The organism is Microlunatus sp. YIM B11417 (genome assembly GCF_059617205.1).
Window position 1 is genome coordinate 282607 of the sequence record NZ_JCAMPJ010000006.1, and the last position, 47558, is coordinate 330164.

The 47558-nt window shown below is 70.5% G+C and carries 40 protein-coding genes (1 of these 40 running past the window's edge); 23 read left to right on the plus strand and 17 right to left on the minus strand.

Annotation, left to right across the window (positions count from 1 at the left end):
- Nucleotides 1–591 carry the 3' portion of an aconitate hydratase AcnA gene (gene acnA, locus AC6CCG_RS26120; RefSeq protein ID WP_496657677.1) on the plus strand. 2220 nt of this gene lie to the left of the window's left edge, so the window shows 591 of its 2811 coding nt (coding positions 2221–2811); its start codon lies off the left edge, out of view; the stop codon is at nucleotides 589–591.
- A 661-nt stretch (nucleotides 592–1252) separates the two neighbouring features.
- Here acnA and AC6CCG_RS26125 read toward each other — a convergent pair.
- The 4 genes from AC6CCG_RS26125 to AC6CCG_RS26140 all read right to left on the minus strand — a co-directional run bounded on the left by AC6CCG_RS26125 (nucleotide 1253) and on the right by AC6CCG_RS26140 (nucleotide 5966).
- Complete coding sequence (locus AC6CCG_RS26125; protein WP_496657678.1) at nucleotides 1253–2746, minus strand: HAD-IC family P-type ATPase; 1494 nt, start codon at nucleotides 2744–2746, stop codon at nucleotides 1253–1255.
- 36 nt (nucleotides 2747–2782) lie between these two features.
- On the minus strand, nucleotides 2783–3649 hold the full coding sequence (locus AC6CCG_RS26130) for an HAD-IC family P-type ATPase (RefSeq protein ID WP_496657679.1): 867 nt from the start codon (nucleotides 3647–3649) through the stop codon (nucleotides 2783–2785).
- A 55-nt stretch (nucleotides 3650–3704) separates the two neighbouring features.
- Nucleotides 3705–5159 (minus strand): PQQ-binding-like beta-propeller repeat protein, encoded by a 1455-nt coding sequence (locus AC6CCG_RS26135; RefSeq protein ID WP_496657680.1) that lies wholly within the window; start codon nucleotides 5157–5159, stop codon nucleotides 3705–3707.
- A gap of 273 nt (nucleotides 5160–5432) precedes the next feature.
- On the minus strand, nucleotides 5433–5966 hold the full coding sequence (locus tag AC6CCG_RS26140) for a Dps family protein (protein ID WP_496657681.1): 534 nt from the start codon (nucleotides 5964–5966) through the stop codon (nucleotides 5433–5435).
- A 138-nt stretch (nucleotides 5967–6104) separates the two neighbouring features.
- On the opposite strand from AC6CCG_RS26140, the gene AC6CCG_RS26145 reads away from it, so the two are divergent.
- From AC6CCG_RS26145 to AC6CCG_RS26180, 8 genes are all read left to right on the plus strand, one after another.
- Nucleotides 6105–6194 (plus strand): potassium-transporting ATPase subunit F, encoded by a 90-nt coding sequence (locus AC6CCG_RS26145; RefSeq protein WP_496657682.1) that lies wholly within the window; start codon nucleotides 6105–6107, stop codon nucleotides 6192–6194.
- Nucleotides 6194–7855: a potassium-transporting ATPase subunit KdpA gene (gene kdpA, locus AC6CCG_RS26150; RefSeq protein WP_496657683.1), complete on the plus strand. Its 1662-nt coding sequence runs from the start codon at nucleotides 6194–6196 to the stop codon at nucleotides 7853–7855. The genes AC6CCG_RS26145 and kdpA overlap by 1 nt, the downstream gene beginning before the upstream one ends.
- Nucleotides 7852–9939 carry a potassium-transporting ATPase subunit KdpB gene (gene kdpB, locus AC6CCG_RS26155; protein ID WP_496657684.1) on the plus strand — a complete coding sequence of 696 codons (2088 nt, stop codon included), beginning with the start codon at nucleotides 7852–7854 and terminating at the stop codon, nucleotides 9937–9939. Before kdpA ends, kdpB begins: the two co-directional genes overlap by 4 nt.
- Nucleotides 9940–9944: 5 nt before the next feature.
- A complete protein-coding gene (gene kdpC, locus AC6CCG_RS26160) occupies nucleotides 9945–10523 on the plus strand; it encodes a potassium-transporting ATPase subunit KdpC (RefSeq protein WP_496657685.1) in 579 nt (192 codons plus the stop codon).
- A gap of 4 nt (nucleotides 10524–10527) precedes the next feature.
- Entirely contained in the window at nucleotides 10528–13050 is a 2523-nt protein-coding gene (locus AC6CCG_RS26165; protein WP_496657686.1) for a DUF4118 domain-containing protein, read from the plus strand.
- On the plus strand, nucleotides 13047–13727 hold the full coding sequence (locus AC6CCG_RS26170; RefSeq protein WP_496657687.1) for a response regulator: 681 nt from the start codon (nucleotides 13047–13049) through the stop codon (nucleotides 13725–13727). Before AC6CCG_RS26165 ends, AC6CCG_RS26170 begins: the two co-directional genes overlap by 4 nt.
- 104 nt (nucleotides 13728–13831) lie before the next feature.
- A complete protein-coding gene (locus tag AC6CCG_RS26175) occupies nucleotides 13832–14542 on the plus strand; it encodes a DUF4118 domain-containing protein (protein ID WP_496657728.1) in 711 nt (236 codons plus the stop codon).
- Between the two features lie 100 nt (nucleotides 14543–14642).
- On the plus strand, nucleotides 14643–15062 hold the full coding sequence (locus AC6CCG_RS26180) for an HIT family protein (protein WP_496657688.1): 420 nt from the start codon (nucleotides 14643–14645) through the stop codon (nucleotides 15060–15062).
- On the opposite strand, the gene AC6CCG_RS26185 is transcribed toward AC6CCG_RS26180, so the two are convergent.
- Both AC6CCG_RS26185 and AC6CCG_RS26190 read right to left on the minus strand, forming a co-directional pair.
- The gene (locus AC6CCG_RS26185; RefSeq protein ID WP_496657689.1) at nucleotides 15063–16043 is read right to left on the minus strand and encodes an NAD-dependent epimerase/dehydratase family protein; all 981 of its coding nucleotides are present in this window, start codon (nucleotides 16041–16043) and stop codon (nucleotides 15063–15065) included.
- A 16-nt stretch (nucleotides 16044–16059) separates the two neighbouring features.
- On the minus strand, nucleotides 16060–16986 hold the full coding sequence (locus AC6CCG_RS26190) for an aldo/keto reductase (protein ID WP_496657690.1): 927 nt from the start codon (nucleotides 16984–16986) through the stop codon (nucleotides 16060–16062).
- 588 nt (nucleotides 16987–17574) lie between these two features.
- Here AC6CCG_RS26190 and AC6CCG_RS26195 point away from each other — a divergent pair.
- On the plus strand, nucleotides 17575–17793 hold the full coding sequence (locus AC6CCG_RS26195; protein ID WP_496657691.1) for a hypothetical protein: 219 nt from the start codon (nucleotides 17575–17577) through the stop codon (nucleotides 17791–17793).
- An 11-nt stretch (nucleotides 17794–17804) separates the two neighbouring features.
- Nucleotides 17805–19049 carry a hypothetical protein gene (locus tag AC6CCG_RS26200; RefSeq protein WP_496657692.1) on the plus strand — a complete coding sequence of 415 codons (1245 nt, stop codon included), beginning with the start codon at nucleotides 17805–17807 and terminating at the stop codon, nucleotides 19047–19049.
- A 519-nt stretch (nucleotides 19050–19568) separates the two neighbouring features.
- On the opposite strand, the gene AC6CCG_RS26205 is transcribed toward AC6CCG_RS26200, so the two are convergent.
- From AC6CCG_RS26205 to AC6CCG_RS26220, 4 genes are read right to left on the minus strand one after another with little or no spacing between them, the layout of a single operon-like run.
- Complete coding sequence (locus AC6CCG_RS26205) at nucleotides 19569–20339, minus strand: glycoside hydrolase family 16 protein (RefSeq protein ID WP_496657693.1); 771 nt, start codon at nucleotides 20337–20339, stop codon at nucleotides 19569–19571.
- Between the two features lie 50 nt (nucleotides 20340–20389).
- Nucleotides 20390–22141 carry a type 2 periplasmic-binding domain-containing protein gene (locus AC6CCG_RS26210; protein ID WP_496657694.1) on the minus strand — a complete coding sequence of 584 codons (1752 nt, stop codon included), beginning with the start codon at nucleotides 22139–22141 and terminating at the stop codon, nucleotides 20390–20392.
- 24 nt (nucleotides 22142–22165) lie between these two features.
- Nucleotides 22166–23110 carry an ABC transporter permease gene (locus AC6CCG_RS26215; RefSeq protein ID WP_496657695.1) on the minus strand — a complete coding sequence of 315 codons (945 nt, stop codon included), beginning with the start codon at nucleotides 23108–23110 and terminating at the stop codon, nucleotides 22166–22168.
- Nucleotides 23107–23997, minus strand: a complete 891-nt coding sequence (locus AC6CCG_RS26220; protein ID WP_496657696.1) for a carbohydrate ABC transporter permease — start codon at nucleotides 23995–23997, stop codon at nucleotides 23107–23109. The genes AC6CCG_RS26215 and AC6CCG_RS26220 overlap by 4 nt, the downstream gene beginning before the upstream one ends.
- 156 nt (nucleotides 23998–24153) lie before the next feature.
- On the opposite strand from AC6CCG_RS26220, the gene AC6CCG_RS26225 reads away from it, so the two are divergent.
- Genes AC6CCG_RS26225 through AC6CCG_RS26235 form a run of 3 tightly spaced genes read left to right on the plus strand, consistent with a single transcriptional unit; the run spans nucleotide 24154 to nucleotide 28537 of the window.
- Nucleotides 24154–25113 carry an ROK family transcriptional regulator gene (locus tag AC6CCG_RS26225; RefSeq protein ID WP_496657697.1) on the plus strand — a complete coding sequence of 320 codons (960 nt, stop codon included), beginning with the start codon at nucleotides 24154–24156 and terminating at the stop codon, nucleotides 25111–25113.
- Entirely contained in the window at nucleotides 25110–26378 is a 1269-nt protein-coding gene (locus AC6CCG_RS26230; RefSeq protein ID WP_496657698.1) for an alpha-L-fucosidase, read from the plus strand. The genes AC6CCG_RS26225 and AC6CCG_RS26230 overlap by 4 nt, the downstream gene beginning before the upstream one ends.
- Nucleotides 26378–28537 carry a glycoside hydrolase family 3 protein gene (locus tag AC6CCG_RS26235; RefSeq protein WP_496657699.1) on the plus strand — a complete coding sequence of 720 codons (2160 nt, stop codon included), beginning with the start codon at nucleotides 26378–26380 and terminating at the stop codon, nucleotides 28535–28537. Before AC6CCG_RS26230 ends, AC6CCG_RS26235 begins: the two co-directional genes overlap by 1 nt.
- Here AC6CCG_RS26235 and AC6CCG_RS26240 read toward each other — a convergent pair.
- Nucleotides 28534–29385, minus strand: coding sequence for a hypothetical protein (locus AC6CCG_RS26240; protein ID WP_496657700.1), 852 nt, complete (start codon nucleotides 29383–29385; stop codon nucleotides 28534–28536). The genes AC6CCG_RS26235 and AC6CCG_RS26240 overlap by 4 nt on opposite strands.
- 61 nt (nucleotides 29386–29446) lie before the next feature.
- Here AC6CCG_RS26240 and AC6CCG_RS26245 point away from each other — a divergent pair, with 61 nt between their 5' ends.
- Nucleotides 29447–29818: an MmcQ/YjbR family DNA-binding protein gene (locus tag AC6CCG_RS26245; protein ID WP_496657701.1), complete on the plus strand. Its 372-nt coding sequence runs from the start codon at nucleotides 29447–29449 to the stop codon at nucleotides 29816–29818.
- A gap of 20 nt (nucleotides 29819–29838) precedes the next feature.
- Here AC6CCG_RS26245 and AC6CCG_RS26250 read toward each other — a convergent pair whose 3' ends face one another.
- Entirely contained in the window at nucleotides 29839–30120 is a 282-nt protein-coding gene (locus AC6CCG_RS26250) for a Fe-S cluster assembly protein HesB (RefSeq protein WP_496657702.1), read from the minus strand.
- A 160-nt stretch (nucleotides 30121–30280) separates the two neighbouring features.
- Between AC6CCG_RS26250 and AC6CCG_RS26255 the strand changes: the two genes are divergently transcribed.
- The 6 genes from AC6CCG_RS26255 (at nucleotide 30281) to AC6CCG_RS26280 (ending at nucleotide 38629) form a co-directional block, all read left to right on the plus strand.
- Nucleotides 30281–31183, plus strand: a complete 903-nt coding sequence (locus AC6CCG_RS26255; protein WP_496657703.1) for a hypothetical protein — start codon at nucleotides 30281–30283, stop codon at nucleotides 31181–31183.
- A 42-nt stretch (nucleotides 31184–31225) separates the two neighbouring features.
- The gene (lplAB, locus tag AC6CCG_RS26260) at nucleotides 31226–32272 is read left to right on the plus strand and encodes a lipoate-protein ligase LplAB (RefSeq protein WP_496657704.1); all 1047 of its coding nucleotides are present in this window, start codon (nucleotides 31226–31228) and stop codon (nucleotides 32270–32272) included.
- Nucleotides 32273–32294: 22 nt separating this feature from the next.
- A complete protein-coding gene (locus tag AC6CCG_RS26265) occupies nucleotides 32295–34028 on the plus strand; it encodes a cation:proton antiporter (protein WP_496657705.1) in 1734 nt (577 codons plus the stop codon).
- A 150-nt stretch (nucleotides 34029–34178) separates the two neighbouring features.
- Nucleotides 34179–36425 (plus strand): maltose alpha-D-glucosyltransferase, encoded by a 2247-nt coding sequence (treS, locus tag AC6CCG_RS26270; protein WP_496657706.1) that lies wholly within the window; start codon nucleotides 34179–34181, stop codon nucleotides 36423–36425.
- A 1-nt stretch (nucleotide 36426) separates the two neighbouring features.
- A complete protein-coding gene (gene pdxR, locus AC6CCG_RS26275; RefSeq protein ID WP_496657707.1) occupies nucleotides 36427–37857 on the plus strand; it encodes a MocR-like pyridoxine biosynthesis transcription factor PdxR in 1431 nt (476 codons plus the stop codon).
- Nucleotides 37858–38044: 187 nt separating this feature from the next.
- Nucleotides 38045–38629 (plus strand): dihydrofolate reductase family protein, encoded by a 585-nt coding sequence (locus AC6CCG_RS26280; protein WP_496657708.1) that lies wholly within the window; start codon nucleotides 38045–38047, stop codon nucleotides 38627–38629.
- Here AC6CCG_RS26280 and AC6CCG_RS26285 read toward each other — a convergent pair whose 3' ends face one another.
- From AC6CCG_RS26285 to AC6CCG_RS26300, 4 genes are all read right to left on the minus strand, one after another.
- Nucleotides 38630–39637 (minus strand): RNA polymerase subunit sigma-70, encoded by a 1008-nt coding sequence (locus AC6CCG_RS26285; protein ID WP_496657709.1) that lies wholly within the window; start codon nucleotides 39635–39637, stop codon nucleotides 38630–38632.
- 76 nt (nucleotides 39638–39713) lie between these two features.
- Nucleotides 39714–40283, minus strand: coding sequence for a peptide deformylase (gene def / locus AC6CCG_RS26290; RefSeq protein ID WP_496657710.1), 570 nt, complete (start codon nucleotides 40281–40283; stop codon nucleotides 39714–39716).
- Complete coding sequence (locus AC6CCG_RS26295; protein ID WP_496657711.1) at nucleotides 40270–41145, minus strand: SDR family NAD(P)-dependent oxidoreductase; 876 nt, start codon at nucleotides 41143–41145, stop codon at nucleotides 40270–40272. Before AC6CCG_RS26295 ends, def begins: the two co-directional genes overlap by 14 nt.
- Nucleotides 41145–42650: a flavin-containing monooxygenase gene (locus tag AC6CCG_RS26300; protein ID WP_496657712.1), complete on the minus strand. Its 1506-nt coding sequence runs from the start codon at nucleotides 42648–42650 to the stop codon at nucleotides 41145–41147. Before AC6CCG_RS26300 ends, AC6CCG_RS26295 begins: the two co-directional genes overlap by 1 nt.
- 60 nt (nucleotides 42651–42710) lie before the next feature.
- Between AC6CCG_RS26300 and AC6CCG_RS26305 the strand changes: the two genes are divergently transcribed.
- Nucleotides 42711–43703 carry a small ribosomal subunit Rsm22 family protein gene (locus tag AC6CCG_RS26305; protein ID WP_496657713.1) on the plus strand — a complete coding sequence of 331 codons (993 nt, stop codon included), beginning with the start codon at nucleotides 42711–42713 and terminating at the stop codon, nucleotides 43701–43703.
- Nucleotides 43704–43768: 65 nt separating this feature from the next.
- On the opposite strand, the gene AC6CCG_RS26310 is transcribed toward AC6CCG_RS26305, so the two are convergent.
- Nucleotides 43769–45187: an SDR family NAD(P)-dependent oxidoreductase gene (locus AC6CCG_RS26310; protein ID WP_496657714.1), complete on the minus strand. Its 1419-nt coding sequence runs from the start codon at nucleotides 45185–45187 to the stop codon at nucleotides 43769–43771.
- Nucleotides 45188–45362: 175 nt separating this feature from the next.
- Here AC6CCG_RS26310 and AC6CCG_RS26315 point away from each other — a divergent pair, with 175 nt between their 5' ends.
- On the plus strand, nucleotides 45363–46112 hold the full coding sequence (locus tag AC6CCG_RS26315; protein WP_496657715.1) for a class I SAM-dependent methyltransferase: 750 nt from the start codon (nucleotides 45363–45365) through the stop codon (nucleotides 46110–46112).
- Nucleotides 46113–47558 lie beyond the last annotated feature (1446 nt).

Below are 47558 nucleotides of genomic sequence, written 5' to 3' on the forward strand. Positions count from 1 at the left end.
CGCCGCGACTTCAACTCCTACGGTTCAAGGCGCGGCAACCACGAGGTGATGATCCGGGGCACGTTCGCCAACATCCGGCTGCGGAACCAGCTGGCGCCGGGCACCGAGGGCGGCTTCACCCGCGACTTCACCGTCGCCGACGGGCCGGTGACCACGGTGTACGAGGCGTCCCAGCACTACCTGGCCGCCGGGACGCCGCTGGTGATCCTGGCCGGCAAGGAGTACGGCTCCGGCTCCTCCCGGGACTGGGCGGCCAAGGGCACCGCGCTGCTCGGTGCGCGGGCCGTGATCGCGGAATCGTACGAGCGGATCCACCGGTCCAACCTGATCGGCATGGGCGTGCTGCCGCTGCAGTTCCCCGAGGGCCAGAACGCGGAGAGCCTCGGCCTGACCGGCGAGGAGACGTTCGAGATCACCGGGATCACCGAGCTCAACGCCGGGACGACCCCGAAGACGGTCAAGGTCACCGCGTCCTGTTCCGGCGAGCCGGTCACGTTCGACGCGACGGTCCGGATCGACACCCCGGGTGAGGCGGACTACTACCGCAACGGCGGCATCATGCAGTACGTCCTCCGTTCGCTGCGGGGCTGAGCCAGGCTCAGCGGACCTCGGCCCGCCGCCTGACCGGCGATCTCCGAACTGGTCAGGCGGCGCCCGCCGGGCGGTCGTCGGTCGGCCGCGCCACCGACAACCTCGTCATCCACACCAGTCCCGTCCTCCGGCGGGACGGGTCCGATGGCGGCGTGCTCGCCGAGATCAATCCGATGATGCTGGGGACGTTGACCGAGGGAACGAGTCGGCGGCGCTGCGCGATGACCCCGTGGTCGACGACCGCGACGTCCTGTTGGAGAAGCCCCGGCACGGCGCATTCCAGAGCACCGACCTCGATCTGATCATGCACGCGCTGGGTGTCGACAGGACGATCACCGGCTGAGGTCGTTGTGGAATTGCGCCGGGACTGGCCGGCCGAAACCACAGCAAGTGACACAGATCCGCCACGCAACGCGCCCCGCAATCGGTTTCTCGCCTTGCGTGGCACGTTGCGTGGCAGATGTGTGTCACTTGCGAAGTCGAGCCCAGACGCGGACCCCTTCGCGGGAGCCTGACCCGAAGGCAGCGGTCAGCGTAGGCCCCTACTCGTTAGGTGTCGTGATTCCTCCACGGGAGGAGTGCCCGTCCCGACTGCCACGTGGCAACCGCCGAACTGTGGAGGAATCGCGACACCGACGCTTCAGACTCGCCAGCCGCTCGCTCACCTCGGGCGCTTGAGTCGGGCCCGGACGAACCGGTAGCCGAGGTAGCCTGCCACGCCGCAGCCGACCGCGATCGCGGCGGCGGCGAGGTTCCACGGCGTCGGGCCCTCGAGCTCGAAGAAGTCCGCGAGCGGTGGTGTCGCGAGCACCACCGCGAGCGCGGCCGCGCAGGCTCCGACCAAGATCACCTTCCACCACACGTACGGCCTCGCCGCCAGCGCCAACGCGCCGACGGCGAGGCCGAACAACGTGATCGTCGCGGTGACCTGCGGCAGCACGGTGCCAGGGCCGTGGTGGTTGAGCGCCACCAGATAGACGATCCCGGTCGGCACCGCGCAGCAGATCCCGGCCGGCACGGCGAACCGGAGCACGTGCTTGACGAAGTCCGGCTTGGCCCGGTCGAAGGTCGGAGCCAGGGCCAGCAGGAAGGCCGGCACGCCGATCGTGAACGCGTTGATCAAGGACTGGTGGATCGGCAGGAACGGGTACGGCAGCGGCGGCCGGCCGGTGATCCAGACGAAGGTCGCGCCGACCGCGATGAACAGGGCCAGTCCGATCGCGTACGTCGTCTTGGTGAGGAACAGGTCCGCGACCCGGCCGATGTTGCCGATCACCCGCCGGCCCTCCGCGACCACGTGCGGCAGCGTCGCGAACTCGTCGTCGAGCAACACCACCTGGGCCACCGAGCGGGAGGCTGCCGAGCCCGAGCCCATGGCGATGCCCAGATCGGCGTCCTTGAGGGCCAGCACGTCGTTGACGCCGTCGCCGGTCATCGCCACCGTGTGCCCGCGTGATTGCAGCGCCTTGACGAACGCCTGCTTCTGGTGCGGCTGGACCCGGCCGAAGACGGTGGACCGTTCCAGCAGGTCGGCCAACTCCTCGGGATCGGTCGGCAACTGCCGGGCGTCCACCGGTTCGCCGGCGCCGTCGACCCCGAGCCGCTGCGCCACGGCGCCCACCGAGACGGCGGCGTCGCCGGAGATGATCTTGACCGCGACGCCCTGTTCCTTGAAGTACGCCAGCGTCGCCGCCGCGGTGGTCCGCAGCCGCTGCCGCAAGATCACCAGCGCCCGCGGCCGCACCCCGGTGGCGCCGCCGGCGGTGGACGCGGAGTCGGCCGTCACCAGGACCAGCACGCGCAGTCCCTGGCCGGCCAGCCGGTCCGCCTCCGCGCCGATCTCGTCGCCGTCCTCCAGCAGCACCTCCGGAGCACCGAGCAGCCAGGTGCCCTGCCCGGCGAAGCTCGCGCCGCTCCACTTCCGCGCCGACGAGAACGGCATCACGTCCTCCGCCGTCCAGCCGGGGCCGGCGACCTCGGCCACGTCGAGATGGGCCGCGACGGTCCGCATCGTGGGGTTGGGCGTGTCGTCGGCGGCCGCCAAGGCGGCCAGGGCCTCGTGGACCGCCCGCGCGTCGGTGCCGCCGACCGGCCTGAGCTCCTCGACGTCCATGCCGCCCTCGGTGAGGGTGCCGGTCTTGTCCAGGCAGAGCACGTCGGTCCGGGCCAGCCCCTCGATCGCGGGCAGCTCCTAGACCAGGCAGCGCCGGGCGCCGAGCCGGACCACGCCGACCGCGAAGGCGACCGAGGTCAGCAGCACCAGGCCCTCCGGGATCATCGGCACGATCCCGGCGACGGTCGAGACGATGATCGTCCGCCAGTCCGTGGTGTAGGCGAGCTGGCTGATCACCAGCAGGGTGGCGATCGGGACGATCAGCCAGGTGATCAACTTGATGAAGCGGTTGATGCCCTCGCGAAGATCGGAACTGGCCAGGGCGAACCGGCTCGCCTCCTCGACCAGCTTGGCCGCGTAGGCCTCGGCGCCGATCTGCTCGGCCCGGAACGCCCCGGACCCGGCGACCACGAAGGAACCCGACCGCACGCCGTCGCCGGTGAGCTTCGGCACCGGGTCGGCCTCGCCGGTCAGCAGCGATTCGTCGATCTCCAGGTTGCGCGATTCGATCACCGGCCCGTCCACCACGATCCGGTCACCGGGCTCGACCAGCACAAGATCATCACGGACCAGCTGGTCCGGCGGCAGCTCGGCGACCTGGCCGTCGCGGCGTACCTTCACCGGGGCCGCGTTGAGCAGGGACAGCTTGTCCAGCGTCCGCTTCGCCCGTACCTCCTGAAGCGTGCCGATCAGGATGTTGGCCACGATCACCAGCGCGAACAACCCCTGCTTCCAGCCGCCGAACGTCACGGCGATCACGGCCAGCACGCCGATCACGCCGTTGAGCGGAGTGATCAGATTGGCCCGCAGGATCTGCGAGAACGGCCGCGACGTGCGCCGCTTGGCGTGGTTGACGGCGCCGGCGGCGACCCGTTCGGCCACCTGCGCGGCGGTCAGCCCGTTCGCGGTTCCGCTGACGCGTTCGACGGTCCCTGGCTCGCCCATGCCCACCCTTTCACCCGGCGATGTCTGCAGCCCCCGTCCGACGGTAGAGCAGGACTCAGCCGAACTGCTGCAGGCAGAGCAGGTCGGGCCCGACTCCGGCGATCCGGTCGCCGACGGCGACCGTGTAGAGGCCCTCCAGCTTGGCCGTGGCCCGGCGTTCCCCGGTGGCCAGATCGACGAGGTCGGCCCGATAGGCGCCGAGCAGCAATTCGTCCTTGATCAGGATCGGGGTGTCGGTGTGGGTGATGTACGGGTTGATCCAGATGATCTTGTCCCGCTGCGGATCGACCAGCATCGCGCCGCCCTCGCCGACCAGCAGGGTGTGCTCGCCGACGGTCTCGGCGCCCGGCATCGTCGTCTCGCCGAAGGCCGATCCCGAGCCCGGCACGCTGTACGGCTTGCCGACCTTGCCGGTGTCGGGATCGACGGTGACCGGCGCGCCGACCTCGTTGATGAAGACCGGCCGGTTCCGGTCCACGCCGACGCCGTCGTCGCCCGGGAACGCGAGCCGCGGCCCGGTCACCCGGCTGAGCTTCTTGCCGTCGTAGGCATACGCCTGCGCCCCGTCTGGCTCGTTGCACCAGAGCCGGGTGCCGTCGTCGACCAGCCGGGAGCACCGCGGCATCATGATCAACTTCCCGGTGCGCGGCTGGACGAACGCCGCCCGCTGCCCGGCCCACAGGGCGACCAGGCCGTCACCGCCGGTCTGCTCCGCCGACGGGCCGTACCCGACGTCGCGGAAGCGTGGCCGGTCCATCACCACGCCGTCCCGGTCCGGGTCCTTGCGGGCGATGATCCGGTTCTCGCTGAACAGCTGCCCGTGTCCGGGTTGCTTGCTGAGGTCCAGCTGCCAGAGCGGCTTCAACGTCGCGAGATCGAAGCCGTGCAGCACCGCGTGCGGGGCCGGCTCGCGCTGCTCCAGCACGACCAGCGTGTCGCCGGACCGGTGCAGCGCACTGAGCCAGCCGGTCACCTCGCGACTCACCTCAGGCTCACCGGTCCGCGGGTCGAGCAGCTGCAGGCGCCACTTCCGGCCGAGGCCGGTGGTCGGGTCCCGGTCCAGCATCTCGGCACAGGCCACGCCGCGCCGATCGGCCTCGGTGGCGCACAGCCCGCCCTCCAGCGGCCGGCTCCACAGCTGCCGGCCGGTGGCCGGATCGAGGCCGTGCGCGGCCATCGAGCGCTCGTCGCCGTCGCCGGTCAGGGCCACCCAGACGTCGGCGACCTTCGGGTCGACCGCCGACAGGTAGGGACCGTTGAAGTCGCCGTCCACGGGCCCGACGAACTCGGCGCCGGCCAGGTCCGGCCGCAGTGCTCCGGGCTCCAGCTGCCAGGGGAGCGTGACCGGCCGCTCCGGGACCGCGGGCGCGGTCGGCCGCGGGGTGGCGCGTTCGATCCGGGGCCGCTCCACGGACCGCGGCCGGTCCAGCAGCCCGGCCACGCTCCGGCCGGCGACGACGGCGCCGGCGATCAGTATCACGACGACGACCGCGATCACTGTGATCGGCACGTACGCGGGCGTACGCGGCGGGGGAGACGTCGGCCGCGGCGGCTGCCAGGCCGGCCAGGAGGGTGGGTCGGGCCAGCGGCCGGTCACCCCGCCCGGTTCGGGCGGTCGGCCCGGCCGGCCGGGCTCGGGCGGGCGCACCTCCGGTTGTCGGCGGCTCCCGGGCGGGAGCCACGCGTCGGGACGCTCTTCCGGCGGTTGTGCACCTCCTGGCTCGACCATGGCGCCCATCCTGGCAGGACCGGGGCCGACCGGAGCGCCCGGCGAGCCGGGCGGCTACTCGTTGATCGGCCGCGGGATGCTGCGGTTGGCGATCCGGTTCTCGGCGTCGATCATCCAGGCCAGCTGCTCGATCCGCTCCAGGATCGAGTGCAACAGATCCGCGGTGGTCGGATCCTCGGCGTCGACCGCGTCGTGGATCCGGCGGGCCGTCGCGGCCACCGCGTAGAGCGCGGTGGTGATCAGGTCGACGGTCTCGGCGGTGTCCACCTCGTCGGCCGGGAACTCGGCCAGGCTGGACCGGTCGGCCACCGTGGCGGCGCGGCCGTCCGGCGTGACGTAGATCGCCCGCATCCGCTCGGCGAGGTCGTCCGAGAAGTCGCGAGCCGCCGCGACCACCTCGTCCAGCTGCAGATGCAGGTCGCGGAAGTTCTTGCCGACGACGTTCCAGTGCGCCTGCTTGCCCTGCAGGTGCAGATCGATCAGATCCACGTGCAGCTGCTGCAGGTGGTCGGCCAGCGGCCGGGACGCCCGAAAGCTCGGGCTGGCGGCGTGGGCGACGGTACGGGGTCCGGGCAGGGTGTCACTCATCGGTGCTCCTTTCGCTGACACCGCCCTGGTACCCAGCCGAAGGGGGTGCCTAACGGGCGGGTTAAGACGGCGTCAAGATCGATGAGGACGCCGTCAACGCACGCCGGAGCCCGGCCGGGCCCGCGTTGAATCGTGATCATGAGTCTCGAATCCGCCGGCTTGATCGTGCTGGTCGCCGGCCTGATCGTCTACTTGATCGTCACCCTGGTCCTGCCGGAGCGCTTCTGATGACACCGGAACTCTCGGGGGTGCTGACGATCGTCGCGCTGATCGGCCTGCTGGCGCTCGTCCACGTACCACTCGGCGACTACATGGCCGCCGTGCTCACGCCGACCCGGCACAACCGGGCCGAGCGGGCCACCTACCGGCTGCTCGGCGTGAACCCGGACAACCAGCAGAGCACCGCGAGCTACCTGCTGGCCACGCTGGGCTTCTCGCTGGCCGGACTGGTCGTGCTCTTCCTGATCTTGGTCGCGCAGGGTGCACTGCCGTTCAGCCGGGACCTGCCGGGGATGCCGTGGGACATGGCGTTCAACACGGCGGCCTCGTTCGTCTCCAACACCAACTGGCAGTCCTACGCAGGGGAGTCCACTCTCGGCTACACCTCCCAGATGGCCGGCCTCGCCGTGCAGAACTTCGTCTCCGCGGCGACCGGCATCGCCGTCTTCGCGGCCGTGGTGCGCGGCTTCCTCGCGGTCCGGTCCGACGTGCTCGGCAACTTCTGGGTCGACCTGATCCGGATCTGCTTCCGGCTGCTGCTGCCGCTGGCGATCATCGGTGCGGTGATCTTGATCGCCACCGGTGTGGTGCAGAACTTCGCCCCTGACCAAACGGTCACCACGATCGCCGGCGGCCAGCAGACCCTGCCCGGCGGACCGGTGGCCAGCCAGGAAGTGATCAAGGAACTCGGCACCAACGGCGGCGGCTTCTTCAACGCCAACTCGGCGCACCCGTTCGAGAACCCGAACGGGTTCAGCAACCTGTTCGAGATCTTCCTGCTGCTGGTGATCCCGTTCAGCCTGCCGCGCACGCTCGGCACCATGCTGCGGAACCAGAAGCAGGGCCTGGCGATCCTCGCCACGATGGCGATCCTGTGGCTGGCCTCGGTCGTACTGACGGTCTGGGCCGAGGTGGCCCGGGTCGGTGCCGCGCCGCAGCTGGCCGGCGCCGCGCTGGAGGGCAAGGAGGTCCGGTTCGGCACCTGGGCGAGCGCGCTGTTCGCCGCCAGCACCACCGGCACGTCCACCGGAGCGGTGAACGCGATGCACGACTCGTTCACGGCGCCGGGCGGCGGCGTGGTCATGCTCAACATGCTGCTCGGCGAGGTGTCACCGGGCGGGGTCGGCAGCGGCGCGTACAGCATGCTGGTGATGGCCGTGCTGGCCACGTTCATCGCCGGGCTGATGGTCGGCCGGACGCCCGAGTTCCTGGGCAAGAAGATCGGGCAGAAGGAGATGACCTACGTCGCGCTGTTCGTGTTGATCATGCCGGTCTGCGTGCTGGTCGGCACGGCGACCGCGATCTCGCAGCCGAGAACCCCGGACGCGATGGCGAACTCCGGCATCCACGGCTTCTCCGAGGTGGTGTACGCCTACGCGTCGGCCAGCAACAACAACGGCAGCGCGTTCGCCGGGATCACCGTGACCTCGACGTTCTTCCAGGTCACGCTAGGCCTGGTGATGCTGATCGGCCGGTTCGTGCCGATCGCGCTGGTGCTGGCGCTGGCCGGGTCCGTGGCCCGGGCCGGAACGGTACCGAAGACGTCCGGGACGCTGCCCACCCACACCCCGCTCTTCATCGGCCTGCTGATCGGCGAAGTGCTGTTGATCACCGGCCTCACCTTCTTCCCGACGCTCGCGCTCGGACCCATCGCGGAGGCACTGTCATGAGCAAGACCAATCTCAAGGTGGTGCCGGACCTCGACCGCCCGACACCTGTGACCCACAAGCGGCAGCAGGTGGTGCACGCCGGCCTGGGCCGGCAACTGGCCGAGGCGTTCCCGGACGCGCTGCGCAAGCTGGACCCGCGGCACCTGTTCCGGTCGCCGGTGATGTTCATCGTCTGGCTGGGTTCGATCCTGACCACGATCCTGGCGATCGTCCAGCCGAGCCTGTTCAACGCCGGCATCGCGATCTGGCTCTGGCTGACCGTGATCTTCGGCAATCTGGCCGAGGCGGTGGCGGAGAGCCGTGGCAAGGCGCAGGCCGACACCCTGCGGGCGACCCGCAGCGACACCGTCGCCCACCGGCTGGAGGCCGACGGCACCGTGACGGAGGTCCGGAGCACCCAGCTCAAGATCAACGACCGGGTCCGGGTGGTGGCCGGCCAGGTCATCCCCGGCGACGGCGACGTGGTCGAGGGTGTCGCGAGCGTCGACGAGTCGGCGATCACCGGGGAGTCCGCGCCGGTGATCAGAGAGGCCGGCGGCGACCGGTCCGCGGTGACCGGCGGCACCACCGTGCTGTCCGACGAGATCGTCGTCAAGATCACGGCTGCGCCCGGGGAATCCTTCCTGGACAAGATGATCGCGCTGGTCGAGGGTGCCACCCGGCGGAAGACGCCGAACGAGATCGCGCTGTCGATCCTGCTGTCCAGCCTGACGATCATCTTCGTGCTCGCGGTGGCGACGCTGCAGCCGATGGCGACGTACGCCGGCACACCGCAACAGGTCGCCGTGCTGGTCGCGCTGCTGGTCTGCCTGATCCCGACCACCATCGGAGCGCTGCTCAGCGCGATCGGCATCGCCGGCATGGACCGGCTGGTGCAGGCGAACGTGCTGGCGATGTCGGGCCGGGCCGTCGAGGCGGCGGGCGACGTCAGCACGCTGCTGCTGGACAAGACCGGCACGATCACGTACGGCAACCGGCAGGCGGCCGAGTTCCGGCCGCTGGCCGGGGTCGGCGAGGCCGAGCTGCGGGACGCGGCCCGCTGGTCCAGCCTGGCCGACCAGACTCCGGAGGGCCGCTCGATCGTCGAGCTCGCCCTGCGCGAGGGCTCCCGGGACGACGACCTGCCGAGCGGTGCGACGTTCGTCGAGTTCACCGCGCAGACCCGGATGTCCGGCATCGACCTGGCCGGACCGGACGGCGTGCGGCAGATCCGCAAGGGTGCCGGCTCGGCGATCCTGGCCTGGTCCGGCACCGACGCGCCCGGCCTGGCCGCGGTGGTGGACGAGATCTCCTCGGCCGGCGGCACGCCCCTGGTGGTGGCGACCAAGGTCGGCGAGCAGGCCCGGATCCTCGGCGTGGTGTACCTCAAGGACATCGTCAAGCCCGGCATGCGGGAGCGGTTCGACCAGCTGCGGGCGATGGGCATCCGGACGGTGATGATCACCGGCGACAACCCGCGCACCGCCAAGGCGATCGCCGACGAGGCCGGTGTGGACGACTTCCTGGCCGAGGCGACGCCCGAGGACAAGATGGCGTTGATCAAGTCCGAGCAGGCCGGCGGCCGGATGGTCGCGATGACCGGCGACGGGACGAACGACGCGCCGGCGCTGGCTGCGGCGGACGTCGGCGTGGCGATGAACAGCGGTACGGCCGCGGCGAAGGAGGCCGGCAACATGGTCGACCTCGACTCGGACCCGACGAAGTTGATCTCCATCGTGGAGATCGGCAAGCAGTTGCTGATCACCCGCGGTGCGCTGACCACGTTCTCGATCGCCAACGACATCGCGAAGTACTTCGCGATCATCCCGGCCATGTTCGCGGTCGCGTACCCGGGGCTGCAGGCGCTGAACATCATGCAGCTGTCCTCGCCGGCCTCGGCGATCCTGTCCGCGGTGATCTTCAACGCGCTGATCATCGTGGCCCTGATCCCGCTCGCGCTGCGTGGTGTGAAGTCCCGGCCGGCGACCGCTTCGGCGACGCTGCGCCGCAACCTGCTGATCTACGGTCTCGGCGGCATCATCGTGCCGTTCCTCGGGATCAAGATCATCGACCTGCTCGTCTCCCTCATCCCAGGAATTGGCTGAAGATCATGGATGCACGTTTCCCCAACTTCGTCCGGCAGCTGCTGACCGGCCTGCGCGCCGTCGTGGTGCTGACCGTGATCCTCGGCGTCGCGTACCCGGTGGCGGTGTGGCTGGTCGGCTTCACGATGCCGAACCGGGCGGCCGGCTCACCGATCGTGGTGAACGGCCAGGTGGTCGGCTCGGCCCTGATCGGCCAGGTCTTCGAGGGCGACCAGTGGTTCCAGCCGCGGCCGTCGGCCGGCGACTACGACGCGTTGGCCAGCGCCGGCTCGAACGCCGGCCCGAACGACGCGGACCTGATCGCCGCGATCCAGGAGCGGCGGGCCGCGGTGGCCGAGGCGAACGGCGTACCCGAGTCCGCGGTGCCGCCGGACGCCGTGACGGCCAGCGGCTCCGGCCTGGAACCGTACATCTCCCCGGAGTACGCGGCGATCCAGGTGAACCGGGTCGCGGCGACCCGGAACCTGCCGGTGCCCGACGTGGAACGCCTGGTCGCGGCTCACACCGAGGGCCGGATGCTCGGCTTTCTCGGCGAACCGCGGGTCAACGTGGTCACCCTGAACCAGGCCTTGGGAGGAAACTAGGGCCATGGATCGCGGGAGGCTCCGGGTGTATCTCGGCGCGGCGCCGGGCGTCGGCAAGACGTTCGCCATGCTCAACGAGGGCAGGCGGCGCCGCGACCGTGGCACCGATGTGGTGGTGGGCCTGGTCGAGACGCACGGCCGGGAGCTGACCGAGGCCCAGCTCGGCGATCTGGAGATCGTGCCGCGCAAGCACCTGCGGTACCGGGGTCTGGAGGCGTCCGAGTTCGATCTAGCGGCGGTGCTCCGCCGGGCGCCGCAGGTCGCGCTGATCGACGAGCTGGCGCACACCAACGTCCGCGATCCGGCCGACCCGACGGCGCACGAGAAGCGCTGGCAGGACGTGGAGGTGCTGCTCGACCACGGCATCGACGTGATCACGACCCTGAACGTGCAGCACCTGGAGTCGCTGAACGACGTGGTGGAGTCGATCACCGGCGTCCGGCAGCAGGAGACCGTGCCGGACGCGGTGGTGCGGGCCGCCGACGCGGTCGAGCTGGTCGACATGAGTCCGCAGGCGCTGCGCCGCCGGATGGCGCACGGCAACATCTATCCGGCGACCAAGATCGACACGGCGCTGTCCCGCTACTTCCGGGAGGGCAATCTGGCCGCGTTGCGCGAGCTGGCGCTGCTCTGGCTGGCCGACCGGGTGGACGAGGGCTTGGAGCGCTACCGCGAGGCGCACGGCATCGCCACCACCTGGACCACCCGGGAACGGATCGTCGTCGCGGTGTCCGGCGGCAAGGAGTCGGCGGCGTTGATGCGACGGGCGGCCCGGATCGCGTCCCGGACCGCCGGGGCCGAGTGGATGGCCGTGTACGTGAGCCGCAGCGACGGCCTCAAGGGCGTCTCGGCCGAACAGCTGGAACGCCTGCGGCAGAAGGCGACCGAGCTGTCCGGCAGCTTCCACGCCGTGGTCGCCGCCGACACCGCGGAGGGGCTGCTGGAGTTCGCCCGCGGGGTCAACGCCAGCCAGATCCTGATCGGCGCCAGCCGACGCAGCCGGCTCGCCACCGCGCTGCGGCCGGGCATCGGCGAAGTGGTGATCGCCGAGTCTGGCGACATCGACATCCACGTCGTCACCCACGACTACGCCCGGGCCCGATCGCTGCTGCAGCGGCGCCGGACCAACCTGGGCCGGAATCGGATCGTGGCGGGCTACCTGATGGCGACGATCGGCTCGGCGATCCTGACCGCGGTGTTGTGGGCGACGCCGGACCTCCACGGCCTGCCCACCGAGTCCATGATGATGATGGCGCTGGTGGTGGCGACCGCGCTGGTCGGCGGGCTCTGGCCGGCGATCGTCGGCGCCCTGATCAGCGGGATCTGCCTGAACCTGTTCTTCGTACCGCCGACGATGACGCTGACCATCGCCGACCCGGAGAACGCGTTCGCCCTGGCCGTGTTCCTGATCACCGGAATCGCCGTCGCCTCGGTCGTGGACCTGGCCGGCCGGCGTACCGAGGAGGCGACCCGGGCCCGGTCCGAGGCGAACGCGCTCGCCGTGCTGTCGCACCGGCTGATGCACATCGGGGAGGATCAAGATCAACTGTTGCGGCAGGCCAGCGAGGTTTTCGGGATGGCGGGCGCGTCGCTGATCCGGCGGCAGGGCGGCACCGAGCTGGTGGCTGCGACCTGCGGGCAGGGACCGCGGACGCTGGACCAGGCCGACGTCTCGGTACGGATCGACGATGAGGTCGACCTGGCCATGGCGGGCCGGCCGCTGGACGCCTCGGACCGGACCCTGCTGACCGCCTATGCCGCGCATTTCGCGGTGATCCGGGAGCGACAGCGGGCCGCGGAGGACTCCCGGCAGCGGGCCCGGCTGGCCGAGGGGAACCGGACCCGGACCGCGCTGCTGGCCGCGGTGTCGCACGACCTGCGCAGCCCGCTGGCCGCCATCAAGGCGTCGATCAGCAGCCTGCGCGGCACGATCGTCTGGTCGCCCGAGGACGAGGCCGAACTGCTGGCGACGATCGAGGAGTCGGCGGACCGGCTGGACGCGCTGGTCGGCAACCTGCTCGACATGAGCCGGCTGCAGATGGGCACGGTCAAGCCGTTGCTGGCCGAGGTCGACCTGGGCGCGGCGGTGGACCAGGTGACCCGGTCGCTGCCGGAGTCCCAGCGGATCGCGGTCAAGATCGGCGACGACCTGCCGCTCGCCGTGGCCGATGCCGGGCTGCTGGATCGGGTGCTGGCCAACATCGTGGAGAATGCGTTGCGCTACACGCCGGCCGAGGCATCCATCGACGTCACGGCGGCGCCGTACCAGGACGAGTCGGGGCGGGAGTGGGTGTCGTTGCGGATCGTCGATCATGGTCCCGGAGTTCCGGGCGAGGGCAAGGAGAAGCTGTTCGCACCGTTCCAGCGGCTCGGTGACGTACCCCGCGGTGACGGCGTCGGGCTGGGGCTCGCGGTGGCCCGTGGCCTGACCGACGTGATGCACGGCGAGCTCTCCGCCGAGGACACGCCGGGCGGCGGCCTGACCCTGGTGATCGATCTGCCGGCGGCGGACCGGGGGCCGGCGTGACCTTCATCCTCGCGGTGGACGACGATCCGGCGATCCTGCGAACCCTCCGGATCAACCTGAAGGCCCGCGACTACGACGTGGAGACGGTCGGCGACGGCCGGTCGGCCCTGCAGGTGATCGACGAACGGATGCCGGACCTGGTCCTGCTCGACCTCGGCCTGCCCGACCTGGACGGGGTGTCGGTGCTGGCACGGCTGCGCGAGTTCAGCGCGGTGCCGGTCGTCGTGCTGTCCGCGCGGCACGAGTCGGACGACAAGGTGGAGGCTCTTGATCTTGGTGCGGACGACTTCGTCACCAAACCGTTCGGGATGGAGGAGCTGCTGGCCAGGATCCGGGCGGCGCTGCGCCGCGGCCCTGATCAACTCGCCGGCGACCAGTCGGTGATCACTACCGAGACGCTGCGTCTTGATCTTGCCGAGCAGATCGCGACGCGGGACGGCGAGGAGGTCCACCTGACGCCGACCGAGTGGCGGCTGGTCGCGGCGCTGGCCCGGCGGCCCGGCCGCTTGGTCCGGCAAACCGAGCTGCTGCAGGAGGTCTGGGGCCCGGCCTACCACCGGGAGACCAACTACCTGCGGGTCTACTTCGCCCAACTCCGCCGGAAGCTGGAGGCCGAACCGAGCCATCCGCGGCACTTCCGGACCGAGCCCGGGGTCGGGTATCGCTTCGTACCCTGACGGCGTCAAACCGGAGTCAAGATCACGTCAAGGTCCTTGACCCGCGGCGTCGCCGGGACTGGAGTGAGGGTGTGCGTACCTGGACTTCGCGCGGGCCCGTGATCATGGCCGTCGCGCTGCTCGGACCGGCGGTCGTCGGCTGGCTGCTCAGCCTGGTCCGCGACCTGGTGGACAACGCGAACGCGGCCCTGGTCCTGGTGCTGGTGGTCGTCGGCGTCGCCGCCAGCGGCCGGCGGCTGGCCGGGATCGTGGCGGCGCTGTCGGCGACGGCCTGGTTCGACTTCTTCCTCACCGAGCCGTACCTGACCTTCACGATCAACGACCGGAACGACCTCGAGACCGCCGTCTTGTTGATCTTGGTCGGGCTGGCGGTGACCGAGCTCTCGCTGTGGGGGCGCCGGCAGCAGGGCCGGGCCAGTCTCCGCGAGGGCTACCTGTCCGGCGTCGTGTCGGCGGCCCGGATCGTCGCGGCCGGCGGCACGCCGACGGGGGAGCTGGTGGAGCGGGTCGCCGACCAGATCACCGCCGTGCTGGACGTCGACGGCTGCCGCTTCGACCAGGGGGTCCGGCCGTCGCGCTATCGGCTCCGGCCGGACGGCACGCTGACCGACGGCGACCGTACCGTCGACGTGGATCGGACCGGATTGCCGACCGACGACGTGATCGAACTCGCCCTCGAGCATGCGGGCGTCGGCCACGGCCGGTTCCTGATCACCGCGGCGACCCGGATCAGCAGGCCATCGCTGGAACAGCGCCTGGTCGCGGTGACCCTGGCGGAGCAGGCGGCCGCCGGGATGATCAACGCAGCTCACTGATCGAGGCCCGGCTCAGTAGGATCGCCGCCATGAGATCACCCCACGGCGTTCTTCTCCTCCGCTGCGCACCCCCGAACAACGCCGCCGGGACCCCGAAAGCATGAGCGACGACATCTTCTGCCAGATCGCGCGCGGGGAGTTGCCGGCGGTGGAGGTGGCCCGGACCGACCGGCTGGTCGCGTTCCTTGATCATCGGCCGGTCTTCAAGGGGCATGTGCTGGTGATCCCGGTCGATCACGTGGACACCCTGCTCGATCTGCCCGCCGACCTGATGCAGCCCCTGCTCGGTCTCGGCCGGGAGGTCGCCGCCGCCCAGGGCACCGCGCTCGGGGCGCAGGGCAGTTTCGTCGCCATGAACAACGTGATCAGCCAGTCCGTACCGCACCTGCACCTGCACGTCGTACCGCGCAGCAAGGGGGACGGCCTGCGCGGGTTCTTCTGGCCTCGGACCAAGTACGCCGACGGCGAGCAGCAGGACTATGCGGAGCGGATCCGAGCCGCGCTCGAAACCTCGTCCTGATCAGTCCGGCAGCGGCCGGCTGAGCGCGAGCCGGCCGTGGTCGACCAGCCAGCGCAGGGATTCCAGGATCGCCGCCTCGGAGCTGTGGGCCGGTGCGTAGCCGAGGCGGGTCCGGGCCTTCTCGATGGTGAAGCACTGGCTGCGGTGCAGGTGGCCCCAGCTCGAGTCGGCGTACTCGGGCGTGGTGGTTCGCCGGAACTCGGGCCAGCTCACCGGCTCGACCGTCGCGGTCCGGCCGAACCAGGCGGCGGCCAGTTCGGCGTACCCGCGGACACTCAAGCCCGCCGGCGACAGGATGTTGAAGTCCTCACCGGCGGCCGCGTCCCGGTGCTCGACCGCCAGCTCGAACGCCTGCGCGACATCGCCGGCGTGCACGTGGTGCATCAGTTCGGTCCCGCTGCCGGGGACGCGCAGTGGGCGGCCGTCGGCGAGGGCGGACCAGGCGGCGGGGTCGACGTTGCCGAGCGGGCCGATCGGGGTCCAGCCGGGGCCGACGATGTGGCCAGGGTGCAGCGAGGTGGTGATCAGCCCGCCCGACGCGGTCTCCTGCTTCAGCAGCCGGGCGATCCGGTTCTTCTCGATGCCGTACTCGTCGAACGGTTCGCCGGCAGCAGCGGGGTCGTCCTCGGCGATGGGCAGCTTGCGACTGGCCCCGTACCGCCAGACCGAGCCGCAGTGCAGCAGGTGAGCCACGTGGCCGCGCAGGGCGTCCACCAGGGCGGTCGCCGAGCCGACGGTGAAGCAGACCAGGTCGACGACGACGTCCGGCCGCTGCGCGAGCACGGTGGCGCCGAACGTCCCGGACCGGTCCTCGGCCTCGCGGTCGGCGACCACCTGGCGTACCGGAACCCATTCGGGCGCGTCGGCGTACCGGGTGCTGGTGCCCCGGGTCAGGTTGATCACCTCGTGCCCGGCCCGGACCAGGCGTGGCACCAGGAAGGTTCCGATGTGGCCGCTGCCACCGATGATCAGGACGCGCACGGCTGCTCCGATCGACTCAGGGAACGCGGTAACCGGCCGCGGTGAACAGGCGGTACCACTCCTGCCGGGTCAGCGGCACCTCGGAGCCGGCGGCGGATTCGCGGACCCGTTCCGGCTTGGTGGTGCCGAGCACGACCTGGATGCCGGCCGGGTGGCGGGTGATCCAGGCGACGGCGATGCCGGTCGGGGTGACGCCGTACTTCTGCGCCAGCTCGTCGATCGCGTCGTTCAGCTCCGCGTAGTTCTCCCGGTCGCCGAGGAAGACGCCGTCGAAGAAACCCTTCTGGAACGGCGACCAGGCCTGCAGCGTGATGTCGTTCAGCCGGCTGTAGTCGAGCAGGCCGTTGTCCCGGTCGATCGACTGGTCCAGCCCCTGCATGTTGGCGGCGATGCCGGCGGCGAACAGCGGAGCATGGGTGATGCTCAACTGCACCTGGTTGTACGCCAGCGGCTGCCGGACCGACCGCTTCAGCAGTTCGATCTGCCCGGGCGTGTGGTTGGAGACGCCGAAGTGACGCACCTTGCCGGCCTCGTGCAGTCGATCGAATGCGGCCGCGACCTCGTCCGGCTCGACCAGGGTGTCCGGCCGGTGCAGCAGCAGGATGTCGAGATAGTCGGTGCGGAGCGCGCGCAGAGACTCCTCGACCGACTCGGCGATGTGTTCGGCGGAGAAGTCGAAGTAGCCCTGCCGGATGCCGACCTTGGACTGGATGATCATGGCCTCGCGATCGGCCCCGGTGGGCCGCACCGCGTCGCCGAACCGGCGCTCACAGCCGTGATCACCGCCGTAGATGTCAGCATGATCAAGAACGTTGATGCCTTCGTCCCGGGCGGCCGAGACCAGGTCACGAATCTGATCATCATCGAGATTGTTGATCCGCATCAGGCCGAGGACGACATTGGAGACCTGGAGATCGGACAGCGAGGATTCGAGAAGCTTCACGCCCCCATCATCCACGATCGGGTCCGCCGGCGGGGTCGACTGGCCTGAGGAACGGAACGGGTGGGGTCCGTGATCTTGGCCTGGCGGGAGTCGAACAGCGCAGGAACGGGTGGTGCAGCAGGTGTGGCGCGCTCGGGTCGTTGCTGAGCGCTCACGTTCTCGAGCGGGCAGCGGTCCGCGACGGTGGTGATCCGGTGCCTCTTTCGCGACTGGCCTTCCACAGCCCAGGATCGCTCGTGATCGCCGACGGCTGCACCGATCGTCGGTCGCCGCGCACCGCTCCCGATCATGGTGCCGCCGACCGCGCCCGGCTGGTCGCCAACGCCTCCATCGCGGTGACGCTGACCGGCGACGCAGCCGCGTGGGCCGTTGCCACGGTTCTGGGTTGCCGCGGTGCCGGGAGCCGGGACCGTGGTCGTGGCACCGGTCGGCGGGCCGCTCCGGCTCGAATCGATCAGGTGATCACGGTCCTGTTCAACGGGGCGACCCGAGAGTGCCGTCCGCCAGCCCGGAGCGCCCGTGCGCCGATGATCCTGATTCCCTTGTTTTGTTGGGTTTCTGTCAGTCCGTTGGATTAGAATAGCGTGTATGTTCGAATCGTTGGAGGGGAAGGCTGCCGGGTACGGTGCCGCCGACATCCTCAAAGCCGCGGGCGGGTTGCGGCGCGCCCGGATCGCGGCGGCCAACGAACTATTGGTGTGGACCGCGGCGTGGGTGGATGCGCATCCGGCGGAGTCGATCATGGGTGATGGTCCGGGGTTGGCGCAGGCGGTGCGGCCGGGGGGGGTGAGGGGACGCCGGCGGTGAATGATCTGGCGATGTTGGAGTTCCTGGTCAAGATCGGCAAGGGTCATACGGCTGGGATGTTGTTCATCGGGGACGTGCTGGATCTGCGGCACAGGTTGCCTTTGTTGTGGGCGAAGACGATGCGCTGTGAGGTGGAGGAGTGGCAGGCCTGCAAGATCGCCCGCCTGACCCATCACCTGACCATCGAGCAGGCGGCGCAGGTGGATCGGGCCGTGGCCTGGTTCGCCGGGACGCAGCCCTACGGGAAACTGCGGGATGCAGCCGAGGCCGCGATCTTGCGGATCGACGGTGAGCGGGCGCGGGCCGAGTACGAGATGCGGCGTAGGCAGCGTGGGGTGTGGCTGTCGCAGACCGACGACAACGGGCACAAGGCCGTGTTCGGCCGTCTCGAGCCCTTGGCCGCGCTCCGGCTGTACGCCCAAGTCCAGGAGCTGGCCGACTGCCTGACTGAGGGCAGTGCGGATGAGCGGCGGGCGGAGGCGTTCGGCCTGTTGGGCGATGTCGCCGCGATCACGCGATTGCGGGCGCGACGGCGGCAGCCGGAGCTGTTCGACGAGGAACTTGCCGAGGCGGTGGCGGCGTTGACGCCTGACACTGGCCCGGACGTTGCGGTGGAGGAGTCGGAGGTTCATCCGGCACTGCGCGACCGACCGACCGTCGTGGAGGTGGAGTCGGCGCTCTTCGAGGCTGCGGTGGAACGGCTGGTGGCCAAGCTGGACCCGGCGGTCCTGGCGCCGGCCTCGACGGTGGTGGTGCATATCGCGGCCGAGGACCTACCGCGAGCCGAGGGCGTGTGCCGCGTACCAGGCGTCGGGCCGACGTTGAAGAGTGTGGCCAGCGAGTGGTTGGGTCATGATCGGGTCGTCGTGCGCCCGGTGATCGATCTCAACGAGGCGCCGCCGCCGGTGGATGCCTACGAGATCCCGGACCGGCAGCGTGAACATGTGCTGTTGCGGCAGCCGGGCAGTGCGTTTCCGTGGTCGACCGCGACCCGCAGGCTCGATCTTGATCACACCGAGCCATACCAACCGAACGGGCCGCCCGGCCAGACACGAGTGGAGAAACTCTCCCCGCTGGCGCGGGTGGAGCATCGCGCCGTGACGCACGGTGGTTGGCGGCGGCTGAGACCGGACCCGACGACGATGATGATCTTCCGGTCACCGCACGGCAACGTGTATCTGACGAACCGTTCCGGTACTCATGATCTTGGTACCGGACCAGTCGCCCACGCCCTCTGGGCCGCAACCTCACACTGATCGGCGGTGGGGCGTGGGTGCCCAGGGTTCGAGATGCTCGAAGCGTTGGCCGACCTCCCGCAAAGTTGATCACCACGACGTCGCGCGGGCACTGGGGCTCCGCCGAAGCGGTGTTCGGGGTCGTTCGGAGATGAATCGCGCTTCCGTGGCCCCTGCGACGTGGAGGCGGAGCCGGGTGCAAGCCCGCGATCGCCGACACGTGAACTCGTCCGACTCATCGGCAGCGGATTCGAAATCACTGTGAAGTCGGGGCCGCAGCCGCCAGGTGCACGCACCGCTCGTCCGTAGCCTGCCTGGACTCCGGGGAATGCTGGAGCTCCACGACCTGCCCTCGGCCCTTCAGGTTTCGAATGTGGCGCACAGTGAGCCGCCCGGCGGGAACACGATGTTCGACGACGCCGGGCCGGACCCGGCGATGGACTGTGACGAACTGATGATGGGCCCCGGGGAACGAGAGCTGAGGATCACGCCGCGACCGTCAGACTCGGCGAGAGCCTCGCCCCGACCTCGCGACGTCCCTCACGTCCCGGAGCGGCCGTCGACGCTGAGGATGTCCGCGGTCTTGGGGTAGTCCGCCGGATCGCGGCTCTCGTCGGTGGGGAACTCGAAGAGGGCGATCATCAGTTGCAGCGGATAGTCGAGCCGCTGGTCGTAGGTCTTGATCAACTCGTCGTCGACGAGGATGCGGATCCCGGTGCCGTCCCACTCGGCGCCGTACCGGTGCGGGGTGGTGGCGTCGATCGGCAGTGGGTGATCGGTGATCTTGGTGGTCAGCCGTGGATCGTGATGGGCCTTGACGCCGAGGCGCACGGTGGACCGGTCGGGTCCGATCAACTCCCCGTACAACTCGGCGAGCAGGATCTCGCCCGATTCGTCCGGGGACCGGTCCTCGACGCCGACGAGCCAGATCCCCAGCATGCTGGCCGGATCCGGGCTCGCGGCCGCGGTCACCTCGACCCGGCCGGAGCTCGGCGTCCACAGCCGGCGGGTCGGTACGGCGGTCCGCACGATCAGCCCGTCGGTACGGTGGCGCTGCTGGCCCCGGGTGCTGCCGACCGGCCCGGCGAAGCTCCCGGTCTGCACGCCGGACGCCCGCATCGGGCCGTCCTCGACCCGCCACGGCGGCTGGTCATGGTCGATCCGCAGCCGCAGTCCGCCGCCCGCCACGAATGCGTAGCGGGCGGCCGAGCGGTCCGGCGTCGTCCAGTGTGGGAAGTAGTGATCGATCCACCGGCCCGGGTCGAGTGTCGGGCCGGTGAAGTCGTCCGCCAGAACTGCGTTGTCGGGCATGATCGCCTCCAGGATCAAGACCCGGTCAGCCTAATCCCGGCCGCCGACACTCACTGGGGACGCGTGTCGTACGCCTGCTGGGTGAGCTGCAGATACGTGGGCAGGCCCATCTGCTCGAGTTGCGACAGGTAGGCGTTCCAGGCCGCGTCGTCGTTCACGTCCAGCTGCCCGGTGGCGAACTTGGCCAGGTGGATCGACACGGCCGAGGTCAGGTTGGCCTCGATGTCGCCGCGCTGGGCGGTGACGTCCGGGGTGTACAGCAGCCGCGGCAGGAACTGGTCCTCCGGCTGCGCGTACTCCTGGTACAACTCGGCGATCTTGTCCAGGTTCGGCACCGACGGATCGACCTTCTCGCCGGCTCGGAAGTCGGCCGAGCGGTACATGATCGCGTACTGGTTCCAGCCGTCGCCGACCGGGATCTTGTCCCGCGGGATGCCGGCCCAGACGGCCTGCTTGCCGCCGCTGCCCTGCTCGCCCTTCTTCGCCCAGCGCCAGCCGGCGTCCTGCGGCCCGGCGTAGGCGCGCAACGTGGACTCGAGTTCCATCTGTGCGTCGGCCCAGCGGACCAGGGTCGCCGGATCCTTGCAGGCACTGGTGATCGCCATCGCGTTGGTGAACGGCGCGTTGCCGTACGTCCAGGTGCCGATCCGGGTCCCGTCCGGCCCGGCCAGCGGCGGCACCGGCACGTAGTCGCGCCACAGGGCGTCCTCGCCCTGGCCCATGGTGACCCAGGCCGCCCAGTTGAACGCACGGCAGACGCCGATCAGGCCGTTGTTGCCGAGCTTGGTCAACTCCTCGCCCTTGATCGTGAACGTCTGCTGGGTCAGCGTGCCGTCGTCGAACAGTTGCCGCATGAAGCGCAGCCCGTTCCGCCAGCCCTCGCTGTTCGCGGCGAACTCGACCTTGCCCTGGTTCAGGCGCAGATACACCGCGCCGGCCGTCGGGCCCGGGTTGTACGTGAACGGCCCCATCATGAACTGGTCCACCGGGTCGTACGTCACGTCGCCGCCCAGGAACGGCAGGAAGCCCTCCTTGCCGCTCGGGTTCTCCGCCTTGAAGGCGAGCAGCAGCTGGCGGAACTCCTCGGTGTTCTCCGGCATCTTGGCGCCGACCTTGTCCAGGTACTTCTGGTTGACGAACGCCCGGGCCCCCGCGCAGCGGCAGTGGAAGCAGTCGTTGACGCCGCCGAAGTTGTAGATCTTGCCGTCCTGCGCCAGATTGGTCCGCCGCACGTCGGGCAGGTCGGTCAGCAGCTGCCGCATGTGCGGCGCCGAGGTCTCGATGTGTTGATCAAGAGCCTGGAACAGACCCTGCTGCCCGTACAGCGCGATCTGGTCGCGGCTCAGCCCGACCGCCATGAAGGCGTCGGGAAGATCACCGGAGGCGATCATCGCGTTGATCTTGGACAGGTCCGCGCTGCCGTCGGGGTTGGTGACCAGGACGGCGTCGAACTGGACCTTGACGCCGGTGTGTTCCTCCAGCCACTTCGTGTACGTGTTGTTGTTCCAGTCGCCGACCACCGTGGTGTCCTGCGGGACGACGATCCGGAACGTGGTGCCGCCGCTGGCGAACGGCTTCAGCTCGGTCGCCTTCGGGCCGACGTACGGGTCGGGGTACAGCACGCCCTTGGTCTCGGCGCCGAGCTCGACCTTGGCTCCGGTGCCGGTGCCGGCGCCGCCGCTGGACGGGGCGGAGCCCGGGGCCTCGCCGCCGCCGGTGGTGCAGCCGGCGACCAGCCCGGCCGAGACTCCGGCTGCGCCGGTCAACAGTGTCCGGCGGGACAGCTCCTTGGGATCGGCCATGATCATTTCCTTTCTCGGGGTCACTCAGAAGAGGCTCGTCTTGGCGACGCGCCGGGCCAGCCAGTTGGCCAGGATCAGCAGGATCAGTGCGATCACGGACTTGAACAGGCCGATCGCCGTCGCATAGGAGAACTGGGGGACGGTCGACGCCAGGCCGACCCGGTAGACATAGGTGTCGAGCACCTCGGAACCGGCCAGGTTGAGCGGGTTCTGCATCAGCAGTACCTTCTCGAAGCCGCTGTTCAGCATCGACCCCATGTTCAAGATCAACAACGTGATGCTCACCGGCAGCACGGCCGGGAAGTCGATGTGCCAGATCCGGCGCAGGATGTTGGCGCCGTCCACCTTGGCCGCCTCGTGCAGTTCCGGATCGACGCCGGACAGCGCGGCCAGGTAGATGATCGCCGACCAGCCGAGGGTCTGCCAGGCGCCCGACCAGACGTACATGTGGCGGAACGAGTCCGGGCTGGCCAGGAAGTCGAACGGCCTGCCGCCGAACAGCTGCAGCACCTGGTTGACGATGCCGCCGTTGGGGGAGAACAGCATCACCATCATGCCGACCACGACGACGGTGGAGATGAAGTGCGGTGCGTACGTGATCAACTGGACGCCGCGCCGGAACAGGGTGCTGCGGACCACGTTCATCAAGAGGGCCAGGATGATCGGCAGCGGGAACAGTGCGATCAGCTCGTAGAAGTTGAGGATCAGCGTGTTCGTGATCACCGGCCAGAACTGGTACGAGGCGATGAACCGCTCCAGATGCTGCAGCCCGACCCACGGGCTGCCCAGCATGCCCTGCACGATGTTGTAGTTGCGGAAGGCGATCTGCAGGCCGTAGAGCGGCCAGTAGAGGAAGACGATCACGTACGCCAGCGGCAGGGCCAGCATCAGGTAGAGCTGCCAGGACTGCAGGATCCGGACCAGGGTGCGCTTGCGCGGCTTCATGGTGGGCGTGGTGGCGTCGTTCACTTGAGGGATCCGATCAGTGCGCCCTTGACGAAGTGGCGTTGGACGAACGGGTACGCGATCAGCGGCGGGATCATCGCCACCACGATCAGCGCGTACCGGAGCTTGTCGAAGAGGTCCTGCCGGCGGGCGAACTCGGCGGCGCTCATGCTGCCCATGTCGGTGGGGGAGACGCTGGCCAGGGTGAGCACCTCGCGGAGCACCAACTGCAGCGGATAGAGGTTCTGGTCGGTCAGATAGAGCATCGCGGAGAACCAGCCGTTCCACTGGCCGACCGCGTAGAAGAGCAGGTTCACCGCGATGATCGGCTTGCTCAACGGCAGTGCCACCCGGAAGAAGAACTGGGCGTCGCTGGCGCCGTCGATCTTGGCCGCCTCGAGCAGCTCGCCCGGGATGTTCAGCTGGTAGTAGGTCCGCGTGATGATCACGTTGAAGACCGCCATCGCCCCGGGCAGCACGATCGCCCAGACCGTGTTCAGCAGGCCGAGCTGCTGCACCACGATGTAGTTGGGGATGATCCCGGCCGAGAACAGCGTCGGGATCAGCACGAAGAAGGTGAGCCAGCGCCGGCCCGGCAGGTCCTGCCGGGACAACGGGTAGGCGCAGAGCACGGTCAGCACGGTCCCGATCGTCGCGCCGGCGACGGCGTAGAAGATCGAGTTCGCCATCCCGCGGAGCAGCGGCGGAGCCGAGAAGATCGTCTGGTACGCGTCGACGTTGAACCCGACCGGGAGCACTTTCACGGCGCCGGAACTGATCGCCTCGGCGCTGCTCAGCGAACTGCTCACCACGTAGACCAACGGATACACCACCGACAGCGCGAACAGCGCCAGGATGCAGTAGTTGATCACATGGAAGCCCCGGTCGATGCGGGGTTCACGGATGCGCATGCAGCGGAACCTCCCCTTCCTGGCGGCGACACTTCGAAGATCATCGCGACGATGCGGCTGAAACTAACAGGCAGGCTACCTAATAGTTAATTGGTGCGCTAGTGTTTGCGACGCACCGATCAGGAAGCGGGCCTTGGTAGCAGGGAGAATGGCGGCGTGAAATCCAGAAGCGATGACCGGGTGATCGAGCTGCTGCTCGCCCGTGGGCCGCTGGATCGTCCGGCGCTGGCCGAGCTGACCGGACTGTCCCGGCCGTCAACGGGTGAGCTGATCACCCGGCTGATCAATGCCGGTCTGGTCGAGGAGGACGGGGAGATCGCGACCGGGCGCCGCGGGCCGAACGCGATGCGCTACCGGCTCCGCCGCGGCTGCGGCACCGTGGTCGGCCTGGAGATCCAGCCCGATCACGCCGAAGCGGTGCTGGCCGACGTCGACGGCACGGAGCTGGAGCGGATCCGGGTCAAGGCGCGCCGCAACGAGCGGCCGGCCACCCTGGTCCGCCGGGCCGTGCGCGGGTTCGCCGACGCCGGGCCGCTGCAGGCCGTGGTGGTCGCGACCCCGGGCATCGTGGACCGGCAGGGCAACGTCGCGTACGTCTCCGACCATCCGCACTGGGCCGGCCCACAAGGCGCCCGGCTGACCGAGGCGCTCGGCGTGCCGGTGGTGCTGGAGAACGACACCAACCTGGCCGGCGTAGCCGAGCACCGCTACGGCGCGGCGGCCGACTCCGACGACTTCGTGCTGCTCCGGTTCACCGAGAGCCTGAGCGCGGCGCTGGTGCTGGACGGCCGCCTGGTCCGGGGCGCCAACGGGGCGGCCGGCGAGATCGGCTTCCACCCGTACGAACGCTCGGCCGACGAGGTGATCGGCCAGCTGACCGAGGCGGCGATCGCGCTCTGCGCCGTCGCCGACCCCGAACTGGTCGTGCTGTCCGGACCGCAGGCGTCGGCCGAGGTGGCCGAGGCGGTGGGGGAGCAGGTGGCGGCGACGTCGCTGTTCCGGCCGCGCGTGGTGCCGAGTGCATTGCCGGACGGTGCCGCGGTGCGCGGCGCGCTGGCGTTGGCCCTGGACCGGGGCCGTGACCGTGTCTACTTCAACGAGGAGCCCGAACTGTGACATCGACCGAGGGGACCCTCACCCCGACCCCGGAGCAGCTGCGCTGGCAGCACTGGGGCCTTGGCGTGTTCTTCCATTTCGGCCTGAACACCTTCCACGGCAAGGAATGGAGCGACGGCACGCTGCCCGCGGCCAGCTTCGACCCGGCCGAGCTGGACGCCCGGCAGTGGGTGGCGGTGGCCAAGGAAGCCCGTGCCCGGTATGTGGTGCTCACCGCGAAGCACCACGACGGCTTCTGCCTGTGGCCGACCGAGACGACCGACTACTCCGTCGCGAGCAGCCCCTGGAAGGGCGGCCGCGGGGACGTCGTCGGCGAGGTCGCGGAGGCCTGCGCCGAGGCCGGCCTGGGGCTGGGGCTCTACCTGTCGCCCTGGGACCGGAACGCCGACTGCTACGACGATCCGGCGGCCTACGACGACTTCTACGTGCGCCAGTTGACCGAGCTCTGCACCCGGTACGGGCCGCTGGTCGAGCTCTGGTTCGACGGGGCCGGCTCGCAGGGCCGTACCTATGACTGGGCGGCGATCATGGACGTGGTGCACACCCACCAGCCGGGCGCGATGGTGTTCAACATGGGCGACCCGACGATCCGCTGGGTCGGCAACGAGGACGGCTACTCCGCGGACCCGTACGCGTACGTGATCGACCACACCAAGATGGACAACTACACCGTGGTCACGACGACGTTCAGCGAGGCGCTCTACCTGCCGATCGAGTGCGACGTGTCGCTGCGCCGCGGCTGGTTCTGGCAGCCGACCGAGCAGCCCAAGGACCTTGATCATCTGCTGGCCATCTACTACCGCTCGGTCGGCCTGGGCGCCAACCTGCTGCTGAACATCCCGCCGGACCGGCGCGGCCTGATCGACGACGCGGACCGGGCCCGGGTGGCCGAGTGGGCCGCCGAACTGGGCCGGCGGTTCGCCGACCCGATCCCGGCCAAGCTGACCGAGACCGAGGACGGCGTCATGATCGACTTCGGCGCGGAGGTCGAGCTCGACCACCTGGCGCTGGTCGAGGAGCTCGCCGACGGGCAACGGATCACCGGCCACACGGTCCTCGATCACGATCACCAGGTCGCGACCGGCCGGACCGTCGGCAGCCGGCGGCTGCACGCCTTCCCGGCCCGCCGGGTCGAGCGGTTGACGATCAAGCTCGAGGGTGACGCACCGCGGCTGGCCGAGGTGGTCGGCTACGCCACCGGCACCTCCGAGATCCCCGAACTGCCGGCCGACTACCGGGCCACGACCACGGCACCGCTGGACTGATGGCCGACGTCGACGGCCTGCTCGGCCGGCTGACCCTGCGCGAGAAGGCCGGGCAGCTCAGCCTGCGGCTGCACGGCTGGACCGCCGTGGACCGGGCCGGTGATGATCATGTCCTGACCGAGGCCTTCCATACCGAGGCGGAACGCTGCGGTGGCCTCGGCGGCCTCTACGGGGTGTTCCGGTCCGACGCCTGGTCCGGGCGCGGCTGGCACAACGGCATCCTGCCCGAGCATCGTGCGGGCGTGGCGGCGATGATCACCGAGGCGGGCCGGAAGTGTTCCCGGCACGGGATCGCGCCGTGGCTGGTGGAGGAGGCGCCGCACGGGCACCAGAGCCTGGGCCAGACGCTGTTCCCGGTGAACCTCGCGGCCGCGGCGGCCTGGGACCCGGGCCTGGTCGAGGAGTGCGCGGCGGCGATGGGCGCGGAGCTCCGGGCTGCCGGCGTCCACCTCGCCCTGATCTCCGGCCTGGACCTGCTGCGTGACCCGCGCTGGGGGCGCAGCGAGGAGTGCTTCGGGGAGGATCCGCGGCTTGCCGCCGACCTGGCCGCCGCACAGGTGCGCGGTCTGGCGTCCGCCGGGGTCGGTGCGGTGATCAAGCACTTCGCGGCGCAGGGCGAGGGGATCGGCGGCCGGAACGGGCACTCGGCGGTGATCGGGCCGCACGACCTGGCCGAGCTGCACCTGCCGGCGGCCCTGGCCGGGATCGAGGCCGGCGCGGTCGGCGTGATGGCGGCGTACAACGACATCGACGGCGTGCCCTGCTGCGCCAACCCGGACCTGCTCACCGGCCTGCTCCGGGACCGCTGGGGCTTCGAGGGCATCGTCGTCGGCGACGGGCTGGCGATCGACCGGCTGGCCGGCCAGACCGGCTCGCTGCGGGCGGCCGCCCGGGCCGCGCTGCTGGCCGGCGTCGACGTGAGCCTGTGGGACACCGCGTACACGCTGCTGGAGGAGCTCGTCGCCGACGAACCCGAACTGGAGGAGGCGGTCGACCGGTCCTGCCGCCGGGTGCTCAGACTGAAACAGCGGTACGGGCTGCTGCCCGGCACCGACGACGAGCGGCCGGGGCCGGTCGTGGTCCGGGACGCTGCGGCCTTGTCCCGAGAGCTGGCCGCGCGGTCGTTGATCCTGCTCGACGACCGGGCCGGCGTGCTGCCGGCGCGGGGCCGACCGGGCGCCGAGCCGGTCGACGTGCCGGGCCCGGCGGGGCCTTGTCCTTCGACGAGCTCAGGGAACGATGAAGGCACGTTCCTGGTCGCGGTGGCCGGGCCGAACGCCGACTCCGTGACCGCGATGCTCGGCGACTACGTTCCGCCGCTGTGTCCGGGTGACGCGGAGACGGTCCGGGAGGCACTGGCCGATCGCTGGTCGGTGGCCGGCGAGGAGGCGATCGAGCGGGCGGGCCTGGTGGTCTGCGTGCTGGGTGGCACCAGCCACCGGGCCTACGAGGAGGAGTTCGCCGACAACGGTGCCGCCGGCGAGCGTACGGCGGCCAACTGCGGTGAGGGTGTCGACCTGGCCGACCTGGAACTTCCGGGCGGACAGGTCGCCTGGCTGCGGGAGGTCCGGGCGCGGGCGCGTGGGCCGGTGGTCAGCGTCGTGATCGCCGGCCGGCCGCATGTGCTGACCGAGGTGCTGGCGGTGAGCGACGCGACCGTACTCTCCTTCTATCCCGGCCCGTACGGCGCGGCGGCGATCGCCGACCTGCTCACCGGAGCGGCCGAGCCGACCGGGCGGCTGCCGGTGACGTTGCCGTCCGCGACCGGGGTGGTGCCGGTCCGCTACAACGACCGGTTGGACTCGGCCGGCAGTTATGTCGACCGGCCCGATCCGGTGCTGCGGCCGTTCGGTTCCGGGCTCGGCTTCCGGACCGTCGGGGTCAGCCGGCTGGCCGCGGCGCGGGTCGCCGGCGGTGTCGAGGTCGAGATCGGGTTGCACCATGATCACGAGACCGCGGTGCCGGAAGTCCTTCAGGTGTACGGGAAACGGCTCGGCGGCCCGCTCTGGCCGCGGCAGCGCGAACTGCTCGCCTACCGCCGGGTCGAGGTGCCGCCAGGCGGGCTGACGTACCGCTTCGTGATCATGGAAGCCGACGCGTTCGCCGGACCGGACGGTACGACGGTGATCATGGTCGGGGACAGCAGCGTCGAGGTCTAGCGCCACTTCCAGCTGTCCAGCAGTGCCGTGAAGGCGGCGCTGGTGGCGTCGATGTCGTCCGGGTGGGACTGCAGCGAGATGTTGTAGAGACCGGCTGGGCCGGAGGCACAGCGCATCTGATAGGTGTCCTCGCCGAGCAGCTGACCGCCGGGCGCGACCTTGCCGTCGAGCTTGCGGTCCGGCAGCTCGCTGATCTCGCCGGGCACCCAGACCTCGAGCGACCGCAGCTCCTTCCGGCACCGGTCCCGCGGATCGTCCGGCTCGAAGATGTAGACCGTGATGTCGTTGCCGGCCGCATCCACGATCTTGCCGTCGTTCTTGTCGCCCCAGTCGTCGGCCCGCTTCCAGCCGGCCGGCGAGGTGAACGTGAACCCGGAGCCCAAGTGCTGTTCGGGCTCGGTGTTCAGCGGCGGCGTCTTCTTACGCGGCGGCGTGGTCCACTGGCCGGCCGGATCGGTGGCCGCGCCGGAGGATCCGCCGAGCGCGTTCCGCAGCGCAACGGCGCCGACGACGAGCAGCAGCACCACGACGACGGTGCCGACGATCGCGAGGGTGAGGCCCCGGTTGGACCGCGGCGGCGGCACCGGCGAGCCGGCCGACCAGGGTGGGCGGGTGTCTCCTGGCGGACGCGGTGGTGCGGTCTCGCCGGGCGAGGGAGGGGTCTGGCCCGGCGGCGGGTACTGCTGATACTGCGGCGGGGACGGAGGCGCCGGTGGTGGCGTGGTCGCACCGGGACCGTACGAGGAACCGGAACCGTACGAGGAGGGCGTGCCCGGCGCCGCGAAGTCGGGCCCGGCCTCGCGGCCGAGGCCTTCGCTGTCGTCCGTCCCGTCGGGTCGCTCCGTCACAGCGGGGGAGACTACGGCATCGGACCGGCCAACTGTCGGACCGTTCTGGTTCGATGAGGCCGTGGCCGTGACGATTCCGACGTTCCTTCGCCTGGTCGACCTGCTGCCCGAGGTCGAACGGTCCGAGGGACCCGAGTGGACCGGGTTCAAGGTGCACGGGAAGGGCTTCGGCTACCTCTGGGAGCGGACCAGCACGGTCGGCCTGAAGCAGACGATCGCCGAGCAGTTGGCGCTGGTGCACGAGCGGCCGGACGTGTTCGAGGTCCAGTTCACGACCGGGCAGTTCGGCTGGGTGGTGGTTCAGTTGGACGGCATCGAGCCGGACGAGTTGAGCGAGCTCACGTTCGAGGCGTGGCGGTTGACCGCGCCGGCCTGGCTGGTGGACGAGCAGGGGGACCAGCCGCCCCGCCTGCCCGCCCGCCGGCGCAGATGATGATCAGGCCCGCAGCCCGGTCAAGCCTGTTGGCCGAGCCGGAACTGGACGTTGCCCTGATCGTCGATCTGGGCGTCCAGCACCTTGTCGTTCAGGGCAGGGGTGGCGTTCTCGTCGACGAACACCTTCGCGCCGTCGCTCTCCACCACCTGATCGCCGGGCTGCCCGTCGGGCACCGCGGCAATGGCGAAACTTCCGTCTCCGTCGTGACTACTGATCCGGAGGCCGCCTTCCTCGGCTCCCAGTTGTTGGGTGGCAATGGTCTTCACAACGGTGCTTGCGTTCTCGGTCAGGGTGAGCACAGCTCTCCTCGAAGATCGCGGACAGAAAGGGTCCACGCTACGTGTTCCTCCGCACAGATCAACCCGAACCGCCGGATCCGGTCAGGTCCCGCACCAGGTGTCTCGTATTGTGGCGTACGGTTTTCGCCGTTCGGTCGTGGAGAGGTCTGACAAGGTGTCGATGAAAGTCTCCTGGCTCCGCCAGGACGTGTCGCGAGTGGTCTTCCCGCCGGTCTGCCCGGCCACGGGCGAGCCGGCGACGACGAACACGCGGATGCTGTTCCGCAAGGAATGGACCATGTTCCTGCCGGGCATCGGCCGGTTGATCATGAACGCGACCAGCCCGCCGATCGGCCTGATGGTCCCGGTCAGTGAGGCGGTCCGGAGCAAGATCGCGATGTGGCGGCTGGTCACCCTGATCGGCGGCCTCGGCTCGATCGTGCTGGCCTTCGTCCTGGTCGCCGTGCTGCCCTCGCCGATCGGCGCGATCCTGTTCGTGCTGCTCCTGCTCACGGCCTTCGGATCGGTGATCCTGGGCAGCTACCGGTCCGACGTCGTCGGCGCCGACGTGGACGGGCAGACGATCCTGATGACCCGGGCCCACCCGGCCTTCGTCGACGCGTTCTACCGGGCCAACCCGCCCGGCATGATCACGGTGATCATGAACCAGCCGGGACAGCCGCAACCGCCGCAGCCGGTCGGTCCGCCGCAGCAGTACGGGCAGCAGCCGGTCCAGCCGCAGTACGGACAACCCCAGCCGCAGCAGCCGTACCAGCAGCAGTCGTACGGACAGCAGCAGGGCCACCCGCAGCAGCAGAACTACGGGCAACAGCAGCAGGGTTACGGGCAGCAGCAGCCGTACGGACAGCCGTCGCCGCAGTATCAGCAGCAGCCGTACCAGCAGCAGTCGCCGGCACCGCAGGCGCCGCAGCAGCAGCCGTACCCGCAGCAGTACGGACAGCAGCCGCCGCCCGGACCGGTGCTGCCCGGCCAGGGTCCGGTCCGGTCCGCGCCGCCGGCCGAACAGCGCCAGGACTGGCCGCCGGCGCAGAACGGCCGGGAATGGCCCCCGGCCCAGCACTGAGCTGACGAGACACGGAACTGGCGGACGAGGCGGGACTGGGCGATGCACGGGGAATACAAGGTGCCGGGCGGCAAGCTGGTGGCCGCCGATGTCGAGGTCGAGCAGGGCCGGCTGGCGTCGGTCCGCATCTCGGGCGACTTCTTCCTGGAGCCGGACGACGCGCTGGAACGGATCGACGCGGCGCTGACCGGCCTGGCCGTGGACACCCCGGTGGACCGGCTCAGCGAACTGGTGGCGGTCGCGGCCGGTGAGGCCCGGATGATCGGCTTCACCCCGGACGCCGTCGCGATCGCCGTCCGGCGGGCCGTCGGTCGCGCGACCGGCTGGGCCGACCACACCTTCGACATCATCCACGGGGCGGCAGAGACCCCGCCGATGCAGATGGCGCTGGACCAGGTGCTCGCCGAGGCGGTCGCGGAGGAGACCCGGGCGCCGACGCTACGGATCTGGGAGTGGGAGCGCCCGACCGTGGTGATCGGCTCGTTCCAGTCGCTGCGCAACGAGGTCGACACCGATGCCGCGGTGGCCTACGGGGTGACGGTCGTGCGCCGGATCTCCGGTGGCGGCGCGATGTTCATCGAGCCGGGCAACACGATCACGTACTCGCTCTACGTGCCGACGTCGCTGGTCGAAGGGCTCAGCTTCGAGCGCTCGTACGCGTTCCTGGACGACTGGGTGCTCGGCGCGCTGCACGGGCTGGGCATCGACGCCAGCTACGTTCCGCTGAACGACATCGCCTCGCCGGCCGGCAAGATCGGCGGCGCGGCGCAGAAGCGGCTGGCCGCCGGCTCGGTGCTGCACCACGCGACGATGGCGTACGACATCGATGCCGACAAGATGCTGCAGGTGCTCCGGATCGGCCGGGAGAAGCTGTCCGACAAGGGCACCAAGAGCGCCAACAAGCGGGTCGATCCGCTGCGCAGCCAGACCGGGCTGTCCCGGGCCGCGATCATCGAGGCCTACAAGGACCACTTCCGATCCCGGTACGACACCCAGGATGCCGAGATCACCCCGGCCGAGCGAGCCCGGGCGGAGCAGTTGGTCGAGGAGAAGTTCGGCACCACAGAGTGGCTCCACCGGGTTCCCTGATCCGGTCATTACTGTCCTGTACGTGGACGGTGCGCAGCTTCTCCTGGTGGTGATCGCCGCGATCGTGGTGACGGCGGTGGCGCATCGGCGCGGCCTGCAGACCCCACTGATCCTGGTCGTGGTCGGGACGGCGGTCTCGTTCGTCCCGGGCCTGCCGCGGTTCGAGGTCGAACCCGAGTTGATCTTGAGCTTCGTCCTGCCGCCGCTGCTCTACTCCACGGCGCTGGAGTTCTCGCTGATCCACTTCCTGCGCAACCTGCGGCCGATCCTCGGGCTCGGGATCCTGCTGGTGGTGGCGACCACGCTGGTCGTCGGCGGCGCCGCGAACATCATGGTCAACGAGCTCACCCTCGGCGCGGCCCTGGTGCTGGGCGCCGTGGTGGCGCCGCCGGACGCCGTCAGCGCGGTGGCGATCGGGCGGCGGCTCGGCCTGTCCAAACGGGTGATGACGATCCTGACCGGGGAGAGCCTGGTCAACGACGCCGCGGCACTGACGCTGTTCACCATCACGACGGTCGCGGTCACCCAGCAGACCGCGTTCATCGAGAGTCCGGTCCTGTTCTTCGGGTACGGCGCCGTCGTGGGCCTCCTGGTCGGGCTGGTGCTGGCGGTGATCGTGCTGCAGACCCGGAGCCGGCTGGACAACGCCGGCCTGGAGACGGTGCTCGGCCTGGTGGTCCCGTTCGCCGCGTACCTGCTCGCCGAGGAACTGCATGCCTCCGGCGTCGTCGCGGTGGTCGCCGCGGGCTTCCTGGTCGGGCACAACTCGGACCGGACCGGGGTGGCGACGCGGATGCAGGAACGCGACGTCTGGCGGGCCGTCTCGGTGCTGCTGGAGGCGTTCGTGTTCGCCTACATGGGGCTGCAGGTCAAGTTCGTCCTGGACGACGTGGTGGCCGAGGGCCGGCCGATCGGCGGCGTGCTGCTGGCCGCGCTCGGCGTCCTGCTGGTGGTGATCTTGGTCCGGATCGCCTGGGTCCTGCTCGACCACGCCCGGCTGGTCGGCCAGGCCCGGTTGGGTCGCTGGTTCCTGCGCGACCGGCCCAACGCCAGGAAGGCGATCAGACAGGCCCGGCACCGGGAGGGCCAGCTGCCGCCCGAACAGCGGGTGCTGCCGCTCAAGTCGGATCTGGTGATCTCCTGGACGGGCATGCGCGGCGTGGTGACCCTGGCCGCGGCCGCCGGTATCCCGGCGGTGACCGCGTCCGGTGCCGAGTTCCCCGGCCGGGCGACGATCCAGGTGATCGCGCTGGTCGTCGCGATCGGGACGCTGCTGATCCAGGGCGCGACGCTGCCCGCGTTCATCCGCAGCCTCAAGCTGGACCCGGCCGCCGAGGAGGCGTACACCGAACAGCAGCACCGGCATGCTCAGCAGGTGATCCAGCAGGCCGGCCAGGACACGATGCGGGAATTGTTCGCCAAACTGGCCGAGAAGAAGGGATCCGGCATCGACCCGGCCGCCGTCGAGGCGTTCGCGGCCCGGTTCGCCGAGGCGCAGCGAGCCCGGCAGCGGGTCGTGGATGATCTTGAACCGGCCGAGGGCGACGGCGATCCGGACGGGAGGTTCGACGCGAAGCGGCAGCTGATGGCGGGGCAGTTCCAGCAGGCCCGGCTGGAGATGGTCCGGGCCCAGCGGCGGGCGCTGACCGCGGAGCGGGACGCGTTCCGCCTGGATGACGATGTGTATCGAGAATTGATCGAGCAGCTCGATCTGGACGAGGCCTCGGTCGAAGCCAGGGTTTCGTCGCGGCTCTGACGGGGAACTTGATGATCTTTCGCCCGGTTCTGATGATCTTGGGCGGGCGGCGCGGCCGGTTTGGGGGTTTCGAACCGGCTCGCCTGCAGTAGCGTTGGTGATGAACCATGCGGGAGCGACGACCATGTCGCCTGGGCGGAAGGGACTTGCGTGGCGGAGGAGGCATACACACCCGACGACGAGGTCGTCCAGCCGCGCGACGAGACACCGACGAGCGAGATCACCTACGACGAACAGTTCTATCCGGCCCGCCCGCAACGCCTGCGGCCGCGGGCCAGGCTGCGTGATCTCTACGCGCTCCGGCCGCGGACGCCGCGCAACGGCAAGCCGTCCGGTGACAACCCGGCCTACGTCGCCTGGCTGCGCGAGGAGTCGATGCTCGGCGACGCGACGGCGATCGCGGGCCAGTTCTCGGGGCTGGGCAGCATGTGGCAGAACCCGTACGCGCACCCGGATCCGCGGGCCGCGATCGACAAGGCCTCGGTCTGGTTCACCGCGTACCCGATCTCGTTGATCACCGCGCCCGGCCGCTCCTTCCTCGGCACCCTCGGCGACGACGACCTGTGGCGGGCGTTCGAGAAGATCGGCATCAAGGCCGTGCACACCGGGCCGGTGAAGCGGGCCGGCGGCCTGACCGGCTGGGACGCGACGCCGACCGTGGACGGTCATTTCGACCGGATCAGCACCCAGATCGACGAGCAGTTCGGCACCGAGGAGGAGTTCCGTACGCTCTGCGAGGTGGCCTCCTCGCACGGCGGTACGGTGATCGACGACATCGTCCCCGGGCACACCGGGAAGGGCGCCGACTTCCGGCTGGCCGAGATGAAGGTCGGCGACTACCCGGGCGTCTATCACATGGTCGAGATCGCGCCGGAGGACTGGCATCTGCTGCCCCGGGTGCCGCACGGCCGGGACTCGATCAACCTCGACGCCGAGACCGAGGACCAGCTGGCCAAGGCCGGTTACATCATCGGCCAGATGCAGCGGGTGATCTTCTACGACCCGGGCATCAAGGACACCAACTGGAGCGCCACCGACGTCGTCCTCGGCGAAGACGGCGTGGAACGGCGCTGGGTCTACCTGCACTACTTCAAGGAGGGCCAGCCGTCGATCAACTGGCTGGACCCGACCTTCGCCGGGATGCGGCTGGTGATCGGCGACGCGCTGCACTCGCTGGGCGACCTCGGCACCGGCGCGCTGCGGCTGGACGCGAACGGCTTCCTCGCCGTGGAGAAGACGACCGAGGGAGCGCCCGCCTGGTCCGAGGGCCATCCGCTGTCCGAGGCGGCGAACCAGTTCATCGCCTCGATGGTGCGCAAGGTGGGCGGCTTCACGTTCCAGGAGCTGAACCTGACCATCGACGACATCAAGGCGACCTCGGAGCGGGGCGCCGACCTGTCGTACGACTTCGTCAACCGGCCCGCCTACCACCACGCGTTGGCCACCGCCGACACCGAATTCCTCCGGCTCACCATGAACCTGGCGCTGACGATGGGCGTGGCCCCGGTCGGGCTGGTGCACGCCTTGCAGAACCACGACGAGATGACGTACGAACTCGTCCACTTCGCCACCCTGCACGCTGAGGACGCGTTCGCCTTCCGCGGCGGCGAGATCAGCGGGGCCGAGCTGGCCGTGACGATCCGGCAGGAGCTGACCGACCGGCTGGCCGGCGACGCGGCGCCGTACAACGCGACCTTCACCACCAACGGGATCGCCTCCACGCTGGCGACGATCATCGCCGCCACGCTCGGCGTCACCGACCTGGACGAGATCACCCCGGCCGAGGTCGAGACGATCAAGCGGGCGCACCTGCTGCTGGCCGCGTTCAACGCCTGGCAGCCGGGCGTCTTCGCCTTGTCCGGTTGGGATCTGTGCGGCCTGCTGACGCTGCCGCGCAAGCAGGTGGAGCCGCTGCTGGCCACCGGTGACACCCGGTGGATCCACCGTGCGGCGTACGACCTGATGGACTACCAGCCACACGCTTTGCAGTCCGGTTCGCAGATGCCGCGCGGGGTCAGCCTGTACGGGGGACTGCCGGCCCAGCTGGAGGATCCGGACTCGTTCGTGTCCGGGCTGGCGGCGATCCTGCGGGTCCGCAAGCGGTACCGGATCGATGTCGCGGAGCAGCTGGACGTGCCGCAGGTCTCGCAGCGGGCGATGCTGGTGATGGTGCACGGGCTGGAGGGCGACGCGCGCCAGGTGACCGTGCTCAACTTCTCCGACGAACCGATCGCCGGCAACGTCCTGTCCGAACATCTGATCCCGGGCGCGCCGGTGATCGACATGATGACGGACAAGATCATCGGCGAGGTGGACGACCTGCACAGCTTCCCGGTGATCCTGGACCCGTACCAGGGGCTGTCGTTGTTGATCAATCCGCCGGCCGACCCGGCCTGACGTGGCCGACCGGGCGCCGCGGCTGGCCTGGGACCTGGTCCTGGACCTGTCCGGGGCCGACGAGGGCCCGCTCTACCAACGGCTGGCGCGCGCCCTGCGGGCCGCGATCCGGAACGGTCGGCTGCCGGGGGACACGGCGCTGCCGCCGAGCCGTACCCTCGCGGCGGAGTTGGGCATCTCCCGGGCCACCGTCACCGAGGCGTACGGCCAGCTCACGGCGGAGGGCTACCTGACCGCCCGGAGCGGCTCGGCCACCCGGGTCCGGCCCGGCCTGGTCTGGCAGGCGGAGGCCGAACCGGTCGCCGATCCCGACCCGCGGCCGTGGCGGATCGATCTCGGCCCGGGCATCGCCGACCTGAATGCCTTCCCGCGCACCGGCTGGGCCGAGGCGATGCGGCGGGCGGTGAGCCTGTTGCCGGCGGGGGAGCTGGCCGCGGCCTATCCGGCCGGGCATCCGCGCGCCCGGCGGGCTGTGGCGGGCTATCTGCGCCGGGCCCGGGACGCGTACGCCGACGCGGCCGGGACCCTGCTGGTGCCGAGCGCGAGTGCCGGGATGAGCGCCCTGGCCGAAGCCCTGGTGCGGGCCGGGCTGACCGAGATCGCGGTCGAGGACCCGAGCTGGGGCCGGCTGCGGCAGCTCTGCGCGCGGCACGGTCTGACCCCGCGGCCGGTGCCGGTCGACGCCGACGGCCTGCTGGTGGACCGGCTGCCCTGGCTCCCCGGCGTGCGGGCCGTGTTGATCACGCCGGCCCACCAGTTCCCGTCCGGGGTGGCACTGTCGCCGGCCCGCCGGGCCGCGCTGCTGGCCTGGTGCCGCGACGTCGACGGCTTGATCATCGAGGACGACTACGACGCGCCGTTCCGCTACGACCGGGCCCAGGTCGCTTCCCTGCAAGGGATGGCGCCGGACCGGGTGGCCCTGCTCGGCTCGGTCTCGAAGACCCTGTCGCCGGCCCTCGGGCTGGGCTGGGTGGTGCCGCCGCCGGACTGGATCGAGCCGGTCGCGGCGGCCCTGGACGGGCTCGGGCCGTCCACCGTGGACGCGGTGGCCTTCGCCGAGTTCATCGAGTCCGGTCGCTACGACCAGCAGCTGCGGCGGCTGCGGCTGTCGTACCGGAAACGGCGGGACCGACTGGTCGAACGGCTCGCCGCCGAACTGCCCGACCTGCCGGTGACCGGCCTCAGCGCCGGACTCCATCTGGTGCTCGGGCTGCCGGCCGGGACCGACGTCCCCGACCTGGTCCGACGCGCGGCGGCGGCCGACCTGCATCTGGTCGACCATGATCGTTACCGGGCCGCCGACCGGCCGCCCGACCCGCCGGCCCTGGTCCTCGGCTACGGCAACCTGCGCGACGCCCAGGTCGTGCCCGCCGTCCGCCTGCTCCGCGAGCTGCTGGCCAACCGCACCCGTACCTCCACCACTGCGTCGTGACTGGGGCCGGTCGGTTTTTCACGTTACGTGAAAAACCGTCGCTTTACCCGAGAAGTTTCTCTGGTAAAGCGACAGGAAGTGTGGGGTAGCGGGCCTGAGGACGGCCGGGCGAGCCGGGCGGACCGATCAGCACTCGGCGCCACGACCGTCTGTACCTGTGCAGACCGACTCAGGAAAGGCTGACGCCATGCGAAAACTGACCTTCGCCATGAATGTGACCCTGGACGGCTACATCGCCGCGCCGGGCGACGACCTCGGCTGGAGCGGTGGTGACGGGCCCGACTCGTCCTCGAGCGAGGAGCTGTTCCGGTGGTGGTCCGACCGGGTGGCGGCGACCGGGCTGTCGCTGTACGGCCGCAGGCTGTGGCAGCTGATGAGCTCCGACTGGCCGAGGGCGGACCAGCAGCCGGGGGCGACTCCGGCGGTGCGCGAGTTCGCGCGTCGCTGGCGCGAGATGCCGAAGGTCCTGTTCTCCTCGACGGTCGACCGGGTCGACTGGAACACCCGCCTTTTCACCGGCGACGCGGTCGCCGAGATCAGCCGGCTCAAGGCCGAGGACGGCGGCTCGATGGACATCGCCGGTGCGACGCTCGCCGGCGCGGCGATGCGGGCCGGGCTGATCGACGAGTACGTCCTCGTCACCGTGCCGGTCCTGGTGGGCGGCGGCACGCCGTACTTCACCGCCCTGGACCACTGGGTGAACCTCACCCTGGCCGAGACCCGGACGTTTCCGGGCGGCATCCTGATGACCCGGTACGAGACCAGGCGCTGATCACAGGGTCGGGGACAGCCCCAGCCACGGCTTGCCGGCGGCGTCGAAACCGGTGAGCTCGGCGATCCTCCCGTCGACGACGCGCAGCACCGCGAGGGTGAAGAGCCGATACACCGGGTCGTCCGGGATGCGGCGGTACAAGGCGGCGGCGGGCATCCGGTTGACGGTGGTCGTGACGCCGCGCCAGTCGTCGTAGCCGGGCCCGAACAGCCCGCCGGCCACCCAGCCGTCGACGGCGTGCTCGGCCGTGCCGGTCGTGGTGCCCGCCTCGGGCAGCATCACGAAGTGCAGGTCATCCCGCAACAGGGACGCCAACCCGGCGAGGTCGTTGCGCTGATGGGCGTCGACGTATCGCTTCAGCACGCCGCGCTCGTCGTCGGTCAGCTCGCGGCCGGCGGGGCGCCGCCAGTCGAGGCGACGGTCCGGCAGCCGCTCGCGGATCGTCACCCGGGCCCGCTGCAGCGCGCTGGTCACGGAGGCGACGGTCAGGTCGAGAGCCTCGGCGGCCGTCGCCGCCGGCCAGCCGAGGACGTCGCGCAGGATGAACACGGCCCGCTGTCGCGGCGGCAGGTGCTGCACGGCGACGATGAACGCCAGCTCGATCGTCTCCCGCGCCACCGCCGACTCCTGCGGGTCCGCCGGCAGCATCCGGTCGGGGTACGGCTGCAGGTACAGCACCTCGGAGTCGGGGTCGGTCAGCCCGGACGGCACCGGCGTACGGTCGTTGCGCTTGGCCAGGAAGTCGAGGCAGGCGTTCGTCGCGATCCGGTACAGCCAGGTCCGGACGGCGGCGTGACCCTGGAACGAGGCCCGCTTGTTCCAGGCGCGCAGGAACGTCTCCTGGGTCAGGTCCTGGGCATCCTCGTAGTTCGCGAGCATCCGGTAGCAGTGCACCTGCAGCTCACGCCGGTGGCGCTCCGTCAGGAGGGCGAACCGCGACGTGTCGTCCGAGCGAGCCGCCGCGATGAACGCGGCCTCGTCGGTGCCCGGCGGTCCGGCGTCGGTCATGGTCGTCCATCCTTCCATCGGTACGAGAGCTCGCAGGGAAGGGACGACGGGACGGGGGATTTCTGATCGGTCCGGATCAGGGAGCGTCGGTGACCGGCCAGTCGGCGGGGAAGCGATCGGCGTAGCGGGCGGCTGCGCGGTGCAGCTCCTTGCGGCGGCGGGTCGGCAGGCGGTCGCCGTACACGGTGCCGTTGGTGTGGTCGGTCTCGTGCTGCAGGCAGCGGCCCAGGGTGCCGCCGCCGGTGACCACCACCGGCTCGCCGAACTGGTCCTGGCCGCGGCAGGTGGCGTACTCGGGCCGGGACACGTCGGCCTCGCCGCCGGGCAGCGACAGGCAGCCCTCGCCGAGCGTGATCAGGCTGCGCCGGCCGGGCGGGTCCAACACCGGGTTGCAGACCACGCCGACCCGGCGTTCCCAGGTCTGGTCCGGGCAGTCGTAGACGAACACGGCGAGGTCGACGCCGATCTGCTGGGCGGCGAGCCCGGCGCCGTTCGCGGCCCGGTTGGTGGCGAACATGTCGGCCAGCAGTTGCTGGAGCTCGGGCCCGAAGTCGGTGACCGGCTGCGCGGGCCGGTGCAGGACGGGATCGCCCCAGCGGACGATCGGCCGGGGACGGCCCAGGCGGAGCAACTCAGCGATCGGCATCGGACCATCGTGCAGCATCGGAGTCCGGTTCCGCTCGGCCACCCCGGGACCCGAGCCGGTGCAGCAGGGCGAGCGCCCGCGGGTAGCGGCCGGGCGTGAGCCGGGCGAGCAGGTCGGGCACCGTCGCGCTGGCGCCGATCAGCAGCCGCGGCCGGCGGCGTTCGACGGCCCGGATGATCATGGTCGCGGCCCGGTCGGCCGGGAAGGTGAGCAGCCGGTCGAAGTCGTCCAGGTCGGTGCCGGCCGGGTCCGGCGGCAATGCGATGGCGCGGCGGGCGGAGCGGGCGATCCCGGTCCGGATGCCGCCCGGATGGACCACCGTGACGCCGACGGTCGGCGCCAGCTCGGCGCGCAGGGCCTCGGTGAAGCCGCGGACCGCGAACTTGCTGGTGGCGTAGGCCGCCTGCCCGGCCGGCGCGATCAGGCCGAACAGGCTGGACAGGTTGACCAGGTGCGAGCCCGGGTTGGACCGCAGCACCGGGATCAGCGCACGACAGAGGGTCACGGTCGCGCGCAGGTTGATCGCCAGCACCCAGTCGAACTCCTCGGCGCTGACCTGCTCGAAGTCGCCGACCAGGGCGACGCCGGCGTTGTTGATCAAGAGCCGGCAGCCCGGGTGGTCCCGGGCCAGGCCGGCGGCCAGTTGCTCGGTCGCGTCCGGGTCGGCGAGGTCGGCCAGGTAGCCGGTCACCGTGGTCCGGTCCCGGACCGCGGCGGTCACCCGGTCCAGCCCGGCGGCGTCCCGGTCGACGAGGACCAGGGACAGGCCGCGGTCCGCGAGCTGGTACGCCAGCTGTTCGCCGATCCCGGCCGCGGCGCCGGTGACGATCGCCGTCCCGTTGCCGAAGGTGAACGGTGCCATCAGTGATCACCGGCCGGGGCTCGTTCATGATCAACAGCGGGGCGTTCCCGATCGGCGGCAGTGGCCCGGCGGAACCGGAGCACGCCGTCGCGGAGGGGCCGGAACCGCAGCGGCCACAGTTCGCGCAGGTAGTTCTGGTGGATCAGCCACGGCGACCTTCGACCCTGTCGGGGCAGCGCGCCGGCGGCCCGTTCCACGTAGCCGGACCTGAGATCGAGCAGCGGCCGGTCGCTCGGCTCGCCACCGGGCGGCGTGGCGACGACCCGGTCGTAGCCGCGCCGGTCCATCAGCCGGAGCAGCCGGGCGACGTAGCCGTTCACGAGATCGGCGCGCAGCGTCCAGGAGGCATTGACGTAGCCGATCACCAGGCTGAGGTTCGGCACCCCGCCGAGCATCACGCCGCGGTACGTCACCGTACGGCCCGGATCGACCGGGACGCCGTCGACGCTGAGCCGGATCCCGCCCGCCATCCGGACCCGGAGGCCGGTCGCGGTGACGATCAGGTCGGCGTCCAGGTCGCGCCCGGAGCGCAGCCGCAGTCCGGCCGGGGTGAAGGTGTCGATCCGGTCGGTGACCACCTCGACCCGGCCCTCGTTGATGGCCCGGAACAGGTCGCCGTCCGGGACCACGCAGAGCCGCTGGTCCCACGGCTGGTACGGCGGCGTGAAGTGGGTGTCCAGGTCGTACGGCTCCGGCAGCGCGTGCCGCAGCCCGCGGCGGAGCCGCGCCTTCATCTCCTCCGGGCGGCGCCGGGACAACTGGTAGGAGGCCTGCGTCAGCAGCAGGTTCCGCCAGCGGACCAGCCACGGTCTGAGCCGGGACGGCAGCCAGCCGGGCAGTTGTTCGGCGAACGGGTCGTCCCGCGGTTGGGAGACCACGTAGCTCGGGGTCCGCTGCACCATGATCACCTTCGCGGCGGTCCGGGCCAGTGCCGGGACCAGCGTCATCGCGGTGGCGCCGCTGCCGATGACGATCACCCGCCGGCCCCGGTGATCGAGATCGTCCGGCCACTGCTGCGGATGGACGATGGAGCCCCGGAAGGCCTCCTCGCCGGGGAAAGCGGGACGGTGGCCGGCCGCGAAGTCGTAGTAGCCGGAGCACAGCGCGAGCCAGCGGCAGGAGAGCGTCCGGCGTTCGGCGCCGTGCTCGACGGTCACCGTCCAGCGCGCCGCGGTGTCGTCCCAGTCGGCGGCCAGCACCCGGTGGCCGAACCGGATCTCGCCGTCCACGCCGAACTCGCGCGCGGTGTCCTCGAGGTAGCGCCGGATCGAGGCGCCGTCGGCGATCGCCCGCGGCCCGCGCCACGGCCGGAACGCGTAGCCGAGGGTGAACATGTCCGAGTCCGAACGAACCCCCGGATAGCGGAACAGGTCCCAGGTGCCACCGATCCGGTCCCGGGCCTCGAGCACCGCGAACGTCCGGCCCGGGCTGCGGCACCGGAGCTGACAGGCGGCCCCGACGCCGGAGATTCCCGCGCCGACGATGATCACGTCGAGCTGCTCCATCCCTTTATCGTAAGGTCGGAGGCCCAGCCGGGGCTCGAGTCGATCATGAAGGACGGTGCGGTGCAGTCACTGCCGGAACCGCTGGCCACGGGCCTGGAACGGCTGGCCGGTTCGCTGCCGACCGGTCGGCTGGCCGAGCTGACCGGCCGGTTGATCGACCGCTACCAGGCCGATCGGCCCGCGCCGGCGGGCGCGCCGATCGTGGCGGCCGAGGAGCAGGCCGCCGCCTACGCGCTGTACCGGATGCCGGCCACCTTCGCCGCCGTCCGGTCCGCCTTGGAGCAGGCCGCGGCGGCGCTGCCGGACTTCCGGCCGGAGCGGCACGTCGATCTCGGCGGTGGCACCGGGGGAGCGGTCTGGGCGGCGGCCGAGACCTGGCCCGGGATCACCGAGCACCGGGTGATCGAACAAGCGCCGGCGATGATCACTGTCGGGCGCCGGCTGGTCGCCGACGTGGGCGGCCCGATCGGGGGCACCGGCTGGACCCGGTCCCTGCTGGACGAGTCGTTGACCTTGCCTGACGCGGACCTGATCACGCTCTCGTACGTGCTCGGCGAGCTGGACCCGGAGTCGCGCCGGACCATGATCACCAAGCTGGCCGGCAGCGGGGCCACCCTCGCGATCATCGAGCCGGGGACCAAGGCCGGCTACCGGCGGATCCTGGACGCCCGCGAGCAGGTGATCACCGGCGGGCTGCGGATCGCCGCGCCCTGTCCGCACGACCTGGCCTGCCCGCTGGCCGGCGTTGACTGGTGCCACTTCGCCGTCCGGATCGGGCGCTCGGCCACTCACCGGTTGATCAAGAACGCCGAGTTGTCGTACGAGGACGAGAAGTTCAGCTATCTGGTCGCGACCCGGCAGCCGGTCGCTCCGGCGGCGGCCCGGATCGTCCGGCATCCCGGCTACGCCAAGGGACAGGTTGACCTGACCCTGTGCACGCAACCGCCGGGGATCGAGCGGACCAAGATCACGAAGCGGGGGAGAGATGACTACCGGAAGGCCAGGAAGGTCGAGTGGGGCGACCCCTGGGGCCAAGGCCACAACGCTCCCTGAGCTTGTCGAAGGGCAGGCCACATCTCGCCTGGCCCTTCGACAGGCTCAGGGCACGGATCAACGGATCAGCCGTTCTCGAGCGCGGCCGGGCCTTCCGAACGGCGGATGTCGATCACGTGGCCGGACTGGCCGGAGAGCAGCACGTCCAGCGACTGCCGGGCCACCTCCTCGGAGGTGAGCAGCGTGCCGGGCGGTTCCTCGCCGAACGCCTTGGTCCGCATCGGCGTGCCGGTCCGTTCCGGGTTCAGGCAGTTCACCCGTACCCCGGCGTCGGCCCACTCGTCGGCCAGCGCCTGGGTCAGGTTGACCACTGCCGCCTTAGCCGACGAATAGAGCGAATAGCCCGACCGGCCCCGCGTGTACGAGGACGAGGTGAACAGCAGCAGCGACCCGTGGCTCGCGGCCAGGTGCGGGAAGAACTCCTGGGCGATGAACACCGGCGCCAGGTAGTTGATCTCCGTCGCCGCGTACACCGCCTCTTCCGAGTACTCGGCCAGCTCGCCGAGCGGCAGGATGCCGGCCGTGTTGACCACGAAGTCGACCCGGCCGTCCTTCGCGATGACCTCCTCGGCCGCCTTGGTGATGTCGGCCCGCCGCTCGACGTGGGTGTCGGTGGAGGACCGGGAGAACGCGCGGACCGTGGCGCCGTAGCCGGCCGCCAGTTCGGCGATGTCGTGGCCGATCCCGTACGAGCCGCCGAAGACGACCATGATCTTCCCGGCCAGCCGGCGCCGGTACTCGTCGTCACTGAGCGGCTCCGGCCGATCGGCCGAGGCGAGCTGGAACAGCTTGTCGGCCAGGGAGATGTCGATCGGCTCGGTGACCTTCATGTTGCGCTCGTGGCCGGCCACGACGGCGATCTCCACCTCCGGCAGGTAGCGCAGCACGACGGTGCAGTCGTCGGTGGCCATGAAGTTCGGGTCCTCGGCCGCCTTCGCGTACGCGGCCCGGATGGTGGAGAGCCGGAACGACTGCGGCGTCTGGCCGCGCCGGAGAAGATGCCGGGGGAGCACGTCGACCATCCGGGCACCCGGATCGTCGACCATGATCACCGTGTCCGCCGACGGGATCGCCGTGTCGACCGCCTGATGGGTCCGCAGCGCCTCGACGTTGGCCGCGATGATCGTCTGCGACACCAGCGGCCGGACCGCGTCGTGCAGCAGCACGTTGCAGTCCTCCTCGCCGAGCGCGTTCAGCGCGATCGCGGTGGTGTCGTTGCGGGTGCCGCCCGCGCCGGCGCCCTCGAGGATCTGGCTGACCTTGTCGTAGCCGCCCTTCTTGACGATGGCCCGGATCTCGTCGAGATAGCCCGGGGTCATCAGCACGAGGATCTCGTCGATCAGCGGCGACGCCTGGAAGGTGGCCAGGGTGTGCTCGATGATCGGCTTCCCGGCGACCTTGATCAACTGTTTGGGGATGCTCATGCCGACCCGGGTACCGATGCCTCCGGCCAGGATCACGGCGACGTTACGCAAGCTTGTCACCGGACGAACTCTAGCGGGGTCCCCGCGGCGTTGTCGGAGGAGCGCAGCGGGGGAGACAACGTCGTGGGGTGCTCTTACTGTTCCGCCGTCGGACATGGGGAACACACTCGCGCGTCACCTGGACGTCGCCGCGTGGGCCCCACCGGGACACCTTGCGCCGCGATACCGTTGCTCGATGAAGTCCCTGGAGGTGCTGGCGGAGGTCCATCGGCGGCTGCAGCCGGAGCGCTACCTGGAGATCGGGGTACGGCAGGGGCACAGCCTGGCCCTGGCGCGCTGCCAGGCGGTCGGGATCGATCCGCAGTACGCCATCGAGGCCGAGCTGCGCTGCGACGTGGCCCTGTTCCGGACCACCAGCGACGACTACTTCAACCGGCCCGACCCGCTGGAACCGACCGGTGGGCGGCCGTTCGACCTGGCGTACGTGGACGGGCTGCACCTCTTCGAATTCGTCCTCCGGGACGTGATCAACGTCGAGCGCTGCAGCACCCCGCGGGGCGTGATCCTGCTCGACGGCGTACTGCCGCGCAACGTCGACGAGGCCGCCCGGGTGCGGCACACCGGCGTCTGGACCGGCGACGCGTACCAGCTGATCGGAGTGCTGCGGACCTACCGGCCGGACCTCGCTGTCGTACCGCTGGCCACCGAGCCGACCGGAATGCTGCTGCTGGCCGGTCTGGACCCGGCCAACACCGTCCTCGCCTCCCGCTACGACCAGATCGTCTCCGAGTTCCGGGCCACCGACCCGCAGCAGGTCCCGGCCGACCTGATCGACCGCTTCGACGCCCAGCCCGCCCGCCGTGTGCTCGACTCCGACCTCTGGGCCGTCCTCCGCAACGCGGCGCCGGACGATGGTCCGGTGATGATCCAACAGCAGGTCGCCGGCTGCCTGGCCGGCCACCTCGGCCCCGCCTACGCCCGCTGACCAACCGCCGACCGGTCAGAAAAGCAGCGGATTTCACGGCGTGTCGCTGCGGAAGTGACTGGTCGGCGGAGCGGGTTCCAGACGGCCGGGAGACTGCCGTCGGTCGGCGGAGCGGGTTTCAGCCGGCCGGGAGACTGCCGTCGGTCGGCGGAGCGGATATCCGTTGGTCGGCGGAGCGGACTGCCGTTGGCCGCTGAGCGGATTTCCGTTGGCCGGCTGAGCGGATTTCCGTTGGTCGGCGGCGGTGCGATCGCCAGGCCTACGCGGGCTCCCGCGGGGCGGATGGGTACGGCCGGTCGAGTCGGGTTCGGGTGCGGTCGATCAAGTGCGGCGTGACTTCGATCGGGCGGGATCGCGGAAGCGGCCGGAGCCGCGCGTGGATGTCACAGCTTCAACGCTCGCGCCCAGATCGGTCGGAATCCGCCACCTTGGCGACGTGCTCCGCGGTTACTCGGGGCCCACGCTGCTGGGTCGCTGGTGCTCGGCGAGGTGCCGGCCGTCGCGCGAATGTCACAGAATTGACGCTCGACGCGCCGAGACCGGCCGGAATCCGCATTCCCGACCTGTTCCGCGTCAGATCTGTGTCACTCGCCTCACCGGCGGGAGCGATGGAGCGCCGGCGAGGACGCCGCCGCGACTGGTTGGGCGCGCCGACGAGGGTGTTCGGGTGGCGCCGAAGCCGCTGCAATCGGTAGGGCGACGTGGGGTTTGGGCTGACGCCACGATCCGTAGGGCGTGTTGACGAGGGGTTTGGGCTGGGGCCGTGGACGCCTCGACCGGTTGGGCGCGTCGACGCGGGGGAGGCGGAGTGGCGCGTGGATGCCCCGATCGGTCGGGCGTGCATCGAGGGGCGGTGGGCCGGCACGTGGACGCCGCGATCAGTTAGGCGTGCCGACGAGGGTGTTCGGGCGGTGCGTGGTCGTCGCGATCGGTCGGGGCGCTGACGAGGGTGTTCGGGGTGGCGCCGTGGACGGCCCGATCGGTCGGGCGTGCCAATGGGGTTTCGGTGGTGCGTGGTCGTCGCGATCGGTCGGGGGCGCCGACGAGGGTGTTCGGGGTGGCGCCGTGGACGGCCCGATCGGTCGGGCGTGCCAATGGGGTTTCGGTGGCGCGTGGACGTCGCGATCGGTCGGGCGCGCCGAGAGCGTTCGGGTGCCGCCGTGGACGCCGCCATCGGTGGACGCCGCCATCGGTGGGCGCCGGCGCCGGCGTGCGGTGGACGCCGTGATCGGTTGGGCGCCCACGATGGTTGCCACTCCCGCCGGACAGGGCCGAACGCGGAGCACCACGACCCCTCACCCCCGCCGATCGACTGGTCACTTCTGCAGCGACACGCCGCGGCGGAATCTCGGGGTGAGTGCAACACGGCCTAGATGGGGTGTGTTGTGGGTGGTTCGTGGTTTGGTGCTCGGCCGGGGTTTTCCCGGCGGGTTCAGCGGGTGTTCT

Excerpts from the sequence above, each read along its gene's own strand:
- AC6CCG_RS26300 (WP_496657712.1), bottom strand. The coding sequence starts at position 42,650 with ATGGAGCAGCTCGACGTGATCATCGTCGGCGCGGGAATCTCCGGCGTC.
- AC6CCG_RS26195 (WP_496657691.1), top strand. The coding sequence starts at position 17,575 with ATGTTCGAATCGTTGGAGGGGAAGGCTGCCGGGTACGGTGCCGCCGAC.
- AC6CCG_RS26205 (WP_496657693.1), bottom strand. The coding sequence starts at position 20,339 with ATGCCCGACAACGCAGTTCTGGCGGACGACTTCACCGGCCCGACACTC.
- AC6CCG_RS26200 (WP_496657692.1), top strand. The coding sequence starts at position 17,805 with ATGTTGGAGTTCCTGGTCAAGATCGGCAAGGGTCATACGGCTGGGATG.
- kdpB (WP_496657684.1), top strand. The coding sequence starts at position 7,852 with ATGAGCAAGACCAATCTCAAGGTGGTGCCGGACCTCGACCGCCCGACA.
- kdpC (WP_496657685.1), top strand. The coding sequence starts at position 9,945 with ATGGATGCACGTTTCCCCAACTTCGTCCGGCAGCTGCTGACCGGCCTG.
- AC6CCG_RS26220 (WP_496657696.1), bottom strand. The coding sequence starts at position 23,997 with ATGCGCATCCGTGAACCCCGCATCGACCGGGGCTTCCATGTGATCAAC.
- AC6CCG_RS26175 (WP_496657728.1), top strand. The coding sequence starts at position 13,832 with ATGGCCGTCGCGCTGCTCGGACCGGCGGTCGTCGGCTGGCTGCTCAGC.
- AC6CCG_RS26210 (WP_496657694.1), bottom strand. The coding sequence starts at position 22,141 with ATGGCCGATCCCAAGGAGCTGTCCCGCCGGACACTGTTGACCGGCGCA.
- AC6CCG_RS26145 (WP_496657682.1), top strand. The coding sequence starts at position 6,105 with ATGAGTCTCGAATCCGCCGGCTTGATCGTGCTGGTCGCCGGCCTGATC.
- kdpA (WP_496657683.1), top strand. The coding sequence starts at position 6,194 with ATGACACCGGAACTCTCGGGGGTGCTGACGATCGTCGCGCTGATCGGC.
- def (WP_496657710.1), bottom strand. The coding sequence starts at position 40,283 with ATGCCGATCGCTGAGTTGCTCCGCCTGGGCCGTCCCCGGCCGATCGTC.
- AC6CCG_RS26255 (WP_496657703.1), top strand. The coding sequence starts at position 30,281 with ATGAAAGTCTCCTGGCTCCGCCAGGACGTGTCGCGAGTGGTCTTCCCG.
- AC6CCG_RS26315 (WP_496657715.1), top strand. The coding sequence starts at position 45,363 with ATGAAGTCCCTGGAGGTGCTGGCGGAGGTCCATCGGCGGCTGCAGCCG.
- AC6CCG_RS26280 (WP_496657708.1), top strand. The coding sequence starts at position 38,045 with ATGCGAAAACTGACCTTCGCCATGAATGTGACCCTGGACGGCTACATC.
- AC6CCG_RS26235 (WP_496657699.1), top strand. The coding sequence starts at position 26,378 with ATGGCCGACGTCGACGGCCTGCTCGGCCGGCTGACCCTGCGCGAGAAG.
- AC6CCG_RS26295 (WP_496657711.1), bottom strand. The coding sequence starts at position 41,145 with ATGGCACCGTTCACCTTCGGCAACGGGACGGCGATCGTCACCGGCGCC.
- AC6CCG_RS26140 (WP_496657681.1), bottom strand. The coding sequence starts at position 5,966 with ATGAGTGACACCCTGCCCGGACCCCGTACCGTCGCCCACGCCGCCAGC.
- AC6CCG_RS26285 (WP_496657709.1), bottom strand. The coding sequence starts at position 39,637 with ATGACCGACGCCGGACCGCCGGGCACCGACGAGGCCGCGTTCATCGCG.
- AC6CCG_RS26130 (WP_496657679.1), bottom strand. The coding sequence starts at position 3,649 with ATGGGCGAGCCAGGGACCGTCGAACGCGTCAGCGGAACCGCGAACGGG.
- lplAB (WP_496657704.1), top strand. The coding sequence starts at position 31,226 with ATGCACGGGGAATACAAGGTGCCGGGCGGCAAGCTGGTGGCCGCCGAT.
- AC6CCG_RS26165 (WP_496657686.1), top strand. The coding sequence starts at position 10,528 with ATGGATCGCGGGAGGCTCCGGGTGTATCTCGGCGCGGCGCCGGGCGTC.
- AC6CCG_RS26180 (WP_496657688.1), top strand. The coding sequence starts at position 14,643 with ATGAGCGACGACATCTTCTGCCAGATCGCGCGCGGGGAGTTGCCGGCG.